55 protein-coding genes, 4 tRNA genes and 1 pseudogene (2 of these 60 cut by a window edge) are annotated in these 55,498 nt (G+C 69.1%); 29 read left to right on the top strand and 31 right to left on the bottom strand.

Annotated elements, in window-relative coordinates:
• The 4 genes from ABD989_RS04645 to ABD989_RS04630 form a co-directional block, all read right to left on the bottom strand.
• Positions 1-1,292: the start of an arabinosyltransferase domain-containing protein gene (locus ABD989_RS04645; protein ID WP_345312601.1), read on the bottom strand. Its footprint begins 2,083 nt before the window's first position; the window shows 1,292 of its 3,375 coding nt (coding positions 1-1,292); it begins with the start codon at positions 1,290-1,292; the stop codon falls past the left edge of the window.
• On the bottom strand, positions 1,289-4,633 hold the full coding sequence (locus tag ABD989_RS04640; RefSeq protein WP_345312600.1) for an arabinosyltransferase domain-containing protein: 3,345 nt from the start codon (positions 4,631-4,633) through the stop codon (positions 1,289-1,291). The genes ABD989_RS04645 and ABD989_RS04640 overlap by 4 nt, the downstream gene beginning before the upstream one ends.
• 55 nt (positions 4,634-4,688) lie before the next feature.
• Positions 4,689-8,042 (bottom strand): arabinosyltransferase domain-containing protein, encoded by a 3,354-nt coding sequence (locus ABD989_RS04635; protein ID WP_345312599.1) that lies wholly within the window; start codon positions 8,040-8,042, stop codon positions 4,689-4,691.
• A 75-nt stretch (positions 8,043-8,117) separates the two neighbouring features.
• Positions 8,118-8,534, bottom strand: coding sequence for a DUF7144 family membrane protein (locus ABD989_RS04630; RefSeq protein ID WP_345312598.1), 417 nt, complete (start codon positions 8,532-8,534; stop codon positions 8,118-8,120).
• 128 nt (positions 8,535-8,662) lie between these two features.
• On the opposite strand from ABD989_RS04630, the gene aroQ reads away from it, so the two are divergent.
• The 3 genes from aroQ to ABD989_RS04615 all read left to right on the top strand — a co-directional run bounded on the left by aroQ (position 8,663) and on the right by ABD989_RS04615 (position 11,689).
• The gene (gene aroQ, locus ABD989_RS04625) at positions 8,663-9,127 is read left to right on the top strand and encodes a type II 3-dehydroquinate dehydratase (protein ID WP_345312597.1); all 465 of its coding nucleotides are present in this window, start codon (positions 8,663-8,665) and stop codon (positions 9,125-9,127) included.
• A 252-nt stretch (positions 9,128-9,379) separates the two neighbouring features.
• The gene (locus ABD989_RS04620) at positions 9,380-10,879 is read left to right on the top strand and encodes a DEAD/DEAH box helicase (protein ID WP_345312596.1); all 1,500 of its coding nucleotides are present in this window, start codon (positions 9,380-9,382) and stop codon (positions 10,877-10,879) included.
• A gap of 159 nt (positions 10,880-11,038) precedes the next feature.
• Positions 11,039-11,689, top strand: a complete 651-nt coding sequence (locus tag ABD989_RS04615) for a GAP family protein (protein WP_246993395.1) — start codon at positions 11,039-11,041, stop codon at positions 11,687-11,689.
• 3 nt (positions 11,690-11,692) lie between these two features.
• On the opposite strand, the gene ABD989_RS04610 is transcribed toward ABD989_RS04615, so the two are convergent.
• The 4 genes from ABD989_RS04610 to dprE1 form a co-directional block, all read right to left on the bottom strand.
• Complete coding sequence (locus tag ABD989_RS04610) at positions 11,693-12,439, bottom strand: MBL fold metallo-hydrolase (protein ID WP_246993397.1); 747 nt, start codon at positions 12,437-12,439, stop codon at positions 11,693-11,695.
• A 14-nt stretch (positions 12,440-12,453) separates the two neighbouring features.
• On the bottom strand, positions 12,454-14,388 hold the full coding sequence (locus ABD989_RS04605) for an arabinofuranosyltransferase (protein ID WP_246993399.1): 1,935 nt from the start codon (positions 14,386-14,388) through the stop codon (positions 12,454-12,456).
• A 3-nt stretch (positions 14,389-14,391) separates the two neighbouring features.
• A complete protein-coding gene (gene dprE2 / locus ABD989_RS04600) occupies positions 14,392-15,153 on the bottom strand; it encodes a decaprenylphospho-beta-D-erythro-pentofuranosid-2-ulose 2-reductase (RefSeq protein ID WP_246993400.1) in 762 nt (253 codons plus the stop codon).
• 83 nt (positions 15,154-15,236) lie between these two features.
• Positions 15,237-16,655 (bottom strand): decaprenylphosphoryl-beta-D-ribose oxidase, encoded by a 1,419-nt coding sequence (dprE1, locus tag ABD989_RS04595; RefSeq protein ID WP_246993402.1) that lies wholly within the window; start codon positions 16,653-16,655, stop codon positions 15,237-15,239.
• A 154-nt stretch (positions 16,656-16,809) separates the two neighbouring features.
• Between dprE1 and ABD989_RS04590 the strand changes: the two genes are divergently transcribed.
• The gene (locus ABD989_RS04590) at positions 16,810-17,277 is read left to right on the top strand and encodes a universal stress protein (protein ID WP_246996883.1); all 468 of its coding nucleotides are present in this window, start codon (positions 16,810-16,812) and stop codon (positions 17,275-17,277) included.
• A 6-nt stretch (positions 17,278-17,283) separates the two neighbouring features.
• Here the strand turns inward: ABD989_RS04590 and ABD989_RS04585 are convergent, their stop codons facing one another.
• Positions 17,284-18,483, bottom strand: a complete 1,200-nt coding sequence (locus ABD989_RS04585) for a lipase family protein (protein ID WP_246993405.1) — start codon at positions 18,481-18,483, stop codon at positions 17,284-17,286.
• A 183-nt stretch (positions 18,484-18,666) separates the two neighbouring features.
• On the opposite strand from ABD989_RS04585, the gene ABD989_RS04580 reads away from it, so the two are divergent.
• On the top strand, positions 18,667-19,098 hold the full coding sequence (locus ABD989_RS04580; RefSeq protein ID WP_345312717.1) for a GtrA family protein: 432 nt from the start codon (positions 18,667-18,669) through the stop codon (positions 19,096-19,098).
• Positions 19,099-19,150: 52 nt separating this feature from the next.
• Here ABD989_RS04580 and ABD989_RS04575 read toward each other — a convergent pair whose 3' ends face one another.
• The 5 genes from ABD989_RS04575 to wzm are packed head-to-tail and all read right to left on the bottom strand — an operon-like array spanning position 19,151 to position 24,307.
• Complete coding sequence (locus ABD989_RS04575) at positions 19,151-20,029, bottom strand: TIGR03619 family F420-dependent LLM class oxidoreductase (protein ID WP_246993407.1); 879 nt, start codon at positions 20,027-20,029, stop codon at positions 19,151-19,153.
• A gap of 52 nt (positions 20,030-20,081) precedes the next feature.
• Complete coding sequence (locus tag ABD989_RS04570) at positions 20,082-21,677, bottom strand: serine/threonine-protein kinase (protein ID WP_345312595.1); 1,596 nt, start codon at positions 21,675-21,677, stop codon at positions 20,082-20,084.
• Between the two features lie 28 nt (positions 21,678-21,705).
• The gene (gene glfT1 / locus ABD989_RS04565) at positions 21,706-22,620 is read right to left on the bottom strand and encodes a galactofuranosyltransferase GlfT1 (protein WP_246993413.1); all 915 of its coding nucleotides are present in this window, start codon (positions 22,618-22,620) and stop codon (positions 21,706-21,708) included.
• The gene (gene wzt / locus ABD989_RS04560) at positions 22,617-23,432 is read right to left on the bottom strand and encodes a galactan export ABC transporter ATP-binding subunit Wzt/RfbE (protein WP_246993415.1); all 816 of its coding nucleotides are present in this window, start codon (positions 23,430-23,432) and stop codon (positions 22,617-22,619) included. Before wzt ends, glfT1 begins: the two co-directional genes overlap by 4 nt.
• An 8-nt stretch (positions 23,433-23,440) precedes the next feature.
• On the bottom strand, positions 23,441-24,307 hold the full coding sequence (gene wzm, locus ABD989_RS04555; RefSeq protein ID WP_345312594.1) for a galactan export ABC transporter permease subunit Wzm/RfbD: 867 nt from the start codon (positions 24,305-24,307) through the stop codon (positions 23,441-23,443).
• Positions 24,308-24,416: 109 nt separating this feature from the next.
• On the opposite strand from wzm, the gene ABD989_RS04550 reads away from it, so the two are divergent.
• Together ABD989_RS04550 and ABD989_RS04545 are read left to right on the top strand one after the other, a co-directional pair.
• The gene (locus ABD989_RS04550) at positions 24,417-25,610 is read left to right on the top strand and encodes an aminotransferase class V-fold PLP-dependent enzyme (protein ID WP_345312593.1); all 1,194 of its coding nucleotides are present in this window, start codon (positions 24,417-24,419) and stop codon (positions 25,608-25,610) included.
• Between the two features lie 114 nt (positions 25,611-25,724).
• Positions 25,725-26,237, top strand: a complete 513-nt coding sequence (locus ABD989_RS04545; RefSeq protein WP_345312592.1) for a MarR family winged helix-turn-helix transcriptional regulator — start codon at positions 25,725-25,727, stop codon at positions 26,235-26,237.
• Between the two features lie 9 nt (positions 26,238-26,246).
• On the opposite strand, the gene ABD989_RS04540 is transcribed toward ABD989_RS04545, so the two are convergent.
• Positions 26,247-27,215, bottom strand: a complete 969-nt coding sequence (locus ABD989_RS04540) for an NAD(P)H-quinone oxidoreductase (RefSeq protein WP_345312591.1) — start codon at positions 27,213-27,215, stop codon at positions 26,247-26,249.
• Between the two features lie 150 nt (positions 27,216-27,365).
• On the opposite strand from ABD989_RS04540, the gene ABD989_RS04535 reads away from it, so the two are divergent.
• Positions 27,366-27,450 (top strand) — tRNA-Ser (locus ABD989_RS04535).
• Between the two features lie 102 nt (positions 27,451-27,552).
• Here the strand turns inward: ABD989_RS04535 and ABD989_RS04530 are convergent.
• The 4 genes from ABD989_RS04530 to ABD989_RS04515 form a co-directional block, all read right to left on the bottom strand.
• Positions 27,553-28,209, bottom strand: a complete 657-nt coding sequence (locus ABD989_RS04530) for an ABC transporter ATP-binding protein (RefSeq protein ID WP_345312590.1) — start codon at positions 28,207-28,209, stop codon at positions 27,553-27,555.
• Positions 28,206-29,291, bottom strand: coding sequence for an ABC transporter permease (locus ABD989_RS04525; protein ID WP_345312716.1), 1,086 nt, complete (start codon positions 29,289-29,291; stop codon positions 28,206-28,208). Before ABD989_RS04525 ends, ABD989_RS04530 begins: the two co-directional genes overlap by 4 nt.
• A gap of 77 nt (positions 29,292-29,368) precedes the next feature.
• Complete coding sequence (locus ABD989_RS04520; RefSeq protein ID WP_246993424.1) at positions 29,369-29,944, bottom strand: TetR/AcrR family transcriptional regulator; 576 nt, start codon at positions 29,942-29,944, stop codon at positions 29,369-29,371.
• 77 nt (positions 29,945-30,021) lie between these two features.
• On the bottom strand, positions 30,022-30,255 hold the full coding sequence (locus tag ABD989_RS04515; RefSeq protein WP_246993426.1) for a VIT1/CCC1 transporter family protein: 234 nt from the start codon (positions 30,253-30,255) through the stop codon (positions 30,022-30,024).
• A 390-nt stretch (positions 30,256-30,645) separates the two neighbouring features.
• Here ABD989_RS04515 and ABD989_RS04510 point away from each other — a divergent pair.
• A pseudogene (locus ABD989_RS04510) lies at positions 30,646-30,822 on the top strand (Rho termination factor N-terminal domain-containing protein); the annotation flags it as partial.
• 122 nt (positions 30,823-30,944) lie between these two features.
• On the opposite strand, the gene ABD989_RS04505 reads toward ABD989_RS04510, so the two are convergent.
• On the bottom strand, positions 30,945-31,475 hold the full coding sequence (locus tag ABD989_RS04505; RefSeq protein WP_345312589.1) for a Dps family protein: 531 nt from the start codon (positions 31,473-31,475) through the stop codon (positions 30,945-30,947).
• Between the two features lie 198 nt (positions 31,476-31,673).
• Complete coding sequence (locus tag ABD989_RS04500) at positions 31,674-31,913, bottom strand: ANTAR domain-containing protein (RefSeq protein ID WP_425556478.1); 240 nt, start codon at positions 31,911-31,913, stop codon at positions 31,674-31,676.
• A 271-nt stretch (positions 31,914-32,184) separates the two neighbouring features.
• On the opposite strand from ABD989_RS04500, the gene ABD989_RS04495 reads away from it, so the two are divergent.
• Entirely contained in the window at positions 32,185-32,796 is a 612-nt protein-coding gene (locus ABD989_RS04495; protein ID WP_308221339.1) for a response regulator transcription factor, read from the top strand.
• 7 nt (positions 32,797-32,803) lie between these two features.
• On the opposite strand, the gene ABD989_RS04490 is transcribed toward ABD989_RS04495, so the two are convergent.
• Positions 32,804-33,721 carry a LysR family transcriptional regulator gene (locus ABD989_RS04490; protein ID WP_345312587.1) on the bottom strand — a complete coding sequence of 306 codons (918 nt, stop codon included), beginning with the start codon at positions 33,719-33,721 and terminating at the stop codon, positions 32,804-32,806.
• A gap of 93 nt (positions 33,722-33,814) precedes the next feature.
• On the opposite strand from ABD989_RS04490, the gene ABD989_RS04485 reads away from it, so the two are divergent.
• Genes ABD989_RS04485 through ABD989_RS04475 form a run of 3 tightly spaced genes read left to right on the top strand, consistent with a single transcriptional unit; the run spans position 33,815 to position 36,765 of the window.
• Complete coding sequence (locus ABD989_RS04485; protein ID WP_345312586.1) at positions 33,815-34,828, top strand: YeiH family protein; 1,014 nt, start codon at positions 33,815-33,817, stop codon at positions 34,826-34,828.
• A gap of 21 nt (positions 34,829-34,849) precedes the next feature.
• Positions 34,850-35,776: a D-isomer specific 2-hydroxyacid dehydrogenase family protein gene (locus tag ABD989_RS04480; protein ID WP_345312585.1), complete on the top strand. Its 927-nt coding sequence runs from the start codon at positions 34,850-34,852 to the stop codon at positions 35,774-35,776.
• Positions 35,777-35,823: 47 nt separating this feature from the next.
• A complete protein-coding gene (locus ABD989_RS04475) occupies positions 35,824-36,765 on the top strand; it encodes a DUF1214 domain-containing protein (protein WP_345312584.1) in 942 nt (313 codons plus the stop codon).
• A 19-nt stretch (positions 36,766-36,784) separates the two neighbouring features.
• On the opposite strand, the gene ABD989_RS04470 is transcribed toward ABD989_RS04475, so the two are convergent.
• From ABD989_RS04470 to ABD989_RS04460, 3 genes are all read right to left on the bottom strand, one after another.
• Positions 36,785-37,207, bottom strand: coding sequence for a DUF779 domain-containing protein (locus ABD989_RS04470; RefSeq protein ID WP_246993441.1), 423 nt, complete (start codon positions 37,205-37,207; stop codon positions 36,785-36,787).
• 132 nt (positions 37,208-37,339) lie between these two features.
• Positions 37,340-38,863, bottom strand: coding sequence for an acetaldehyde dehydrogenase ExaC (exaC, locus tag ABD989_RS04465; protein ID WP_345312583.1), 1,524 nt, complete (start codon positions 38,861-38,863; stop codon positions 37,340-37,342).
• 140 nt (positions 38,864-39,003) lie between these two features.
• Positions 39,004-40,299 carry a helix-turn-helix domain-containing protein gene (locus tag ABD989_RS04460; protein WP_345312582.1) on the bottom strand — a complete coding sequence of 432 codons (1,296 nt, stop codon included), beginning with the start codon at positions 40,297-40,299 and terminating at the stop codon, positions 39,004-39,006.
• A 214-nt stretch (positions 40,300-40,513) separates the two neighbouring features.
• Between ABD989_RS04460 and ABD989_RS04455 the strand changes: the two genes are divergently transcribed.
• From ABD989_RS04455 to ABD989_RS04430, 6 genes are all read left to right on the top strand, one after another.
• Entirely contained in the window at positions 40,514-41,239 is a 726-nt protein-coding gene (locus ABD989_RS04455) for a LysR family substrate-binding domain-containing protein (protein ID WP_345312715.1), read from the top strand.
• 130 nt (positions 41,240-41,369) lie between these two features.
• On the top strand, positions 41,370-41,597 hold the full coding sequence (locus ABD989_RS04450) for a hypothetical protein (protein ID WP_345312714.1): 228 nt from the start codon (positions 41,370-41,372) through the stop codon (positions 41,595-41,597).
• A 38-nt stretch (positions 41,598-41,635) separates the two neighbouring features.
• Positions 41,636-41,791 (top strand): hypothetical protein, encoded by a 156-nt coding sequence (locus tag ABD989_RS04445; protein ID WP_345312581.1) that lies wholly within the window; start codon positions 41,636-41,638, stop codon positions 41,789-41,791.
• 158 nt (positions 41,792-41,949) lie between these two features.
• Positions 41,950-43,113, top strand: coding sequence for an acyltransferase family protein (locus ABD989_RS04440; RefSeq protein ID WP_345312580.1), 1,164 nt, complete (start codon positions 41,950-41,952; stop codon positions 43,111-43,113).
• A gap of 132 nt (positions 43,114-43,245) precedes the next feature.
• Positions 43,246-43,623 (top strand): hypothetical protein, encoded by a 378-nt coding sequence (locus tag ABD989_RS04435; protein WP_345312579.1) that lies wholly within the window; start codon positions 43,246-43,248, stop codon positions 43,621-43,623.
• A 178-nt stretch (positions 43,624-43,801) separates the two neighbouring features.
• On the top strand, positions 43,802-45,022 hold the full coding sequence (locus ABD989_RS04430) for an AAA family ATPase (RefSeq protein WP_345312578.1): 1,221 nt from the start codon (positions 43,802-43,804) through the stop codon (positions 45,020-45,022).
• 23 nt (positions 45,023-45,045) lie between these two features.
• On the opposite strand, the gene ABD989_RS04425 is transcribed toward ABD989_RS04430, so the two are convergent.
• Entirely contained in the window at positions 45,046-45,486 is a 441-nt protein-coding gene (locus ABD989_RS04425) for an acyl-CoA thioesterase (protein WP_345312577.1), read from the bottom strand.
• Positions 45,487-45,581: 95 nt separating this feature from the next.
• Here ABD989_RS04425 and ABD989_RS04420 point away from each other — a divergent pair, with 95 nt between their 5' ends.
• Positions 45,582-46,571, top strand: a complete 990-nt coding sequence (locus tag ABD989_RS04420; RefSeq protein WP_345312576.1) for an alpha/beta hydrolase — start codon at positions 45,582-45,584, stop codon at positions 46,569-46,571.
• Here the strand turns inward: ABD989_RS04420 and hisC are convergent, their stop codons facing one another.
• Complete coding sequence (gene hisC / locus ABD989_RS04415) at positions 46,572-47,630, bottom strand: histidinol-phosphate transaminase (protein ID WP_345312575.1); 1,059 nt, start codon at positions 47,628-47,630, stop codon at positions 46,572-46,574.
• A 121-nt stretch (positions 47,631-47,751) separates the two neighbouring features.
• On the opposite strand from hisC, the gene ABD989_RS04410 reads away from it, so the two are divergent.
• From ABD989_RS04410 to ABD989_RS04395, 4 genes are all read left to right on the top strand, one after another.
• Positions 47,752-47,840: transfer RNA gene (locus ABD989_RS04410), tRNA-Ser, on the top strand.
• A 71-nt stretch (positions 47,841-47,911) separates the two neighbouring features.
• A tRNA-Arg gene (locus ABD989_RS04405) sits at positions 47,912-47,984 on the top strand.
• A gap of 152 nt (positions 47,985-48,136) precedes the next feature.
• Positions 48,137-48,847: a hypothetical protein gene (locus tag ABD989_RS04400; protein WP_345312574.1), complete on the top strand. Its 711-nt coding sequence runs from the start codon at positions 48,137-48,139 to the stop codon at positions 48,845-48,847.
• A gap of 16 nt (positions 48,848-48,863) precedes the next feature.
• On the top strand, positions 48,864-49,463 hold the full coding sequence (locus tag ABD989_RS04395; RefSeq protein WP_345312573.1) for a putative glycolipid-binding domain-containing protein: 600 nt from the start codon (positions 48,864-48,866) through the stop codon (positions 49,461-49,463).
• A 12-nt stretch (positions 49,464-49,475) separates the two neighbouring features.
• On the opposite strand, the gene ABD989_RS04390 is transcribed toward ABD989_RS04395, so the two are convergent.
• Positions 49,476-50,456 (bottom strand): prephenate dehydrogenase, encoded by a 981-nt coding sequence (locus tag ABD989_RS04390; protein WP_345312572.1) that lies wholly within the window; start codon positions 50,454-50,456, stop codon positions 49,476-49,478.
• Between the two features lie 51 nt (positions 50,457-50,507).
• Between ABD989_RS04390 and ABD989_RS04385 the strand changes: the two genes are divergently transcribed.
• The 4 genes from ABD989_RS04385 (at position 50,508) to ABD989_RS04370 (ending at position 51,991) form a co-directional block, all read left to right on the top strand.
• The gene (locus tag ABD989_RS04385; RefSeq protein WP_345312571.1) at positions 50,508-51,029 is read left to right on the top strand and encodes a tRNA adenosine deaminase-associated protein; all 522 of its coding nucleotides are present in this window, start codon (positions 50,508-50,510) and stop codon (positions 51,027-51,029) included.
• Between the two features lie 4 nt (positions 51,030-51,033).
• Positions 51,034-51,504 carry a nucleoside deaminase gene (locus tag ABD989_RS04380; RefSeq protein ID WP_345312570.1) on the top strand — a complete coding sequence of 157 codons (471 nt, stop codon included), beginning with the start codon at positions 51,034-51,036 and terminating at the stop codon, positions 51,502-51,504.
• Between the two features lie 60 nt (positions 51,505-51,564).
• Entirely contained in the window at positions 51,565-51,849 is a 285-nt protein-coding gene (locus ABD989_RS04375; RefSeq protein ID WP_246993482.1) for a hypothetical protein, read from the top strand.
• A gap of 51 nt (positions 51,850-51,900) precedes the next feature.
• Positions 51,901-51,991 (top strand) — tRNA-Ser (locus tag ABD989_RS04370).
• Between the two features lie 212 nt (positions 51,992-52,203).
• Here ABD989_RS04370 and ABD989_RS04365 read toward each other — a convergent pair.
• The 3 genes from ABD989_RS04365 to ABD989_RS04355 all read right to left on the bottom strand — a co-directional run bounded on the left by ABD989_RS04365 (position 52,204) and on the right by ABD989_RS04355 (position 54,316).
• Positions 52,204-52,434, bottom strand: coding sequence for a hypothetical protein (locus tag ABD989_RS04365; protein WP_246993484.1), 231 nt, complete (start codon positions 52,432-52,434; stop codon positions 52,204-52,206).
• Positions 52,435-52,437: 3 nt separating this feature from the next.
• Entirely contained in the window at positions 52,438-53,157 is a 720-nt protein-coding gene (locus ABD989_RS04360; protein WP_345312569.1) for a nucleotidyltransferase family protein, read from the bottom strand.
• Positions 53,158-53,242: 85 nt separating this feature from the next.
• Positions 53,243-54,316, bottom strand: a complete 1,074-nt coding sequence (locus tag ABD989_RS04355; RefSeq protein WP_345312568.1) for a D-alanine--D-alanine ligase family protein — start codon at positions 54,314-54,316, stop codon at positions 53,243-53,245.
• 38 nt (positions 54,317-54,354) lie between these two features.
• On the opposite strand from ABD989_RS04355, the gene ABD989_RS04350 reads away from it, so the two are divergent.
• On the top strand, positions 54,355-55,498 hold the 5' portion of the coding sequence (locus ABD989_RS04350; protein ID WP_345312567.1) for a UDP-N-acetylmuramoyl-tripeptide--D-alanyl-D-alanine ligase. The gene runs 173 nt beyond the window's last position; the window shows 1,144 of its 1,317 coding nt (coding positions 1-1,144); it begins with the start codon at positions 54,355-54,357; its stop codon lies off the right edge, out of view.

The following is a 55,498-nucleotide window of genomic DNA, read 5'->3' as shown; positions in this document are numbered from 1 at the left end:
ACGGCGAGGGTGAAGGCGCCGATGACCGCCGCCACCGCGTAGGGCAGCAGGCGGCGTGTGGCGATGGCGCGTTCGACGGCGCACCAGGTCAGCAGGGCGCCGATGGCTTCGAGCGGCTCGAAACGGATGCCGTTGTTGTACGGCAGCCAGATCGCGAGGAAGACCAGGGCGCTGGACCAGATGGCCGCCTGGTTGGTGCGCACCGCGCGACCGAGGCGGGGGATCACCTCGCGGCTGAGCAGCCACCAGCCGAGAAGACCGACGAGGAAGGCGGGCAGGCGCAGCCAGGGCGCGCTGACGCTGATCTGCGTCATCCACGACAGCACCTGGTACGGCCAGCCGAACGGGTCCTGGGGGACGCCGAAGTAGCGGAAATAGTTGTCGGCGTAGCCGGCTTCTTCGGTGATGCGGGCGACGGTGATGTTGTAGCCGTCGTCGGAGGTGTTGCCGCCGATCAGCCACCACAGGGCCAGCACCACGATGACCACGGCGTCGGGGCCGCGAATGGTGAACCAGCCGCGCGGCAGGAACCGCTTGTGGCCGCGACCGTCCCGGGAGTCGAGGACCCCGAGGGCCAGCAGCGCCAGCAGGGTCATCACGATGCCGACGATGATCGCGGCCAGCTTCAGCGGGGTGGGGGAGTTGACGTAGCGGGTGTCGATGTCGGCGTGCAGCGACAAGCCGTCGCGCGAGGCATCGGCGGGCAGATCGGAGAACACGCCCACGATCTGCGGACGCATGTCGGTGTCGTCGGTGCGGTAGCTGGTGCCGTCACCGTCCATGCCCGTGACCTGGGCCGTCACGCCGTCAGCGCTGCCGGTGAGCTCGAAGGCGCAGTTCGCGTTCGCCTGCGCGGCCTTGCGGTCGACGCTGAGCAGTAGGACGTCGCGCACCGTCATCACCAGGCGGTCCCGATCGGCCTTGATGAACAGGCCGCGGGCCGAGGCCTGCTTGCCCGCCGCGGGGATCGTGGACAGCAGCACGCCGCCGGCGGCGGGCAGGTCCTCGGCCAGCGAACACGGCACGGTGACGGACATGTCGGTGGGCACGAACGCGACCAGCGGCGCGGTCACATTGCTGATGGTGTCGGACTGCGGCCACTGCAGGGCGGAGGTCCGCTGCTGCACCGGCAGCAGCGGTGTGGCGATCGCCATGCACAGGCCGATGAGGCCCGCGATCGCCGCGACCAGTTTGGTGACGCGGTAGTCGTTGTTCTTCAGGAACGCCCACCGGTCGGTGGAGTCGGTGGAGTCGGGGGCCGTCGCGGTGTCGACGGGATGCTCAGCGGTCATTTCGTGGGCTCCAGGCGGATCGAGCCGGCGCGGGCCAGGCCGGACTGCGTCACCTGTTCCGTCGTGACGACGGCGGTGGCGGCGTCCGGGGCGAGCGGGGCGAGCTTCTCGAGCGTGCCCCAGTCCTGGTGCCAGTCATGGTTCAGATAGGTCGGCACCACCGTGGCCTTGGTGGTGGCCTCGGTGATCGCCAGCAGACCGCCGCCGCTCGTCGACATCCACGTCTTGGACTGCATGTTCATCGTCACGTAGTCGGGGAGGATGCGCCATTGCGGGACCTGCGCGACACCGTGTCGGAAGGTCAGCGGTTGCTGGCACGGGAAGAACGCGCCCACCGCGAAATCGATCAGGGTCGGGTCCTGCGAGCCGACCAGCTCCTGCAGGGTCACCAGCTTCGGCGCGCGCGGCGGCGTGATGCCGAGGAACTGCATGGGGCCGAGGTTGGTGTCGTCGAGCACCAGGCGCATCACGGTGGCGCCGGCGGGCGCCGAGGACATCGGGACGCGCAGGTTGCGCCACGGACGGTTGGCGATCTTGGGTCCCGGGTCGATCGGCAGCACGTTCGGGCCGATGCGCTCGAACTCGCCGTTCGCGCCCGGCTTGCCGAACTGGACCACCAGCGCCTGGCCGGGTATGTGCGCGCCGTTGGCGTCGATCGAGCCGACCGAGCCCGCGGTGGCGAAGACCAGCAGCGGCGAGGCGTCGCGGTCGGGCAGCTGGTACCAGTCGGTGCGCAGGTGTGCGTTGCCCTGGTAGCCGTAGCTGCCCAGCACCGGCGTGATGGCCGGGTTCAGGCCGAACGGCAGCGCGACCGTGGAACCGTTCACCGTGCGCGGACCGGTACCGCCGGTGGTGCCCGCGCCGAGCGTGCCGACGGTGGAGAACGGCTTGGACGTGGAGCCGGAGACGTGCATCTGGCCGGGGCGGGAGACGATCGGCTCGGGCGAGAGGTCGCCTGCCACGCCGTTCGGGGTGAACCCGACGCCCTCGGTGCCGGCCAGCGCGGCCGAGGCCGAGCGGCCGTTCGCCGGGGTCAGGAAGTTCGCGTTCGGATCGGGTTCGGCCAGCACCTGATCGGCCATGCCGCAGGAGTCGCCGCCGATGGAGGTGAGATTGTTGCTCAGACTCGTCATCGCGTCCCCGCGATTCACGACGGCCTTGCCGAACATCGCCAGCGTGATGAGCACGGTGAGGGCGGCGATCACGGTGATCGGCGACGAGGCGACGGCCATCCGTCGGACATCCGCGGAGCTGTCCGGCTGGCCAGCCGTGTGATGAGCCATGCCGCGGTTCTTCACGTAGTCCATGCGCAGCGTCTGCCACAGGGCGACGGCCACCGCGATCACCGCGAGGATCAGGATCAGCGACGACACCGGACGTCCGGCGATCGACGGTGCCTGGTCGAACCACGCGATGTCATAGCGCGCCACGTACGGCCACGCGTTGTAGCCGGCGGCGACGGCGGCGAGACCGAAGAGCAGCCCGGCGATGAAGACCGTGAGGTTGCGGCTCGACCGCGCCGCGGCCTGGGCCACCGCGAGGGTGCCGGTGGCGGCCAGCGCCGCCGCGAGACCCGCGAAGACACCGAACTGGATGGTCCACTTGACCGGAATGAAGAAGAACAGGATCAGAGTCACCGCGAAGGCGCCGACCAGGCGCCACGCCGGGCGCGGGCGCACACCGTCGATGGTCCCGCGGCGCAGCAGCAGTGCGGCGGTGACGATGGCCCCGGCGAAGAGCAGCAGCACCGGGATACGGCGGGCGATGGAGCCGTCGGGCGTGGTCACGGTGAGGAAGTAGTAGCGCAGGAACTCCTGGCTCCACGGAATGATCGGGCCCACCTGGTAGCGGGTCTTCATCGCCTCGATGACCGTCATCAGCGTCTGGTCGCGGAAGACCACCACCAGGACCACCGTGCCTGCCGCGGCGATCGGTGCCAGGAGCGAGAGCAGCGGGTCCTCGCGGCGTCGATCCACCAGGATGCGCAGCAGCGAACGGGCCGAGACCAGCAGGATCGCGACGGCGATCACGCCCTGCGGGGCGAGCGCGAGCGTGAACGCGGCGGCGAGCGCGGCCAGCGCGGCAGGCAGCAGCTGCTTGGTCGCGATCGCCTTCTCCGCGGCCCACCAGACCAGCAGGGTGCCGAGCACGATGATGCCCTCGGTGCGCAGACCGGCGCAGAACGGCAGCCAGAAGGCGACGAAGACCGAAGCGGCGGCCCAACCGGTCCAGCCGGTGGCCTTCACGGCGGTGCCGAGGCTGGGCAGGACCACGCGGCTGAGCAGGTACCAGGAGGCCAGGCCGCCCGCCAGGGCGGGCAGATGCATCCAGAGCAGCGACGGGGACACCTTGGCCCACTGCGCGAGGAAGCCGTAGTACCAGTCGAACGGGGCCTCGGCGATGCCGAAGTAGCGGTAGTAGTTGGAGAGATAACCGGCCGCGTCGGCGGTGCGGCCCATGTTCAGGATGTAGCCGTCGTCGGGGGCGCCCGCGCCGAGGAACAGCCAGATCAGCAGGACGGCGGTGACGACGAGGTCGGTGAGGCGGGGGCGCAGCGACCGGATCCACGCCGTTGCGCTGCGGCGGCGATTGGGCGGCGCGCGGTAGCCGCGCAGGCGGTCGAGGCAGTACAGCGCGAACAGCGCCATCAGGGTGGCCAGCACCGCGATGATCATCACGAGGGTCTTGAGGATCGAGGCCGACGACTCGTAGCGGTTGTCCACGGTGATCGTCGAACGCAGGCCCGCGGCGGCGAGGCTCTGCACCTGCTCGGTCGACAGATCGGTGAACAGGCCGTCGATCTGCGGGCGGGTGTCCGGCGGCAGCAGTTTGGCCGGGCCCAAGCCCACGAACTGGGCGCCGGTGCCCGCGGGCGAGGAGAAGATGCGCAGGTTCTTGCAGTCACCGGAGGCCAACTGCTCGAGTGTGGCCCCACCCGCGTTGTTGGCGCGGAACAGCACGGTGACGCGCTCGCCGTTGCTGTTGACGATCAGCGAGTTGTTGGTCTGCCGCTGTGCTCCCGGCGGCATGGTGGTCAGTACGGTGCCCGAGGTGCGGGCGGCCTCGGCCAATGGTGCACACGGGATCCGGATGTCCAGCGCCTGCGAGGTCTGGGCGATGAGCGGGGCGACGATCGACGGATCGTCGGCGTTCAGCTGCTGGCCCTGGGGCCAGGTGATGGTCGCCTGCGTCGTCGACACCGGGACGAAGGGCACGGCGACGGCGGCCAGCACGGCGATGACGCCGGAGATGGTGGCGAGTATCCGCGCCAACGGAGCCGACAGCGGGGCCGATCGCGGTGGGCGCTCGGTGTCTTCGATCTCAGTTGTCGGCTCAGGCACGACTTCTGAGGTTAGTCGAACAAGCTGAGCACGTCCCAAACGCGCACGGGCGTGGTCAGTATCGGATAGGTGCCGGACTCCACAGTCCGCTGCGGACCTCGGTGTCGTACTCGATCACGGCGGGGCGCGCCTCGTCGTACGCCGAGTAGCGCTCCAGGGCGCCCCAGTCCCGACCGATGTCGCCCTGCAGATAGGTCGCCACCGTCTCCGCGCGCTGGGAGACGTCCAGCCAGCCGAGCGGTCCGCCGCCCGGCGCGCTCTGCCAGGCTCCGACGGCCGCCGCCAGGTCGGCGCCCGGCTTGATCCGCCACATCGGCATCTCGGCGACGCCGGCGTGGAAGTTGAAGGGCCGCTGGCACGGCACCACCAGCCCGGACGTCCAGTCCGCATGGACCGGGTCGGTACTGCCGACGGTGTCCTGCAGCGTGGTCATCTCGGGCAGTCGCGGCGGGGTCACCACCAGGTAGTGGTCCGCGGCCAGATTGTGGTCGTCGGCGACGATGCGGATGGCCGTGAGGTTCGACGGCAGTCCGGCCGTATCGATGCGGACGTTCCGCCAGGACGGGTTTGGGCCCGGATCGATCATGGCGATGCCGCCGGTCGGCGACAGCGATCCGTCGGTGGTGGTGGGGCCGATCGGCTCGTCGGTGTACTCCAGGCGGAGTTCGCCCTGGTAGAAGTCGCCTGCGACGGAGAAGGTGATCAGCGGACGATCCCGGTAGTCGGCGGGCAGGCGGTACCAGCCGGACGTGAGGCCGGCCGGGGTCTGGACGTCGCCGGAGTAGCTGCCCAGGACGGCGGTGCGTTCGGGGTCCAGGCCGAAGGGCAGGGCGGCGAGGCTGCCGTTGAGGCCGGGCGTGCTGATCACGCCGCCGCCGGTGCCGCCGCTGTTGGCGATGAGCAGATCGGGGTCGGCGGCGGCCGCCCCCGCGAGCACGCCGAGGCTGCCCGACGAGGCCCGCGCGTTCACGTCGTTCGGAATGCCGTTGGCGGAGAATCCGGTGGTGGCGCTGCGATCGGAGCCCGCCGGTTGGCTGGTGGGTCCGGCGAGCGGATCGCGCAGGGTCGAGTCCACCGGGGTCAGTAGATAGTCGCTCGGGTTCGACTCGACCCACACCTTGTCGGCCATGCTGCACGGGCGGCCGGCCAGTGCTTCGAGGTTGCTGCGCGGCACCGAGTAGGAGCCGGACTGGTTGATGCCCGCGACGATGGCGGTGACCAGGGCGAAGACGACGAGGAGTCCCGCGGCGACGCCCATCGGCGCGCGACCCGGCCAGGCCACGCTGCGGCGCAGTCGCGGCCAACGCGCGTGCTCGGGGTCGTCGAGCACCGGATCGGCGCCGGTGAACGGCTCGCGGAAGTGGAACCAGAGTGCCACCGCGAGCAGGACCAGCGTCAGGTACAGCAGGACCTGGCCCACCATGGCGCCGCCGATGGTCACCTGCCAGACGCCCCACGGCATGCCCCACGCGGAGGAGTAGTAGTACGAGTTGGGGGCGGTCAGGGCCAGACCGGCGATGAAGACCACCAACGCCCCGAACAGGGTGCGGTTGCGGCGCGAATGGGTGGCCCCCGCGCTGGCCGCGACCGCGGCTAGCGCGGCGAGCGCCGCCGCCAGACCGGCGAAGACGCCGAAGTGGTGCGTCCACTTGGTGGGCGTGAACATGAGGAAGAGCAGGGACGCGAAGGTGATGCCGACGATGCGTTGCGCCGGGCCCGCGGCGGTGCCGGGGATGCGGCCCTTCCGGATCAGGACCGCGCCGGCCACCACCAGCGAGAGCACCATCGCCAGCACGGCGAATCGCCGCATGATGGAGCCGTCGGCGGAGAACGCGAACAGCGAGGAGTAGCGGTCGATCTCGTTGTACCAGTTCGCCGACGGTCCGACGGCGGTCTTCATGGTGGAGCTCTGCAGGAACGCTGCGAGCGTCAGATTGGTGAACACCACGAACAGGACGAAGGTGCCTGCGGCCAGGATCGGTGCGAGCAGGCTGAGGTAGGCCCATTTCGCGGCCCGGCCGGTCTGGGCGGTGACCTCGCGGGACCGCTTGACCAGGGCCAACAGCATGGGCCGCGCCCCAGCGACGAGGGCGGCGACGGCCAGCACGCCGGTGGGTCCGGCGGCGATGGAGAAGGCGGCGATCAGGCATGCGAGCGCCGCGGGCAGCAGGCGGCCGGTGGCGATGGAGCGTTCCACCGAACACCACGCGAGCAGGGCGCCCAGAGCGATGATCGGTTCCGGGCGCAGCCCGTTGTTGAACGGGAACCAGCAGGCCAGGAACACCGCGGCAGCGGTCCAGGCCGGTGCCGTGCTCGCCGTGCGCAGGTGGTTGCGGGCGCCGGCGGTGGCGCGACCCAGCCGCGGCAGGATCTCGTGACTGATGATCAGCCAGCTCGCGATGCCGCACGCCAGGGCGGGCAGCCGCATCCACGGGCTGGCCACGCTGATCTGGCTGAGCAGGCCGAACACCTGGTAGTACCACCCGAAGGGAGATTCGGGTGCGCCGAACCAGCGGAAGTAGTTGGCGGTGTAGTCGCTGTCCTGGGCCACCCGCGACATGGTCATCAGGTAGCCGTCGTCGGAGGTGTTGGGGCCGATGAAGTGCCAGACGAGCAGCAGCGCGATCACCACGCCGTCGCGCGCGTTCAGCCGCCACCACCGGGCGGGGAACACGCGGCCGTGGCCGCGGCCGTCGGTGGCGTCCAGCCGGGCCAGGGCCAGCAGTGAGATCAGCGTGGCGGCGACGCCGACGATGATGGCCAGCCACTTGAGCAGGGTGGGGCTGGTGCTGTAGCGGGAATCGATCACCACGTGGGCGGTCAGGCCGGGCAGCGCGTCGGCCGAGCCGGACAGCTGGGTGAACAGGCCGGTGACCTGCGGGCGCTGGTCGCCGAGGTCGTCGTCGCTGGTCGAGGCGGTGCGCGGCTGGCCGTCGTCGGTGCGGAGGCCGACGAAGGCCGCGGTCACCTCGGTGGCGTCGGCCGAGACCGTGATGGTCCGGCAGTCCCCGGAGAGCACCTGGTCCAGCGGGGCCGACAGCAACGGGATGTTGCGGTTGACCACCTCGACGAACCGGTCGGCGGCGAGGGCGTCGCTCGATCCCGTCACCCGCACGAAGAGGCCGCGTTCGGCGGCCTTGGGGGCGGACGGGGAGGTGGTGGACAGCAGGACCTGCTGGCCGCGCGGGAGTTCGGCCACCGCCGCGCACGGAATGGCGGCCTCCAGCGTGACCGGCGCGTACGAGATCAGCGGCGCCGAGACCGAGTTGACGGTGCCTTCCTGCGGCCAGCTGATCTCGGCGGTCGTCTGCTCGACGGGAAGCAGGGGAGCCAGGAGTGCCAGAAAGAACCCGAGGAGGCCCGTGATGATGGCGGTGACTTGGGCCCGCCGGACCGAGAACGATGGCACAGGGGCATCGTAGCGATGCCCCTGTGCCATCGGGTCAGTCGTGGTGCGCGACGGCGTGGTGCCGGGCGCGCGGGATCAGTTGTCGCCGCTCCAGTTGGCGACGGCCCAGATCACCAGGATGTCGATCGCGATGACCAGGATCGACCACCACGGGGTGTACGGCAGCCACAGGAAGTTCGCCACGATCGAGAGCGAGGCGATGATGATCGCGCAGACCCGGGCCCAGGTGGCGCCGAGGAACATGCCGACGGCGATGCAGACGCCGATCACGCCCAGGACGATGTGAATCCAGCCCCAGGTGGTCAGGTTGAAGGCATAGATGTAGTCGGAGGTCACCGCGACGAGGGTCTCGTCGTTGGCCACGGCGGCGATGCCCTGGAAGAAGGCCAGGACCGAGGCGACCAGCAGCAGTGCGGCGGCGGCCCAGGTGGTGCCGGCGGCCCACGGGTTGCCGGGTTCGCGATTGACGGTGGGGTTGTTGTTCGCAGTCATGACCTGTTCTTATCACGTCGCTCGGACTGAGATCGGGGAGGTCAGCAGATTTCCGCGCAGAAACCCGACGATGGCGCAGATCGTGCTGATCCGGTGATCGGACTGCGATCTCTCGTAGACTTCGCAGCATGTCCACCGATCGGCCCGCTGCCGCTGCTCCGCTGCCCATTCTGCTGCTCAACGGGCCGAATCTGAACATGCTCGGGACCCGCCAGCCGGAGGTCTACGGGAGCCACACCCTCGACGACGTGGTGTCGCTGGTGGAGCGGACCGCCGCCGAGGCCGGATTCGGCGTGCAGGCGCTGCAGACCAACCACGAGGGCGTGATGCTCGACGCGATCCACGCCGCGCGCGGCGCGATCAGCGGCATCGTCATCAACCCGGGCGCGTGGACGCACACCTCGGTGGCGCTGCACGACGCCCTGGTGATCCCGGACGTGCCGATCGTGGAGGTCCACATCTCCAACGTGCATGCGCGCGAGTCGTTCCGCAGGCACTCCTACGTGTCGCCGATCGCGGCGGGCGTGATCGCTGGTTTCGGTGTGCAGGGCTACGAATACGCCGTCCGTCGTCTGGTGACGCTCATCTCTTGATGCGGGTTCGGGGTCGTCGGACGCGTACGGTGGATTCATCGGTGCTTCGGCACCGCGCGTCGTAGAACGCTCCGGAGATCGCAGCCGATGTCAATCCTGCCGGCCGATCACTGACTTTCCTGCGGCGAACGGATACGCACACCTGCGTGTTCGCCACCTGACTTCCATGCTGTGGCTCGGCCGCGCCTAAAGTGCGTGCGGCCCGCTCATGTGCGCCGGGAAGTCCCTAAGCCACAAAGGGCTGACACCACCATGACCACCACTTTCGCCGATCTCGGCGTTCCCGCGCCGATCGTCGGAGCACTCGCCGCCGACGGCAAGACCGCGGCCTTCCCGATTCAGGAGCACACCCTCCCCGACAGCCTCGCCGGTCGGGACGTGCTCGGCCGCGGCAAGACGGGCTCGGGCAAGACCCTGGCCTTCTCGATTCCGCTGGTCGCCCGCCTGGCCCAGGCCGGCCGCAAGCGCACGCCGGGTCGTCCGACCGGGCTGATCCTGGCGCCCACCCGCGAGCTGGCCACCCAGATCGCGACCGCGCTGACCCCGATGGCCGAGGCGATGGGCCTCAAGGTCACCACCATCTTCGGCGGCGTCAAGCAGGCCGGTCAGGAACGCGCGATGCGCGGCGGCGTCGACATCGTCGTCGCCTGCCCCGGTCGCCTCGAGGACCTGATGGGCCAGCGCATCGTCTCGCTCGACGACGTGGCCGTGACCGTGCTCGACGAGGCCGACCACATGGCCGACCTCGGCTTCCTGCCCGGCGTGACCCGCATTCTGAACGCCACGCCCAAGGGCGGTCAGCGCATGCTGTTCTCCGCCACCCTGGACAACGGCGTCGACAAGCTGGTCAAGCGCTTCCTGAACCAGCCGGTCACGCACTCGCTCGAAGAGGCCACCAGCCCCGTCGAGAAGATGACGCACCACGTGTTCGAGGTGCGCTCGACCGGTGACAAGAACGACCTCGTCCAGGAGCTGGCCTCCGGCACCGGGCGACGGATCCTGTTCATGCGCACCAAGCACCAGGCCAAGAAGCTGGCCAAGAAGCTCACCGCCGCCGGTATCCCGTCGGTGGACCTGCACGGCAACCTGTCGCAGAACCAGCGCGACCGCAACTTGGCCTCGTTCGCGGCCGACGACGGCGCCCGCGTCCTCGTCGCCACCGACGTGGCCGCCCGCGGCGTGCACGTGGACGACGTCGAGCTGGTGGTCCACGTGGATCCGCCGGCCGAGCACAAGGCCTTCCTGCACCGCTCGGGCCGTACCGCCCGCGCCGGCAGCAACGGTGACGTGGTGACGGTGTGCCTGCCCGAGCAGCGCGCCGACCTGCGCAAGATGCTGCAGAAGGCGGCCATCAAGGTGACGCCGCAGCAGGTCACCGCCTCGTCGGCGGCCGTCGACGAGTTGGTCGGCGAGCGCGCCCCGTACCGGGAGCCCGCTCCGGCACCGGCTCCCCAGCAGCAGCAGCCGCGTCGCCGTTCCGGCGGTGGCGGCGGCGGCCAGGCCCGGTCGGGTCGCGGCGGTGGGCAGGGTCGTGGCTCCGGTCGCGGTGCAGGCGGCTCCGGCAATGCCGGCAGTACCGGCGGTGGTCGCGGTCGCGGCACCGGCGGTCGTCGTTCCGACAGCGCCGGCGACTCCGGCCAGCGCGTGTACACCTCGTCGTCGTCGCAGCAGCGCACCGAGGGCGCCGGCGCCCCGGCGCAGCGTCGTCGCCGCAGTGCGCGTCGCCCGGCGGGCGCACCCACCGCGCGCTGACCGCGGGTACACCGACAGCGCGGTAAAACAACGGCGTCCTGACGCCCACCGATGGCATATACGCATTCGGTCGCGTCAGGACGCCGTCGTTTTACCAAGCTGATAGTGTCTTCGATGGAATCGCGCCGTCGGCGCTGATCGAGCGAGAGGTGCCCCGCGATGAACCCGGTCATCGGCGAGATTCTGCCCATGGCGGTGGGCGTGGCGATCTCGCCGATGCCGATCATCGCCGTGATCCTCATGCTGCTCGGCGGCAGTGCGCGCACCAAGGGCCTCGGCTTCGCCGTGGGTTGGGTGGGCGGCCTCATCGGCGCGACCGCGGTCTTCATCGCCCTCGGCGACGCCGTGAAGCAGACCGACGAGCCCGGGGCCGCAGTCGGCTGGATCAAGATCGTGCTGGGCAGCGGGCTGCTGATCGCCGGCATCAACCAGTTCCGCGCGCAGAGCAGCGGCACCCCGAAGTGGCTGACTGCCATCGAGGGACTGACCTGGGCCAAGGCGACCGGGCTCGGCTTCCTGCTCGCTGCCGTGAACCCCAAGAACCTCATGCTCTGCGCCGCCGCGGGCGTCGCGATCGGCTCGGCCGATCTCGCGATGGGCCCGCTGATCGGCTCAGCTGCCGTCTTCGTGGTGCTGGCCTCCGCGAGTGTTCTACTTCCGGTGATCGCCTACCTTGTCGCCGCGGACGCGCTCCGTGGCCCGTTGAACGCGATCAAGGAGTGGCTGGACGCGAACAATCAGGCCGTGATGGCGGTGCTGTTCGTGGTGCTCGGTGTGGTGCTCGTCGGCAAGGGCCTCGGCGGCCTCTGACCCTCAGCCGCGGGCGAGCGCCTGGTCGACGGCGGTGCGCATGCGGCCCGCCCACTGCGGGCCGTGGCCGGGGAACAGCAGGCGCGCGTCGGTGGCGGCCAGGTTCTCCAGCGAGGCGGCGTTGCGCTCGGGGTCGTGGGTGAACACCGGGCCCAAGCACTGTGGCCCGGGCGGGGTGGTGGTCGGATGTGCGCTGATCAGGGCGTCGCCGGAGACCAGGGCTTCGCCGTCGGCCACCAGGAAGGCGCTGTGGCCGCGGGTGTGTCCGGGCGCCGCGATCGGGACCGGTGCGCCGGGGAGCCCGGCGAGGTCGGGAAAGGGGGTGGCGTCGGGCAGGCCGGTCTTGTCGAGGGCCCCCAGCGGAAGGATCCGGCTCAGCCAGCGCAACACGCGGGGCTGCCAGGCGATGGGTGCCAGGCTCGCCGCGTTCGCCTGTTCCAGATAGTCGCGCCGAGCGTGGGCCACCTCGTGGGGATCGGCGTAGACGTCGAAGGCGTATTTCTGCCGCAGCTTCACCAGGCCGCCGAGGTGGTCGACGTGCGCGTGGGTGAGGAGCGCGGCCCGGATCTCCTCGGGGGCGCTGCCGACCCGACGCAACGACTCGGTCACCGCGTCGGCGTGGCCGGGGTAACCGCCGTCGATCAGGGTCACACCGTCGTCGGCCTGCAGAATCACCCAGTTCACGGTGTCGGTGGCGACGAAATGGGTGCTGCCCGACGCCCCGGTCAGGCTGGTGATCTGCAGGTCCACTCCGCGCTCCCGAACTAGTTGCGGACCACCAGAACGAACGGGCCCACTTCGGTCACCGTATAGGCCGGATCGTCGAAGACGGCCGGATCGAAGGTCACCGTGTACCGCTTGATGTTCGGATCGTTCGGGTAGACGTCCTTGGCCAGACGCAAGGTGTAGCCGTCGGCGCTGTAGCGGAACACGAACGCGTCCGGGGTCCGCCACGGGCTGGCCTGCATCAGCGACGCCAACTCGGCCGGATCGGCGGCCTCCGCCCACTTCGCGATGGTCGCGGCGCGGGCGTCGAACTCGGCCAGCGGGTTCGCGTAGTGCGAGGTGAGGCCCTGGAATCCCCAGTACGGGTAGATCGACAGGAAGCTGAAATCGGCGGTGAGCACCACGTTCTCGGTGGCCGGGCGGCCGGTCTGCTCGCGGATCAGGCGGTGCAGCTGCGCGTAGTACGACTCCGAGCCGGCCGGCCGTTGATCGCCGCGCTGACCGTAGCCGTCGGTGTCGGTGTAGGCGATGGTGATCTCGCTGGACAGGGTCGCGGGCACCTGCTGGGCCACGCCGACCGCGCCCACGGCCGCCAGGACGCCGATCACGGTGCGGATGTCGCCGAAGCGTCCCACCGCGAGTCGGGAGAGTTCGACGACGCCGAACACGCCCGCGGCGGCGAGGATCGCGGCGCTCACCGCTTCCAGGCGGAACGACAGCAGGGTGCTGCCGATGGCGGTGCGCGCCAGCGACGCCAGGGTCAGGACCACGATGCCGACCAGCGCCACGGCGAACGCGAACGCGATGGTCCGACGACGCATGCGCAGCACCGCCCAGATCAGCCCGACCAGGGCCAGGAGCCCGAGCAGGGTCAGCTGGAACATGGGCAGCGGCAGAATCGCGCCATTCTCGGGCAGATAGTGCTCGGCGGCCCCGGACACCGTGACGTTGGAGCCGAACCGCTTGAGCAGGTACGGGGCCCAGAAGGTCAGAGCGACGGCGCAGGCCAGGACGCCCATCACCAGCAGGCGCACCACGACGCCGACCAACGGGCCGCGCCGCTCCGCGCTCAGGGCATCGTCGGGCACGGCGCTGTTGCGGGCCGCGACCCAGACCTGCACCAGGTAGACCAGGGCGATCAGGATCGCGCTGCCGGCGAAGAGCGCGGTGTACAGGGTGTAGACCGTCGCCGAGACCCCGAGGAACAGGCCCGCGGCGATCACGGCGAGCCAGCTGGTCTGCGCCAACGACGTCGGGCCGTCGGTGAGACGTCCGCGTCCGCGGAGCGCGGAGGCGATGACCACCAGCATGGGCACGCCGACCAGGATCAGCACCGCGGCATAGGGCTCGGGCGAGGCGAAGTACAGGGTCGCGGCGGTCACGGCCATGCCGACGGCGGTGCCCACGCCGACGCCGACCATGCGGTTCCACAGCGCCACGCCGAGCGCGGCGGCCGCGGCCATCGAGATGATGGCCCACGGCTTGTAAGCCTCCCAGCCGGGCAGACCGAGCAGGTCGGCGTATCGACCGCCGAACCAGAACCACGTCGCCGGGTAGTACGGCGGCAGGTCCACGTAGGTCATGTCGGCCAGGTGCGGGCTGCTGGTGAGACGGGTGAGGTACTCGGTGCGGAACTGCTGGTCAGCGGTCAGGCCGTGCAGGTACAGCTTGGTGGCACCCAGCGGCATGCCGAGGCTCACCGTCACGAGGCCGGCGGAGGCGACCGAGCCCAGCCACGACGTGCCGAGCCGCCACGACGGCCGGTAGCGTGCGGCCACCACGGCGACCACCGCGACCAGGACGAACAGCACCTGGCCCAGGGTGGTCAGCGCGCGGGTGACGTTGGAGGTGTTGTAGGCCGGCCACGCCGCCGCGTCGATGACGCGGAGTCCGACGAAGCCGACCACTCCGCCGAGGAGGAGCGCGCCGAGCAGTTCGAGTAGGTCGCGGCCTCGGCGCGGTGCGCTCGTCATCGCCTAGACGGGGAGCTTGCGGAAGATGGGCCGCGGGATGTGCCGCAGGACCATCATGATGAAACGGAACGGACCGGGCACCCAGATGACGTCCTTGCCCTTGTCCACGGCGGCGACGACGCGCTGCGCGACGTCTTCCTTGTTCACCGTGAGCGGCGCCTCGGCGACGTGCGCCGACAGGCGGGTGCGGACCTGGCCGGGGCGGACCACGAGCACGCGCACGCCGTCGGCGCGCACGGCCTCGCCGAGGCCCAGGTAGAAGCCGTCCAGGCCCGCCTTGGTGGAGCCGTAGACGAAGTTGGAGCGACGCACCCGCTCGCCGGCCACCGAGCTCATGGCGATGATCTGGCCGTGGCGCTGCGCCCGCATCTTCTCGCCGAGCAGCACGCCGACGGAGACGGCGGCGGTGTAGTTGATGTCGGCTTCGAGCACGGCGAGTTTCTGGTCCTGCCAGGCCTGCTCGTCGTCGCCCTGGATACCGAAGGCGACGATGGCCACGTCGATGTCGCCGCCGGCGAAGGCCGCGTCGATCACGCCGGGGTGCGAATCGGTGTCGAGGGCGTCGAAGTCGATCTGCTCGACGCTGGTCGCGCCGGCGGCCTTCATCTGCTCGACGGCGGTCGCGGCGGCCGGGTCGTTCGGCACGGTGGCCAGGACCACACGCATCGGGCCGCGGGAGAGGAACTCGGCGGTGATGGCGAGGCCGATCTCGGAACTGCCGCCGAGGACGAGGACGGACTGGGGAACGCCGACGGCGTTGAACATGGGGAGATCTCTTTCAGTTGAAGCCGGAGTGCGGGGTGATCCGCGCCCCGAGCTTGTCGAAGGGTCGAAGGGTCGGGCGTCGCTCAGATGAGCTCGAGTCGTCGACCCATGTCCGACATGAAGACCTTGTCCGGGTCCACGCGGCGACGCACCTCGAGCCACTCGTCGACGCGCGGGTACATGGTGTGGAAGCTCTCGGCGGTGGTGCGTGAATCCTTGGCCGTGTACAGGCGTCCGCCGATGGACATCACGCGCCGGTCGAGTTCGGAGACGAACTCGTGCAGGCCCTTCTTGATGGGGAAGTCCACGCAGATGTTCCAGCCCGGCATCGGGAAGCTCAGCGGCGCCTGATTGCCTTCGCCGAACAGCTTGAAGACGTTCAGGAAGCTGACGTGTCCGGAGCCCTGGATGTCGTAGATGATGCCCTTGAACTCTTCGACGGCCTCCGGCGGCACGATGAACTGGTACTGCAGAAAACCCTTGGAACCGTAGGCGCGATTCCAATTCCCGAACAGATCGAGCGGGTGGTAGAACTGCGTCAGATTCTGGATCTTGCCGGTGTAGTTCCCGCCCATGCGATAGTACGCCTCGCCGATCATGGAGAAGTTGAACTTGTTGGCCAGCCCGTTGGGGAACACGTCGGGGAAGTTCACCAGGGTCGGCGCGTCGAACTTGAGCGGATCCTTGGCGAGCTTGTCGGGCAGCTGATCGAGGGTGGCCAGCGAACCGCGCGAGAAGGTGCCCCGGCCCAGCTTCGGCGGCTTGCTGATCGCGTCGAACCAGCCCGAGCTGTAGGTGTAGTTCTCCTCGGAGCCGTCGGTGTGCAGCGCGATGGTCTCGTCGAGCGAGCGCGTCACGGCGCCGTCGGCGATGAAATAGGCGGTCTCGGTGCGCGTCATCTTGATCTTGGCGCGCAGGATGATGCCGGTCAGACCGATGCCGCCGACCGTCGCCCAGAAGATGGAGGCGTCCGGGTCGTCGGGGGTGCCCTCGGGGGTCAGCGTCAGGATGTCGCCGGAGGCCACGAGGAGGTGCATCTCCGCGACGTGGTTGCCGAAGCTGCCCGCGCTGTGGTGGTTCTTGCCGTGGATGTCGCAGGCGATGGCGCCGCCGACGGTCACCTGGCGAGTGCCCGGCAGGACCGGCACCCACAGGCCGTGCGGCAGGGCGACGCGCATCAGCGTGTCGAGGTCCACGCCGGCGTCGACGTCGACGATCGCGGTGTCGCTGTCGATCGAGTAGATCCGGGTCAGCGCCGTCATGTCGATCGTGAGGCCGCCGGCGTTCTGGGCGTTCTCACCGTACGAGCGGCCCATGCCGCGGGCGATGATGCCGCGCTTGAGGTACGACGGCTTGTCGGCCTGGCTGTCGGCGACCTGCGCGACGGCTTGGGCAATGACCTCCGGGTACGGGGTCGACAGCACGTGACCCTCGACGGGCATGGTGCGACCCCAGCCCATCAGCGTCCGGGTCTCGATCGGGAGTACATCTTGGTTCGTCATCGCCTAGGAGAGTACTCGTCGGAGTCTGTGGATTGCCTAGATGTGGTGCGTCAGACCCGATTAAAACGGACATTTCGGCTCCGTTTTCGGGGACTGCCGTCCGATACTCTCAAACCGGAGACATACGACGGCACGACGAAAAGAGACGGTGGCGATGATCGTGGTGGGCTACGCGCCGGGGGCTTTCGGTCGGGTCTGTCTGGAGCAGGGGATCGTCGAGGCCCGCCTGCGCGACACCGAACTGCTGGTGATCAGCGCGGTGTCGGAGGTGCGTGGACGACGGATCGCCGACGCCGACGAGATCGCCGACGTGGAGCAGCGGCTGAAGGCGTCCGGTCTGCGGTACCGGCTGCAGCAGCCGATCGGTGCGACACCGGCAGAGGAACTGCTGAACGCCATGGAGCGCCCGGACGCGGAGATGCTGGTCATCGGGATGCGTCGTCGGACACAGGTGGGCAAGCTGCTGCTGGGCAGCACGTCGCAATACCTGCTCGTCTCCTGCAACAAGCCGGTGCTCGTGGTGAAACCGTCCGCCGAGCATCGCCAGCCGACGACGGCGGCCGCCGACATCGACGACCGCGCCGAGACGCCGCAGCTCAGCGGCACCGAAGTGGAGCCCTGACCGCGGTCAGCGCATGATCCGCGCGAGGAACGGGGTGGAGTCGGGGATCGACGCCAGGACCGTGCCGGAGTGGTCCTCACCCGGGTAGAGGCGGAAATCGACCGGCTGGCCGGCCGCCAGCATCTGCGCGTACAGCGAGCCCGCGGACACGGCGGGGACGTCGGTGTCGAGCAGGCCCTGGCCGAGGAAGATCGGCCTGTCGTACCCGGAGTACGGGGTGCTCATGTATTCGACCAGCGCGCCCTGAATGCCGGGGATGCTCGCCAGCGGGCGGGTGAACCAGGTGTTGGCGCGTTCGCCGGTGAGGGCGTCGGCGAGCTCGGAGTAGCAGAGCTTCTCGGCCATCGAGACCACCGTGCGCCCGCGCGGCGTCAGGACCGACTCGACGCGCAGGTCGGGGCGGGCGTCGGTGAAGCCGGCCAGGATGTATGCGGCGTACACGTTCAGGCCCGCGGGGAGGGCGACGGGCGGAAACGCCGGCCCGGCCTGCCAGATGACGTGTTCGATGTTGGCCGGCGTGCCGGTGGCGACGACGCCGCGGTAGTCGAGTCCGCTGCCGCGCGAGTAGGCGGTGGCCCGGCGCGCGGCGTTCAGTGCCCCGCCCGCGCCCTGCGACTGCCCGACGATGGCCCACTTCTTCGAGAGCGGCAGGCCGGTCTGCTGGGTGGCCTTCACCGAGTCGACCACCGAATGGGCAGCCACCTCGCCGTTGAGATAGCTCATCAGCCCGGGTGTTCCGAGGCCCGCATAGTCGGTGGCGACGATGGCGTAGCCCTCGCGCAGCCAGTGGCTGAGGTAGGCGGCGTCGCGTTCGGAGCGGGGCAGGGCCGACGGCGTGCAGTCGTCGCCGAGGCCGGTGGTGCCGTGCGCCCAGGCGATCACCGGATAGCCACCCTTCGGGGCGGCCTTGCGCGGCAGGAAGATCGCGCCGGTGCTGGTGGCGGGCTTTCCGTGCACGTCGGTGGTGGCGTAGAGGATGCGGTAGGCCGAACCCGCGGCGGGCAGCGAGAGCGCCGGGTTCAGCGGGGTCTGCGCCAACAGCGTGCCCGGCGTGCCGATCGGCCCCGAGTAGTCGCGCGCGTCGAGCCCCGACCACGACGGCGCCGGGGTGGGGTCGGCATGCGCCGGAGCCGCCGTCACGGCGAGGGTGCTCGCGCAGGCGAATGCGAGGACTGTGGTGGCGACCCGACGCAGCAGAGGCTTCATGAGTTCCCAGATTAGGGGACGGTTCGGTGTTTCCCGGTGGTCTCGACGAGATACGACGCCGCCGCCCGGTCGGTCGGGATGCCGGTGTCGGGGCACTAGGCTGTCAGGGTGCCCGACATCGATCCCCGCCACGACCCGTCGCACCCGCTGCACCACGAGGACTTCGCGACGCGTCACGCGCCGATGCCGATGGAGCTGCCGCTCGACGACGAAGAGGCCTCGACCGACGTCGATCTGAAGACCCAGCTGATCCGGTTCGTAATGACCGGCGCCGGCTCGGCGGTGCTCGACTACGGCCTCACCATGCTGCTGCAGTACGCCGTCGGCGCGCCGTTCGCCGTCGCCAAGGCCGGCGGGTTCATCCTCGGCACCACGGTGGCCTACCTGATCAACCGGCGCTGGACCTTCCGCGCCGAGCCCAGCGCCGCGCGCTTCGTCGCGGTGCTGCTGCTGTACGCGACCACGTTCGCGGTCAACGTCGGGCTGTACGCCTGGCTGTCGACGGTGTGGCCGGAGACCTGGCTCTACTCCGCGGGCGCCTTCGTCGTCGCCCAGGGCGTGGCGACGGTGATCAACTTCGTGGTCCAGCGCGCGGTGATCTTCAAGATCAAGTAGTGCCGGTGAGCGAAGGCCGCCGGCGCGCGGCGACCTTCGCGGACGTGCCGGGTCAGCTGTCGATCTTGGCGATGATGTTCTCGCCGTACCAGTTCAGGTGGTCGATCTTCTTCTGCAGCGGCTCGGTGTCGTTGCCGATGATGTACGGCAGGCGGAAGCCGACGATCACGTCGGTGATGCCCTTGTCCTCGAGTCGCTTGATGCCGTCGATGGTGTAGGCGTCCATGGAGATCACGTGGATCTCGAAGGGGTCGTTCTCCTTGCCCTCGGCCTTCCGGATGGCGGCGATCTTGTCGAGCAGGGCGTCGAGCTCCTCGCCCGGGCCGCCGCCGTGCATCCAGCCGTCGCCGCGCACCACGGCACGACGCAGCGCGAGGTCGGCGTGGCCGCCGACCAGCAGCGGGATCGGCTCGGTGGGGGCCGGCGCCATCTTGATCTTCGGGATGTCGTAGAACTCGCCGTGGAACTCGAAGTACTCGCCGGAGGTGAGGCCGCGGATGATGTCCATGCACTCGTCCATGCGCTTGCCGCGGCGCGCGAAGTCGACGCCCATGATGTCGTAGTCCTCCGGCCACGGGCTGGTGCCGATGCCCAGACCCAGCCGATTGCCGGTGAGGTGCGCGATCGACGAGGCCTGCTTGGCCACCAGCGCCGGCGGACGGACCGGGAGCTTCAGCACGAACGGCAGGAACCGCAGGGTGCTGGTCACCGCACCGAGCGCCGCGATCTGAATGAAGGTCTCGACGAAATCCTTGCCGTCGAGGAACTCGCGGTTGCCGTCCGGGGTGTACGGGTAGGTGGCGTCGGACTCTTCCGGATACGCCAGCGAATCCGGGATCGTCATACCGGAGAAGCCGGCGGTCTCGGCGGCCTGCGCGAGCGGAGCGTAGTAGCTGGTGTCGGTCATCGCCTCAGCGAAGGTGAAACGCATGCCACTCAGACTAGAACACGTTCTAGCAATGGTGGGCCGGGTGTCCCCGGAATCAGCGACGGAGGCTGATGGTGCTGCAGCCGGGCGAGATGACGCGTCCGCTCAGCCGGGTCATGTTCGCGGTGATCGGTCCGTCCAGCTGCACGATCACCATGTCGTAGGTGCCGGGCTTGTCGATCCAGCGCACCGGCGTGAACATGACGTCCTCACCCACCCGAATGCCGGCCATCTCGAAGGAGCCGCGCTCGGTGTCTGGATTGGCGCGCGTCGGGCCGAACGCGAAGGTCGCATTGACCTGGTCGTCGATCAGACCGCTCTCGATGGTGAAGGTCACCGCGGTCTCGCCCTGACCGCACGTGTAGGTGCCCGTCCACTTGCCGAGAATCGTGGAGAGCGGAGCGCTGTCGGCCGACGTCGAGGTGGTCGTCGACCTCGTCGCGGAGGTGGTCGACGACGTGGTGGTGCTGCTGGTGGTGGTCGACGACCCGGCGAGCGGCACGGGATCGGATCCACCCGAGTCGCGGAGCACCAGGAAGGCGCCGAGTCCGGCTAGCAGCAGGAGCACGAGGACCGCGATCCCACCGCCGATCAGCATGCGATTTCGCGATCGGTTCCCGTCGGAGGAGCCGGCGGCCGACGGTGCGGGTGGCGACGGCGGACCGGGCGGGAACTGCGCGGCCGGCATCATCCGCGTCGACCTCGGCGGTTCCGGTGGCGGCGGGGACATCGAGGCCGGGGCCATCGGCGGAGGGGCCATCGGGGGAGGGGCCACCGGGGGTGCGGGCGGCTGCTGGCTGTACGACGGTGCCGCGGGGACGACAGTGGGCGCCCCGGCCAGGGCTTGCGCGAAGGCGGTGCTCGACGCGAAGCGGTCGCGCGGATCCTTGGCGGTGGCGCGGGCAATGGCCGCGTCGACATGCGGCGGCATCCCGGGGACCTGCGCCGACGGCACCGGCGGTGGTTCGTACAGGTGCGCGCGCAGCAACGTCGCCGGCGACCCTTCGCCGAACGGCGGGTGCCCGGTGATCAGGTGGTAGGCGGTGCAGGCGAGCGAGTACTGGTCGGAGCGATCGTCCACCCGCCCGTCGCCCAGGCTCTCCGGCGACAGGTAGCTCAAGGTGCCGACGGCCATGCCGGTGGCGGTCAGCCGAGTGCGTTCCGGCCCGGTGGCGACACCGAAGTCGGCGAGCTTGATGATCGGTGGCCCGCCCCCGGCCGACCGCTGGCCCACCAGGACGTTCGCGGGCTTCACATCGCGGTGCGCCAGGTGGCTGGTGCTCCACGCGTAGTCGAGGGCCGCGGCCACGCCGCGCACGATGTCGAGAACGGTCGGCATCGGCAGTCGTCCCTGCCGCGCCAGCAGCGTCGAGGCGTCCGGGCCGTCGACGTACTCCATGGTGAGCCAGAGTTGGCCGCCCACCTCGCCGCGGTCGTGCAGGCGGACGATGTTCGGATGGTCCAGCGCGGCCAGGACGTCGGCCTCGCGGGCGAAGCGCGCCCGGTACACCGCATCGCTGCTCAGCTCGGCGGCCACCAGTTTGAGGGCCTCCTGGCGGGGCAGCCGGGGATGCTGGACCAGGTACACCGAGCCCATGCCGCCGTCGCCGATCCGGGACAGCACGCGATAACCGGCGATCGTCTCGTTCATCGTTCCTCCGCAGGGTCGGGGCGGGTGCTCACCCTTGGCCTGGGCCGCCGAATCGTTCGTTGCGGCCCAGGCGCCGCAGTCGCAGCCATTCCCGGAAGCCGGCGACGTCGCGTTGCTGCACTAGGAAGTACCAGCCGAAACGGGCGTATTCCTGCGGCAGCAGCTTACGCATGCCCGGCTGGTTCATCAGGTAGCCGCGGTTGCGGTAGGTGAAGTAGCGCTTGGTCTCGTTGTCCGGGTACTGGGTGTGCATGCGTCCTCCGAGGATCGGCCGGAACTCGTCGCTCCCGTCGGGGTGCAGGTACGCGGTGGTCAGGCAGGTGCCGAACGGGATCCCCGAGCGGGCCAGACGTCGATGCATCTCCACCTCGTCGCCGCGGACGAACAAGCGCAGGTCAGGGACGCCGATGCGATCGAGGGTGGCGGCGGCGAACAGGGCGCCGTTCATCAGGGAGGCGATGTCGGGCAGGAGGTCGTCGGTCTGCGTCTCACCGTCGGCGAACAGTTCGCTGCGACGACGACGCCACACCAGGCCGCGGCGCAGCGGGAAGGCCAGGGCGTCGGGCTCGTCGATGTTCACCACCACCGGGGAGACCTGGCCGAGGCCGTGCCGATGCGCGCAGCTCAGCAGCGTCGACAGCACCTGCGGACCCTCCGGGCGGCCGTCGTCGTCGGCGCACCACACCCAGTCGGCGCCCAGCGCCAATGCGTGCAGCATGCCGAGCGCGAAGCCGCCGGCGCCGCCCAGATTGTGCTGGGACGGCAGATACGTCGTGGAGATCGACTGCGCGGCGACCAGTTCGGCCACCTCCGGTTCGGCGGCGTTGTCGACCACGATCAGGTGATCCAGCGGCCGATCCTGGGCGCACAGCACTTGAAGCGACTCGGCCAGCAGTTCCCGACGCCGATGCGTCACGACGACGCCGATGATGCGTTCACTCATGCGTCGGTCTCCGACGACTTGCCCAACTCGGTCAGCACCTTGCGGACCTGCGCGGCGGACTCGGGTCCCTGGTAGGCGCCCACCACCTCTTCGATGCCGCCGTCCATGCGGATCTGGCCGTGGTCGATCCACAGCGCGCGGTCGCACAGCTGCGCCAGGAACTCGTTGGAGTGGCTGGCGAAGACCAGGATGCCCGAGCGCTCCACCAGCGCCTGCAGGCGGACGCGGGCCTTCTTCATGAATTCGGCGTCGACGGCGCCGATGCCCTCGTCGAGGATCAGGATCTCGGGGTCGATGCTGGTCACCACGCCCAGGGCCAGGCGCACGCGCATACCGGTGGAGTAGGTGCGGAGCGGCATCTCCAGGTATTCGCCCAGTTCGGAGAACTCGGCGATCTCATCGGTCTTGGCCAGCATCTGCTTGCGGGACATGCCCAGGAACATGCCGCGGATGAGGATGTTCTCGTAGCCGGAGATCTCCGGGTCCATGCCCACGCCGAGGTCGAAGACCGGGGCCACCCGGCCCTTCACCTGGCAGCTGCCGCGCGTGGGCTCGTAGATGCCGCTGAGCAGGCGCAGCAGCGTCGACTTGCCTGCGCCGTTGTGGCCCACCAGGCCCACGCGGTCGCCGTGCTTGAGATGCAGATTGATGTCGCGCAACGCCTCGACCACCACGGTGCGCGAGTTGTTGGCGCCGATCACGCCGCCGGCCGCGCCGATGACGGCCTTCTTCAGCGAGCGGGTCTTGGCGTCGAAGATGGGGAAGTCGACGCAGGCGTCCCAGGTGTCGACCCGGATTTCCGAATTTGCCACGGGTACTCCTAAACCCAGTACGCCACGCGGGCGCGGTAGTTACGCATCACCACGAGTGCAGCGGCCAGGCCGACGGCGGTGCAGCCGATGACCACCCACCAGTGGTAGGCGGCGACGGATTCGCCCATCAGCGGGCCGCGGGCGATCTCCAGGTAGTGGTACATCGGATTGAGCTCCACCAGACGCATGCGCCCGGAAACCCGTTCGCCCTGATCGCCGGTGAAGGTGTTGGTGGACCAGATGATCGGCGTCAGGAAGAACACCAGGTTCACCGCGGTCTTCAGCAGCTCGCCGATGTCGCGGAAACGAGTGGAGAGGACGCCGAACACGATCGTCACCCACACGGCGTTGAGCACGAACAGGCCGATCGCCGGAATTACCAGCAGCGCAGTCCAGTTCAGCGGCTGCGGGAACAGGATCAGGATGACGACGTAGATGACGATGTTGTGGGCGAAGATGATCAGCTGTCGCCACACGATGCGGTACACGTGCACGCTGATCGGCGCGGGCAGCTGTTTGATCAGGCCCTCGTTGGTGGAGAACACCACCGAGCCGTCGAGGATCGAATTGGAGATGAAGTTCCAGAAGATGAAGCCGAGCGCGACGTACGGGAGGAACCAGTTGAGGTCCTGGCCGAACAGTTCGCCGTACAGCAGGCCCATCGCGAACGCGGTGACGCCGGTGGCGATGGTGATCCACAGCGGGCCGAGCACCGAGCGCTTGTAGCGCTGCTTGATGTCGGTCCAGCCCAGGTGCAGCCACAGTTCCGAGTCGCGGAAGCCGTCGACGAGGTCCTTGAGGCCCCGGCGGAAGGTCCGCGAGTCCGAGATGGGCGGGGCCGGGGGAATATCGTCGTCGAGGTTTGCCACTGACACAACGGTTGACGATACAGGCGATGAGCTGACGGTCCGCTTCGGCAAGGTGCGGGGCGCTGTGTGCGGACAACGTTCATTATCGTCGGGCGCACTGTCTATCGTGTGGTGCATGCCCTTCGACGTCGCCTCGGTGCGGGGACTGTTCCCCACTCTCGGAGACGGGTGGATCCATCTCGACGTTCAGGCCGGGCAGCAGGTTCCCGATGCGGTGGCCAGCGCGATGAGCACCGGGCTCCGAGCCCTCCCGGTGGATCCGCGCGGGGCGTATCCGCAGGCGCTCGCCGCCGCCGAGGTGGAGCAGAATGCGCGCCGCGCCCTCGCTGATCTGCTCGACGCCGATCCGGCCGCGGTGGTCCTCGGGCCGTCGCGCAGCGTCTTGGTGACGGCGTTGGCCGATGCCATGTCGGCGGCGGACTGGGACGGCGAAGTGATCTGCTCCCGGCTGGACGACGAGGAGAACATCGTCCCGTGGCTGCGGGGTGCGCGGGCACACGGCGCGAGCGTCCGCTGGGCCGAGCTCGACATCTCCGACGGAACTCTGCCGGAATGGCAGTACGCGGACCTCGTGAACGCGCGCACCAAAGTGATCGCGGTGACGTTGGCCTCATCGGTTACCGGCGCGATCGTCGACGTCGCCCAGATCGCGAACTACGCCCGCGACTCGGGGGCGCTCCTCGTGGTCGACGCCTCCTCAGCGGCGCCGTACGTCCGGATGTCGATGGCCGAACTCGGCGCCGACGTGGTGCTCCTGAGCCCGGCGCGCTGGGGCGGCCCGCGGATGGCGGCCATGGTCTTCGCCGACCCGGCACGCCTGGAGTCGTTGACCCGCGTGTCGATGGACCCACGAAGCACCGGGCCTCGCCGATTGGAAGCCGAACCCATGCCGGCCTCGCTGCTCACCGGTGTGGTGGCGTCGGTGGAACACCTGGCCGGACTCGACCCGTCGGCCGACGGTAAACGCCGTCGTCGTCTGACCACCTCGTTGGACAGCACCTACGACTACGTGCAGCGCCTCACGCACTACCTGGTGAACTCGCTGACGCAGCTCGGCCGCGTCCACGTCGTCGGCGCCGACACGCACCGCATTCCGGCGGTCAGCTTCGTGGTCGACGGCGTGTCGGCGGCGAAAGTCGCGCAACGACTGGCCGACAACGGCATCAGCGCGCTCTCGGATGTGCCGAGTCGGGCATTGACCAGGATCGGGGCTACCGACGTCGGCGGAGCGGTCACCGTGGGCCTGGGACCGTACGCACTGCCGTACGAGATCGATCAGCTCGCCCGGGTCCTTGGTTCGTTCGGGTGAATTTCGGTGAGAAACGATGTTTTCAGGCTCTACTAACTGTAGTTAATAATCCTTTTCGGTACTGTATGACCAGCGCGTTTTTGTTGCGTTGACGTTTTGCGGGGAGGGAATGACTTGGCCGAGCAGGGGAATGTCGGTGGTGTCACGGACCGGGGCGTCTTGTCGTCGGTGCAGCATCAGCAGTGGCGTGATTTCGCGGAGGCCGGGTGGGACCTTTACCACGAGGTTCGTCGGCGTACAGATGAGGCGTCGTTTCTGACGCATTCGGAGTGGCGCCTGCTCGACGCGCTGTCGAGGTCGCCGCGGCTGCGTATCTCCGATCTCGCGGAGCGCACGCATATCGGCATGAGCACCGTGTCTCGCCAGGTGAGCCGTCTGATCGGCGCCGGGTTCATCGAGGTCGCCGTAGGCGCTCGCGGGGACGCACGGCAGAAGTGGGTCTGCATCACTCCCGAGGGGCGGGCGGCGCAGCTGCCGATCGACGCTGCGCGCGACCGAGCCGCGCAGGCCCTGGTCTTCGACGTGCTGTCCCCGGCGGAGATGGAGGACCTCGTCGGCATGATGCGACGCGTGGGCGACCGCGTCGCCGCCGCCGACCGCATCGCCGCTGTCGACGCGGACGCCTGAACGGGGTGCTTACCCGCTGACCTCCAGCAGGATCTTGCCGATCGCCGAACCGTCGACCAGTCGGTCGAGCGCGGTTCCGGCTTCCGCCAGCGGGTAGACCGTGTCGATCACCGGGCGCACCGCACCGGCCGCGATCAGCGGCCAGGTCCCCTCCAGCGTGGCCGCGACCACTTCGGCTTTCGAGCCGGGGCCGGAGGCGGGTCGGGCGCGGAGGGTGGTGCCCATGATCGTCGCGCGCTTTGCCAGCACCTTGCCCAGATCGAGCTCGCCCTTGCGCCCGCCGAGCATGCCGATCACCACCAGGCGACCGTCCTTCGCGAGTACGTCGATGTTGCGCGGGAGGTACTGGGCGCCCACCACGTCGAGGATCACGTCGGCGCCGCCGTGCGGTTTGAGTGCGGCGACGAAGTCCTCGTAGCTGTAGTCGATGAGGATGTCCGCGCCGAGTTCGCCGCAGCGGGCCAGCTTCTCCGGGTTGCGCGCGGTGACCGCCACCGTGGCGCCGTAAGCCTTCGCGACCTGGATCGCGTGGGTGCCGATGCCGCTGGATCCGCCGTGAATGAGCAGCATCTCGCCCGGCTGCAGGTGCGCGGCGGTGAAGACGTTCGACATCACCGTGCAGGCCACCTCGGGCAGGGCCGCGGCATCGCGCACGCTCACCCCGTCGGGCACCGGCAGCAGTTGTGCCGCGGGCACCGCGACCTTCTCGGCGAAGCCACCGCCGGACAGCAGTGCGCACACCGGGTCGCCGATCGCCCACCCCGCCACGTCCGCGCCGAGGGCCGCGATGTGCCCGGAGACCTCCAGCCCGAGGATCTCCGACGTGCCGGGCGGTGGCGGATAGAAGCCGGACCGTTGCAGCACGTCGGCGCGATTCACGCCGGCGGCGACCACCGCGATCACCACCTCGTCCGCGGCCGGCGTCGGATCGGGAACCTGCGTCAACTGCAGCTGCTCGCTGCCGGTGATGGCGTACATGCCCTCGAGTCTTCCAGCGCTGGGCGGGGGCGTCGAGGGATAGCGGAAGTTCGGCCTCGTGCGCGGGATCGGAGCGGAGACCGGTTCGCCGAGGTCCCGGGGTCTGGGTTCGGGTCGGACCGCGACCTCGTACGATGGTCGAGGCACCAGGGAAGCGTGGCAGAGCGGCCGAATGCACTCGCCTTGAAAGCGAGCGTCTGTAAAAGGACCGGGGGTTCAAATCCCTCCGCTTCCGCAGCAGGTCAGGGGCGATTCTCGAGAAACCGCCCCTGACCTCATGTCAGTACCTGCGCGATCGGCAGGTACACCGCGGCAGCCGGTCGAAGCCCGGCGGCGATCAGCCTGCGACGAGGGGAACCACGCGGTCCGCGGCGGCGACCACCTCGGGGTCGTGTGTTGCGACGACGGTGACGCATCCGGACTCGGCGGTCACCCGGTTGATCAGCTCGACGATCTGCCCGGCCTGGCTGCGATCCACCGCGGCGGTCGGCTCGTCGACCAGCAGCAGCGAGGGGCGGTGGACCATCGCGCGGGCGATCGCCACCCGCTGTCGCTGCCCGCCGGACAGGTGCTCCGGTCGGGTCTTGAGGTGGGTCGACATGCCGACTTCCTCGAGCAGTTCTTCCGCGCGCGAGCGCACCTGCGAGGGGCGCTTACCGGAGATGACGCCCATCGCGACCACCTGGTCGAGCACGGTGAGCCCGGGGAACAGGTTTCCGGATTGGAAGACGTAACCGATGTGCGTGCGACGCAACCGGTCGCCTGCGCGGGTCGAGAGAGCGCTGACGTCGGTGTCGTCGAGCGTGACGGTCCCGGAGTCGGGGTGCCGCAGGATCCCGCAGACGCCCAGCAACGTCGACTTGCCCGAGCCCGACGGTCCCACGATCGCGGTGACCTGCCTGTCCGCGAAGGTCTCCGTGAAGCCGTCGAGGATCGGCAGCGGGTCGTCGCCGGAACGGTATTCGACGGTGACATCGCGAAGGTCGAGGCTCATCGGGAGGCTCCCAGCATGGTCAAGGGGTCGGCGGTGACGACCCAGCGGAGGGTGACGGCGGATCCGACCAGCGAGGCCGCGATCACCGCGAGTGTGGTGGTCGCCAGCGAGGCGAAGGGGAGGTCGAACGGCACGGCGTCGCCGAGGAGGAGGCCCAGTCCGTAGGCGACGGCCGATCCGATGATCGTCGACAGGCCGACCACCACGGTGGCCTGCGCGAGAGTGGCGCCGATGAGTGACCACCGGGACACGCCGAGCGCCCGCTGGAGGGCGTACACGCCCTGGCGCTGCAGGATCCAGACCGCGAAGAAGGCCGCGACGATCAGCGGCGCGATCACGTAGAGGAACGCCAGGATCGAGTTCATCGTGAGGCGCTCGCCCGAGTAGCCGGGGGCGGCCTCGAGCATCGTGGTCTCCGGCGAGACGGTGGTCGCGCCGACGGTCGCCGGGGGATTGCCGCCCAGGATCGCGATCGCTGCAGCGGTGCCGCGCTGGCGGTCGTTCAGGTCGGTGGTGCCGTACCGGACCGTGCGCCAGGTCTCCAGTGACGTGTACGCGGCGGGGACGTGGCCGTATGAGGTCGGTTCCACGGTGCCGACCACGCGCAGCACCACGTCGGTGTTGTCGACGGTGATCTCGTCACCGATCGTGATGCCCTCGTCGAGCAGTTTGGTGGAGACGACGATCTCGCCGGGTGCGGTGCCCAGACGTTCGCCGGCCTCGGCGGCCGGGGTCAGCGGACCCTCCGGGTTCACGCCGATCACTGCGAGGTCGGCCACCGAGCCCGAGTCGGTCTCGCCGTGGGCCATGGTGATGCCGAACGGCGTCGAGTCGACGTCGGGGAGGTCATGCCATGCCTGGACGTCCGTGGCGGAGATCGTGCTCCGGTTGAAGTCGTTGGCGCCGTCGGCGAACGCCACCGACTTCGCGTTCATGGCCCGCAATGCGGACACCGTGTCGTTGCCGAGGCCGATTGTGAATCCGGAGACCATACCGACGAGTGCCGCGACGAGCGCCACCACCAGTCCGATCATTGCGAAGCGGCCCCAGGCCGCTCGCAGTTCGCGCAATGCGATGAACACTGCCACTCCCATCTATTGAGACACCCTGTCGCGACCAGACGGTACAGCGTTGCGACAGGGTGTCTCAAAAGGGGAGGTCAGGGGTTGACGATGGCGGCCGCGGCGCCGCACATGAAGTCGATGACCTCATCGGCGGGTGCGTCGGGTCCCACCAGTGGCAACGAGGAATTCACCAGGGCGTCGATCGCCGTGATGATCAGGTCCGGCCGCGGCGCGTCGAGCTGTGCGACGGTGTCGTGCAGGACCGCGGAGATCTGCTCGTGCATCTCGACGATTCGACGTCGAGCCGACTCGGACAGACGAGCCCGCGAGAGCGAACTCTGCAACATGTGCTCGCCGCTGGCGGCGAGTGTCAGGTTGCTGCGAACGTAGGCGACGACGCCGGCGCGCGCGTCGGGAGCGTCGTCGACCGCGGCCGCCACGGCCGCCGCCCAATCGGTGAATCCCTGCGCCACGACCAGGTCGACGAGATCGTCCACCGACGAGACGTACCGGTAGATGCTGTTGCGCGCAATACCGGCCTCGGCGGCCACCGACGCGGCCGTCAGCTTGCGTTCGCCGCCGCTGAGGAGAATGCGCTTGGTCCCTTCCATTAGCGATGACAGGACTTCCTCGCGGTGTTCGGCGAGAGTGTCGGCGCTGATCTTGGGCACGTCTTCCTCGGGCTTTCCGTACGCTGGCGGCGGGGTGGGCCGCCGAGTGGTCGCGGCATGCATCCTACTGGCGGTCACTACATGAGCACGTCGCCGAGGGCGTAGGTCAGAGCCAGCATGCCGAGGCCGAGGCAGAGGCCGCGGAGGATGGCGAAGGCGACGCGGTAGTGACCGCGCGGGGAGAAGACGACGGCGGTCACGGTCAGCGACACCCCGGCGATGGTCAGCGTCAGCCAGGACCGGAAGTCGAATGGGGCCAGGATCTGCAGCAGGACCGGCAGGACGAACAGCCCTGGCCTGCACCGATCCAAGAACCACCCTCGAAAATCAGCTCAGGAGGTCCAACTCAGGTCGGAAGTCGAAACGGGGCCAGGATCGGCAGCAGGACCGGCAGGACGGCGCCGAGGAGGAAGGCCGCCGCGTCGGTCTGTCCGACGAAGCCGTCTCCGCGCGGGTGTACCAACGATTGAAGGCGGTGTTGATGTTTGTCCCGGCCCGACCCGCCAGGACTGCGACTCGGTCCTCGTTCTCGCCCAGAGGAGCGAATCCGGAGCACCAGAAGACGTCGCCGAGGCGATCCGGCCTGCACGGCGGCTCGATGCCTTCGACGCATATATGCCAGAGGCTGTGGTCTTGTTGGTGGCCACTTGCCCACCCACGAAGGATCAACAGTGCGCTCCACCACTACTCGAGACGTGACCCGCAGCGGTGGCCGTCGGCCCTCCGGGACCAGCCATGGCGGGGTCGACGCGGAGGCCAGCAAGAAACACCTGATGGAAGTCGCTCGCGATCTGGACATCCGCGGACGCTCCACGATGCGAAAAGCCGAGCTCGTCGATGCGATCGAGCGGGCCAACCGGAAGGCCTCGCGGAAGTAGGACCCGTCGCGTGCGCCCGGCAGCAGGTCGGCGGGGTAGCGGTGCGAGACGACGGTCGACCGGAATGAACCGGTCGGCCGTCGTCGTTTCGATGTCGGAAGGTGACTGCCCGCGGAGCGCGGTCAGCGGGCGGTGGCCGCGGCCCCGCTCTCGGTGCCCTGGGCGGCATGCGGCACCCTGCCGCTCGGATCTTCCAGGTGGGCCCGCATGAACCACTGGAACTTTTCCAGTTCGCCGGTCTGACCGATGAGGATGTCTTCGGATACCGGGTCGATCTTGCCCGCCTCTTCGATCGCGCTGCGGTGGGAGCCGATCACGCCCTCGTAGACCACGTCGAGCGCGGCGAGGTGAGCGTTCACCGTGTCACGGCCGAGACTGTAGTCGTCCCACGTGCGGTCTCGTTCGATCGCGGTGGGGGTGCCCGCGGGCGAGCCGCCGAGCGCGGCGATGCGCTCGGCGAGCACATCGGCGTAACCGCGCACCGTTTCCACCTGCGGATCGATCATCTGGTGGACACCGATGAAGGTGGGTCCCACCACGTTCCAGTGCACATGCTTGAGCGTCAGATGCAGGTCGTTCAGAGCGCTGAGCCGGTTCTGCAGGAGCTCCATCAAGCGGTTGGCGTTATGCTTTTCGATTCCTGATGTAGCCATGCCTGTTCTCCTTGCGTTGAGTGGCGAGTGGAGATCGCCGTGCGCGATCCCGCTCCATCGGTTACCCGGCGCGGTGACGATCAAACATGCTCGGCCGGCGCCCCGGCTATTGGAGCAGGTCGCCGAGCGCCATCGTGCGCGGCCTCGGATCTGCAGCAGCACCGCCGAGGCGTTCCCAGTCCGTTCCCTCCGGCGTCCTCAGCGGCGCTGTACGTCCTCGTGCGCGCCGTGCACGATCCGATCGAAACTCGAGCGCGCCTCCGACGGGAGATCGACGTCGGAGATGCGGGCCTCGATGGCTGCGGCCAGAGCATAGAGCTTCACGTTCGATTCCTGTGAGCGCCAGACGAGGAGGTCGAAGGCTTGCTGCGGGGTGAGTCGATAGGCGAACATCAAGGCGCCTTTGACTCGCTCGATCGTCGCCCGCCGGCGGGCCACCTCGCCGGCGGGCCACCTCGTCGGCGTCCATCGCGTCGGCGGGCTCGGCGGAGCTGCAGGTGCCGGGGGCAGCGGCCAAGCCGCTCGGTGGGTTGGCGACGTGTTCTCCGCGCAATCGCGACCTCCTGCTCCGGGTGAGCGACGGGACTGTCGCCGATGACATCGACCTTAAGTGCGTCGAGGGTTAGGAGGCTCACCCCTACGGGTGTATTCATGGGGGTTACGGTTGGATATGGGACCGATCCGGGTGGCACTCATCGATGACTACGACGTGGTGGTGCGCGGCCTGGAAACCATGCTACGGCGCTACACGGACCGGGTGAGCGTCCAGGCGCTGTCAACCTCGGGCGAGATTTTCGACGACGTCGACATCGCGCTGTACGACTCGTTCGCCAACCCGCCCGCCGATCACCAGATCATCGCTGACCTTGCCGCGAACGGGCACGTCGGGAAGGTGGTGGTCTATTCCTGGGATGCGTCGGAACCGATCGCCGGTGCCGCGCTGACCGCGGGCGCGGCGGGATTCATCTCCAAGCGACTGCCGGCTGCGAAACTCGTGGAGGCGCTGGAGAAGATCCACCTCGCCGAGGGCGCGCCGCAATCGTTCTCCGGCAGCAGCTCGACGGCGGCGCTGAACGTGGGCGACTGGCCGGGGCGCGAAGAAGGCCTCACACAACGGGAGGCCGAGGTGATCGCCCTGATCACGCAGGGTCTGAGCAACGCCGACATCGCGGCGCAGACCGGCCTGTCGATCAACTCGGTGAAGACCTACATACGGACCGGGTACCGTCGCATCGGCGTGACCACCCGGGCGCAAGCCGTCCTGTGGGGTGCACAGCATGGCTTCGTGCCCGACCGGCCACGCCGAGATCACCCCGCGTAGGGCATGATCAGCGACCGTGCTGGGCGATCCGCACGAGGTCGCCGGCCGGTCCGGCGAGTTGGGCGGGCGGCTGCCACACGGCGCGTAGGTCGCGCTCCACGCGGAGCCCGGGAACGTCGACGATCTGTACCGCGCCGGCGCGTACGGCGCCGTCGACGGCGAGAGTGCTGAGCACCGCGGGGCCGACGCCGCCGGCCACCGCGGTGGTGAGGGCGGCACTGCTGCCCAGTTCGAGGAGCGGTGCGGCGCGGGTGTGTCCTTCGAGCGCGGCGTCGAGCGTGTCGCGGGTGCCGGAGCCGGGTTCGCGGACCAGCAGCGGGGTCCCGGCCAGTTCGGACACCGAGAGGGGTTGGCGTCGTCGTGCCCACGGATGGTCCGGCGCGACGATCACCACCAGGCGGTCGCGGGCCACGACCGCGCTGTAGACGCCCTTGGGGAGGCTCGGGGTCTCGATGAAGCCCACATCGCAGCCACCGGCGCCGAGCAGTTCCAGTACCCCTGCGGAGTTCTGTACCTGCAGGTGCACCGTGGTCTCCGGGTGGTCGGCGCGGAACTCGCCGAGCCAGCGCGGCATCAGGTGTTCGGCCACGGACAGCGAGGCGGCGACGGTCAGCTCGGCGTTGCGGTCGTCGCGCAGGCCGTCGGCCACGTCGAGGAACTGTCGCGCCCCGGTCAGGGTTTCGCGAGCCCAATGCACCAGCACGGTGCCTTCGGCGGTCAGGCTGGAGCCGCTGGTGGTGCGCTCGAGGAGGACGACGTCGAGCTGTCGTTCCAAGCGGCCGATCGCGCGACTCGCATTGGGCTGCGCCATATGCAGATCGCGCGCAGCGGCGCTGAGGCTGCCGTGGTCGTCGACGCCGACGAGCAGCTCCAGCGCGGTGAGGTCGAGCGAACCGGGACGCACGATCGCGAGACTACTCGGCATGCCCATGCACCGATGGAGATAGATCAATTCGATATGTCCCCATGCTGACGCGGGGGCTTCTGCACGACGACGCCGCGGGCGAATCTGGTAACCATGACCCGCCAGCTCGAATCCGTGCAGCAAGCGCCGCCGTCGCCGCCCGCGACCGGACCGGTGCCCGGACTGCTCGTCTGCGCCCTCGCCACCGCTGTCGCGATGGGTGTGAACCGGTGGCTGCCGGTGGTCAGCCCCCTGCTGATCGCGATCGTGCTCGGCGCGATCCTCACCAACGTCGCCCCGCTCGGCCCGCGCTACGCCCCCGGCATGGCGATCGCGTCGCGGCCGCTGCTGCGCATCGGCATCGCGCTGCTCGGCCTCCAGTTGCTCTTCGGCGACATCCTCGGCCTCGGTGCCGGCGTGATCGCGGTGATCGTCTGCGTGGTGGTCTTCGGTATCGGCGGCATGCTGTGGGTGGGCGCCAAGCTGGGCCTGAGCCCCGCGCAACGACTGCTCATCGCGTGCGGCACCTCGATCTGCGGTGCGGCGGCGGTGGCCGCCGTCGACGGGGTGATCGACGCCGATGACGAGGACGGCGCCACCGCGATCGGCACCGTCGTGGTCTTCGGCACCATGCTCCTCGGCCTGCTTCCGCTGGCCGTGCACTTCCTGTCCCTCGGGCCGGAGATCGGCGGCATCTGGGTCGGCGCGTCCGTGCACGAGGTCGCCCAGGTGGTGGCGGCCGGCGGCATGATCGGCTCGGGCGCGCTGGCGGTCGCGGTGGTGGTCAAGCTCGGCCGCGTCCTCATGCTCGCCCCGGTGATGACCGTGATCAGCCTGCGTCAGCGGCGCCACGCCCCGGCAGGCAAGCGCCCGCCGCTGGTGCCGGTGTTCGTTCTCGGCTTCCTCGCCTGCGTCACCCTGCGCTCGGTGGGCGTGGTGCCCGACGGCGTGCTGCAGGTGGCCGGCTACGTCCAGGTGGCCCTGCTGAGCGCAGCGATGTTCGCCCTCGGCACCGGTGTCCGAATCAGCGCGCTGCGCGCCGTCGGACCCCGCCCGTTCGTGCTCGGCGCGATCGGCACCACCTGGGTCGTCGGCCTGGGTCTGGCCGGAGCGTTGCTGGTCGGCTGACTTCTCGCGTACACCTGAGCCATGAGCTCTGACGCCTCCGTCTCACTGCCCGTCGCGATCGAGCCCGACCAGGATCGGCATCTCGTCGCCGCGGTCGAAGCGGGCGGCGTCGTCGTCGTGCCGTTGCATGCGGCGCGTGCTCTCGTGTGGATCGGGTCGCCGGCCGACTTCCCGACGCTCGACGACACGATCGAGTGGGTGGCCCTCAAGACCGCCGGGATCGAAGGCTTCAAGGACGCGGGCGTGCTCGACGACCGGCGCCGCTGGACCAACGCCTCCGGTTTCTACGCCGCGGGCTGCGCCGAACACGCGCTCGCGCTGCTGCTCGCGGGTCTGCGGCAGATCGATACCAGTGTCCTGCTGGGCTGGAACGACGACGTGATCCCGCCCGCCGTGCGCACCCTGCGCGGCGCGACGGTGGCGATCATCGGCGCGGGCGGAATCGGCCGGGAACTAGCCCCACGACTGCGGGCCTGCGGTGCGACGGTGATCGCGGTGAACCGCTCCGGCCGTCCGGTCGACGGCGCCGACCGCACCGTCTCCGCCGAGCACACCGAGCAGGTCCTGGCCGAGACCGACCACGTGGTGCTGGCAGCGCCGTCGACCGCGGCTACCCGCCACCTCCTCAACGACCGCACGCTGGCCCTGCTGAAACCGCACAGCTGGGTGGTGAACGTGGCGCGCGGTCCGCTGATCGATCAAGACGCGCTCGGGCGGGCCCTGCGCGCGGGCACCATCGCCGGGGCGGCGCTCGACGTGACCGATCCGGAGCCGCCCGCCGCCGACGATCCGCTGTACGGCTATCCCAACCTGATCCTCACCCCGCACATCGCCAATCCGGCGCCGGGGCTGACCCGGGAGATGGCGCCGTGGCTCGCCGAGAACGTCCGACGATTCATCGCGGGTGCGGCGTTGCTGTCCGTCGTCGATCCGGCCGCCGACTACTGACGTCGAAGTCAGTAGTCGCGGGTTCGGCGTCGTGCCAAGATCTGACCATGAGCATTCGTGTGAACGTCGACAATTTCGTGCGCGCCGAGACCGGTCGCATGCTGGCCGATTTGCAGCGCAAGTCGGGAGGTGTGAACCGGTTCAACCATGAACGCGAGCCCGCCGACATCGCACACCAGCTGGTGATCCGCCTCAACCGCGACACGCTGTACAGCTTCGCCGCCGTCGACCTCAGCGAAGGCGCGACGCTGACCCTTCCCGAGCACGGCGAGCGGTACCTGTCGGCGATGGTGGTCAACGAGGACCACTTCATCAACGAGATCTTCCACGACGCCGGGACCTACGAGCTGACCCAGGAGCGGTTCGACACCCGGTACGTGGCGCTGGCGGTGCGCATCCTGGTGGACCCGGCCGATCCGGCCGACCTCGCCGCGGTGGCGGCGTTGCAGGATCAGCTCGCGGTGACGGCGGGGTCGTCGGTCCCGTTCGAACTGCCCGACTACGACACGCAGACCCTCGACGAGACCCGTCGCTCGCTGCTGGATCTGGCCCGCAACATGACCAATTTCGACGGGGCGTTCGGCACCCGCGACCAGGTGGATCCGATCCGCCACCTCATCGGCACCGCCGCCGGCTGGGGCGGTCTGCCGGTGAGCGAGGCCGTCTACGTCGGCGTCGATCCCCGCCTGCCGCACGGCAAGTACGAGCTGACCGTCGGCGCCGACGTCCCGGTCGACGGCTTCTGGTCGATCTCGGTCTACAACTCCGAGGGCTTCTTCGAGCCGAACGAGCGCGGCGCGTACACGGTCAACAACATCACCGGCGTCCGCAACGACGACGGCAGCGTCACCGTCCGGTTCGGCGACTACCCGGCCGACGTGCCCAACGCCATCCCGGTGACCGAGGGCTGGAACTACCTGATCCGGCTGTACCGCCCTCGGCCGGAGGTCACCGACGGGACCTGGACCTTCCCCCTGCTCGGGGAGTAGAACACGGGGCGCTAGCGGATCACACCGCCAGGTCGGCGCCGGTACGCGGCGGATCGGCGGCGAGCGCCGTGTTCTCGTCGTCGGAGAACGCCCGCGACCGAGACAGGAACCGGACCCCCTCGGGCGCTTCCAGCGAGAAGCCGGCGCCGCGGCCGGGCACCACGTCGAGGATCAGCTGGGTGTGCTTCCACAGCTCGAACTGGTCGCCGTTGATCCACACGCGCACCGTCGGCAGCGGATCGGGCAGGTCCAGTTCGCCGACGAGCACGTCGCGCTGGCCGATGCGGTATTCGCCCACCGGGTAACACATCGGGGCAGAACCGTCGCAACAGCCGCCCGACTGATGCATCATCAGCCCGCCGTGCAACTCGGTGAGCTTGGTCAACAGCTCCGTGGCCGCTTCGGTGGCCACCACCCGGTCGGGTGCAGAGTTCTCGCTCATCGTCGATCTCCCTCTCGCTTCACTCATTCGATTCGCTCGCAAAAATGGATAACGCGCCCCGGAGGTAACCACCTCCGGGGCGCGTTGCTGGGGACTGCACCGCGGGGCGCAGAGGGGGGTGAAGCGGAAGGCTTAGAAGAAGCCCTTCGGCTGACCCGAGTAGCCGACCAGGAGGGCCTTGGTCTGCTGGTAGTGCGAGAGCATCATCAGGTGGTTCTCGCGGCCGATACCGGACTGCTTGTAGCCACCGAAGGCCGCGTGCGCCGGGTAGTCGTGGTAGGTGTTGGTCCACACACGACCGGCCTGGATGTCGCGGCCGGCGCGGTAGGCGACGGTACCGTTACGGCTCCACACGCCGGCGCCGAGGCCGTACAGGGTGTCGTTGGCGATCCGGATGCCGTCCTCGTAGTCGCGGAAGCTGGTCACCGCGAGCACCGGACCGAAGATCTCCTCCTGGAAGATCCGCATGTCGTTGTTGCCGCGGAAGACGGTCGGCTTGATGTAGTAGCCGCCCGACAGGTCGCCGCCGAGATCTGCGGCCTCGCCGCCGATGAGCACCTCGGCGCCCTCGTCGCGACCGATGGTCAGGTACGACTGGATCTTTTCGTACTGATCGTTCGACGCCTGGGCACCCATCATGGTCTCGGTGTCGAGGGGGTTGCCCATCTTGATCTTGGAGACGCGGTCGACAGCCTTCTCCAGGAACGCGTCGTAGATGCCTTCCTGAATCAGGGCGCGACTCGGGCAGGTGCAGACCTCGCCCTGGTTGAGGGCGAACATCGCGAAGCCTTCGAGGGCGCGCTCGAGGAAGCCGTCCTCGGCGCTCATCACGTCGTCGAAGAACATGTTCGGGCTCTTGCCGCCCAACTCCAGGGTCACCGGGATCAGGTTCTCGGAGGCGTACTGCGAGATCAGGCGACCGGTGGTGGTCTCACCGGTGAAGGCGATCTTGCGGATCCGGTTGCTGGAGGCCAGCGGCTTGCCGGCCTCGACACCGAAGCCGTTGACCACGTTGATCACGCCGGCCGGGAGGACGTCGGTGAGCAGGCTCATCAGGTAAAGGATCGACGCCGGGGTCTGCTCGGCCGGCTTGAGGACCACGCAGTTGCCCGCGGCCAGCGCCGGGGCCAGCTTCCAGACGGCCATCAGGATCGGGAAGTTCCAGGGGATGATCTGGCCGACGACGCCCAGCGGCTCCTGGAAGTGGTACGCGACGGTGTCGTTGTCGATCTCGGAGATGCCGCCTTCCTGCGCGCGGATCACGCCGGCGAAGTAGCGGAAGTGGTCGATGGCCAGCGGGATGTCGGCGGCCAGGGTCTCGCGGACCGCCTTGCCGTTCTCCCAGCTCTCAGCCACCGCGATGGCCTCCAGGTTCGCCTCCATGGTGTCGGCGATCTTGTTCAGGACCTGGGCGCGGGCGGCGACGGTGGTCTTGCCCCAGGCGGGAGCGGCGGCGTGCGCGGCGTCCAGAGCCAGGTCGATGTCCTCAGCGGTGGAGCGGGCCACCTCGCAGAAGACCTTGCCGTCGATGGGCGACGGGTTCTCAAAATACTGGCCCTTGACTGGCGGGACCCACGCTCCGCCGATGAAATTGTCGTAGCGGGACTGGTAGCTCATCAGCGAGCCGTCGGTACCGGGCTTGGCGAAAACAGTCATCGCGAACTCCTTTGTGCGTGGGGTGGCTTGGCGATCAAGTCACCTGCGGTTGGTGATCTGGAACACACAGTAGATGCTACGTGGTTGCAGTCACGTTGCAACCGTGGTGACTAGGCTCCCACCTGCAACGACGCTCCGGGTCAGCCGAGTCCCAGACGACGATCCAATAGTCGCAAACGGCCGGTCGCCACGGCCCGTTCGGCACCGCCCGCCGGGAGGGCCTGCGCCAGGGCTCGCCAGGCCTCGGTGTCGTCGCGGCCGTGCGGCGACGACGTCCACGCCGTCAGCACCGCCGGATCGCCGGTGGCCACCACGCGCGAGCGGAGGTCTTCGCGCAGGTCTTCGAAGAGTTCGACGACGCCGGGCGCCGTCGACTCGGCCAGCAGCCCGCCGCGGCCGAGGGCGGTGATCGCCTCGGCGAGTGCACCGCGGGCGAGAAGTTCGCGGACGGTGCCGTAGTCGGACTGCAGGTCGACGGTGAGCCGGTAGGGACGGGCGGCGATCAGGTCGCCGAGGTCGCGCCGCAGGCGGGAGATCTCCGCGCGCACGGTCACCGCGCCGAGGTCGTCGTCGGATAGCAGCATGGCCAGTTGCTCGGTGCCCAGGCCTTCCGGATGGGTGCTGAGCAGCAGCAGGATCTCCGCGTGTCGCGGCGAGAGGGGCGCAGTGAGCCCGGTCGCCGGGGTCCAGCTGGGGGCGGTGAGCACGGTGAGTCGGTTGCCGGCCGTCTCGGGGACGACGGTGGTCGTGGACGGGCGCACGGCTGCTCGGGCCAGGTCGACGGCACCGTTCGGCAGGGTGGGCCGTCCGGCGAACCGCAGCTCGCGTTCCACGGCGGCCACCACCGACCGCACCGCCGCGAGTGCGAACGGAGCGGCGGCCGCGGAGCCGCCGGTCACGTCAATCACGCCGAGGAGTTCGCCGGTCAGCGGGTCGTGCACGGGGGCGGCGGCGCAGTTCCAGTCCTGCACCGAGCTGGCGAAGTGTTCCGGGCCGAGGATCTGCACGCCGCGGCCCAACGACAGGGCCAGGCCGGGGGCGTTGGTGCCGACCGTGTCCTCGCTCCACAGCGAGCCTTCGACGAAGTTGATGGCGGCGGCGCGATCGCGTGCGGTGCTGTCGCCCTCGATCCAGAGCAGCCGTCCCTCGCGGTCGGCGAGGGCCACCACCACGCCGGAGTCGGCGATGTCGTCGAGCATCAGGGACTGCACCAGTTCGCGGATCGCGGTGAGGCGATGCGCCTTGCGGTACTCCTCGAAGTCGGTGGGGGTGAGTATGGAGGCGGTCGGCTCGGCATCGACGGGGTCGATGCCGCGTTGCACGGAGCGAAGCCACGAGTCGGCCACCATGGTGCGAACGGCTTCGGCCGGCGGCTGGCCGGAGGTGAGGAGCTGTTCGTAAGCACGGCGGATGTGCGACATCGCGGCTTCTGCCATGGCGCCTCCGGTTGCGGCCCGCAGCGACCTGCGCGGGCGATTCGGTTCAACTCGACCTTGAGCTATACCTTCGATTCTGCATTCAGAGTGTGACCTCGGCAATAATCGTGGTGCGACCTGGCCGAATCGGGCCGGGCGGAGCAGGCGGGACGGTAGGCCGGTGACGGCAGAAGAGAGCGCGCAGGTCTTCCGGCTCGCGTATGTGCCCGGCGTGATGCCGGCCAAGTGGGTGCGGGTGTTCGAGGAACGTCGACCCGGCGTCGCCGTCGAGCTGGTGGACTGCCCGGCGGCCGACGTGGCCCGGCGGTTGCGCGCAGGTCTGGTCGACGCGGCATTGGCCCGCCCCGACGTCGGCGATGTGGACGGACTGTCGGTGATCCGGTTGTACGACGAGGTGCCCGTCGCAGTGGTGCCCAAGGATCACGTGTTCACCGCGGTCGACGAGGTGGCGGCCGCGGATCTGGCGGGCGAGCAGTACCTGCTGCCCGACGACGACGTCCTCGGCTGGACCGGCAACCCCGGCACCGTGATCGAACACCGCCCGGAGACCACCGCGGCCGCCGTGGAGTTGGTGGCCGCCGGGCTGGGCGTGCTGGTGGTGCCCATGTCGCTGGCGCGGCTTCACCATCGGCGTGACCTGACCTACCGCCCACTCGCCGACGGCCCGGCGGCCTCCGTCGGACTGCTGTGGGTCGCCGCAGCGGGCGACGCACCGACCCCGGAACTGGTGGAGGAGTTCATCGGCGTCGTCCGCGGTCGTCGGCCCGGTTCGTCGCGCGGTCAGAGCGAACCCGCGCCCAAGCGCTCGGCCAAGGAGAAGGCCGCGGCCCGGCGTGCGTCGTTGGAGGCCTCCGGCAAAGTGCCCCCGCGCCCGGCGAAGGGCGGCAAGTCGTCCGGCCGCTCGCAGCCCTCGAAAGGTCGACGCCGCACCGGCCGCTGACGCACTTCGCTGGTTGAGCGCTTCTTCGCGGGTTGAGCTTGTCGAAACTCCCGCGACCCGACCCATGTTTAGCCCTACCCCGGGACGGGTACTCCGGAGACTCACATAGGTGAGGAACCGGAAGGTGGCGATGACCATGCGGCGGCGCAGTAGCGGAATCATCGGCGTGCTCGTTCTGATTTGGCTCGTGATCGGTGTGGTCGCGGCCGTACAGCGCGACTACTTCAAGGAGTCGGACGCGACCTGCGCGACTGCGGGAACGATCGCGCTGACGATCGTCTCCGGACCACTGAACTATGCAGGCGTCAACCCGAAGGTCGACGACTGCAACGTCCAGATTCCGCAACCGAGCGAATGACCCCAATCGGCCGTGGGCCGCAGTGAAAGGAAAGCGAAATGATCCTTCTCGGAGTGATACTTCTGATCCTGGGCTGGCTCTTCTCGCTCGCGATCTTGACCTACATCGGCGTCGCGCTCGTCGTCATCGGAGCGGTGCTGTGGATCGCGGGCGCGATCGGTCGGCCGGTCGGCGGTCGAAAAGTCTGGTATTGACGCACCGACCGCAGGCCAGGTGAGGCGTCCACCGAGTCGCCGTCATCCACGGGCGTCGTGCCGCCCTTCGCGATTGGCAAAGGGCGGCACTGTCGTCGGTAATGGCCGGCACCGGCCTTGGATGTGTAGCCCCGGCATGACTGCGTCATGATGGGGCAGTGAAGTCCTCGCGCTCGGCACCGTTGACCGGGATCCGTGCGTTGGCGGCCCTGGCGGTCTGTCTGACCCACGCCGCGTTCTGGACCGGGCGCTACACCGACGACCTCGAGGGCCGCTTCTTCGCACGGTTCGAGATCGGGGTCGCGATCTTCTTCGTGCTGTCGGGCTTCCTGCTGTTCCGGCCGTGGGTGCGGGGGCTTCGACGAGCTCAGCCGACGGGACCTACGCAGTCAGCGGGACGGGCTCGGGTATCGGGCGACGCGGTGCTGCCGTCGACGAGTCGATACGCCTGGCACCGCTTCCGTCGAGTGGTGCCCGCGTACTGGATCACCGTGATCGCGGTGTACCTGATCTTCCTTGTGCGCGAAGACCCCGGCCAAACGGGGCATGGTTGGGGGAGCTTTCTCCGCAACATGACCTTCACGCAGGTCTACGGCTTCGGGCACCTGCGGACCGGGCTGAGCCAGATGTGGAGCATGGCCGCCGAGATGGCCTTCTACGTGGTGCTGCCGCTGGTGGCCTGGCCGATCGCCGTGCTGGTCTGCAAGCGTCGTTGGCGCCCGGACCTGCTTCTCGTGAGCCTCGGCGTGCTCGCCCTGATCTCGCCGGTGTGGACCATCGCGGTGCACGGCATGCCCGACGCCGATCCGACCGCGCGGCTGTGGCCGCCCGCCTTCGCGAGCTGGTTCGTCGGCGGAATGGCCCTGGCGGTGTTGGTGGAGCTGGTGCGCCGGTGGGACTGGCGGGTGTCGGTGCCGATCGCTGTTGGGGCCTTCCTTGTCTCGGCGGGCGCGTTCGCCGGCGGGCCGACCATCATCCCCGACGAGGCCGGACAGACCATCGTCAAACACTTCCTCTATCTCGTGGTCGCCTTGGGGCTGATCGGACCGCTGGCCGTCGGGCTCGGGTCCGACGACGCCCCCGACCCCTGGCGACGACTGCTCGGGTCGCGTCCGGTGGTGTGGTTCGGCGAGATCTCCTACGAGTTCTTCCTGGTCCACGTGATCGTGCTGGAGTTCGTGATGGGCTGGCTCGACTATCCGATCTTCACCGGCTCCACCGCACTGGCGTTCCTGACCACGGTGGCGGTCGCGACGCCGATCGCGTGGTTGCTGCACCTGCTGGTGGCCACCCCCGACGCCCGCGCCCGGGCCCGCTTGTGAGATCGGCGCACGAATCCCGAGGCCGTGCATTAGACGGAACTCATGTCTCTATCCTTTGGAAGGCTTTTGAGTGCGTCTTCGTTCGTATCACGAGTCGGCGGGCGGACGGAGACGACTAGGGTTGGTGGCCCCGTGAGCAGAGAGGTCAGCATGCATAGACCAGTGACTGTCGACGAGGTCAACGAGGCGATCGCAGGGCTCCTTCGCGGTGGCCCTGTGCCTCCGGGGCGCGCGCCGCAGCCGGTTCTGCCGACACCGAGCGAGGTGCTGGCACGACTGAGGCCGGAGGAGGACTTGGCGGCTTCGCGAGGACGTTCCGCAGACTTCGCGGAGGCGCGCGTCCGGCTCGCTAGTGGCGAGGCGACCGTGGGCGAGGACGGTTTGAAGTGGCTCGTCCTTGATCTGTCCGAGCTTCGTGAGGCTTTTACCGACGAGCGCGTCGCAGGCATTGCGGCGGCGTACGAGCGTGGCTGGAGCCAGGGCTGGGCGGACTTCGCCGAGGGCTGCTAGTCGTTGTTCTGTCGAACTGGGGTCCGCAGTGCGCGGGACCCCAGAACCGAGTGTTGCGTGCACGGCTCCCGCCTAAAGCTTGGAAATCCGATCGCAGTGGGCCAACCAGTCGGCTTCAGGGCCGTCAGCCGAAACTCGCGCATCGGTGCCGCGTCGGATGCGTCGGTAGGATGACTCCATGAACTCTGCAAGCGTGCCCGTGACCATGGCCGATCTGCGGCGATGGGCGCAAGAAGCGCGGTTGCCGGGGGATCCGCCGCCGCTGTCCGACGACGCCGCCCTCCTGATCGCCTCGGGGCACCTCTCGCCCGGTGGGCGCGCCCTGGTGGTGCGTCGGATGTCGATGGGCCTCCCGCTGCCGCGGCTGACCGGGTCGTACGGCGAACTGCGACGACTGCAGCACGCGATCCTGCACCTCGAACAGCAGCTCGCCACCGGGATGATCCCGAACGTGGTGGCGACCGTCCTGCGCACTCGGCTTTCCGGCATGACTCGTCGGCGCGAGGACGCGCGCCGCGTGGTGGTCGGCGGCAAGGGCGTCTTCGCCACCAGCACCCGAGCCATTCGTCGTGAACGGCGCGAGAACCTCTACCTGGAGATCGACGAGCGCGAAAAGCTCTTCACCGGTGTGCTCTACACCCCGGTCGCCAACCTGCCGGTCGGCGGCGGCGTGCGCCGGGCCGGGAGCGCCGCCGTGGATCGGATCGCCGGTTTCGTCGGCTCCCTCGCCGGTCGCAACGCCGCGCAGAACGTGGAGGAGTGGATCAACGAAGCCCTCGGCAGCGACGGGAAGCCGGCGCCGTCCGGCCGTGGCGGTGCCGACTTCAGCGATGGCTACGAAGCCTTGCAGTTCGTCGCCGGCCACTTCTACGACCGCATTCAACACAGTCCGGCATGGCGGTCGGACTTCTTCGAACTCCAGCGCTCGGCCGTGAACCTGCACGCCGAACTGGCCGAGATCGCCGCCGACGTCGTCACGCTGCGCACCCTGCGCGTCGATCTGGATCAGGCGCGGGCCAGCGGCGGCTACGACCAGGGTTTCGTCGAGCACCTGGATCAGCGCGAGGCCGCGCTGCGCCCGGTGTGGACCGAATTGCTCTCCCGCGTGCAGGCGCTCGTCGAGATCGCGCAGACCGTGGAATCGGCCTCCGCGGAACTGCGGATCCTCGACGAGTACGACCGGACGTCGACCCTCGACGCCCGCATCGATCATCTCGTCGCGCGCTCCGGCGACCGCGAACTCTCGGCCGACAACACCCGTCGCCTCTCCGAGCAGGTGCGCGCCGGCGAGGAACAGCTGCGCATCTACCGGGACGTGCTGCAGGGCAACATCGCCCGCATCGCGCCGCACCAGGCGCCGATGGAACTGCCCGAACGCTACGAACCCGGCCCGTCGTAGCCGCGGTCGGCCCCCCGGGGCGTTCAGGCTTCGGGGCGACCCCAGCTCTTGAGGTAGCCCTTCTCCACGTCGGTGAGCCGCCGCAAGGTGTGCGCCTCGATGTCGACCACCGCCATCTGCGTGCTGGCCACGCAGGCCGGACGCGAGTCGAGCGCGGCTTCGGCGCCGCGGATCTCGTAACCGATGGTGAAGTCGACGGACCGATGTCCCTTGATCCACATGCCGATCGACAGCGGGCTGTCGTGATGCCGGAGCTGCGCCTGATAGCGGATCTCCACGTGCACGATCATCGCGCTCTTGATCAGCGGCGCGTACTCCTCACCGGCGCTCAGCAGCCACTGGATGCGTGCTTCCTCCATCAGCGTCACCATGCGGGCGTGATTGATGTGGCCGAAGGCATCGGCGTCCGACCAGCGCACGGGGATGTGGGCGACGAAGGCGAACTGCGAGGCGGTGTCGGTCATGGGCGCAGTTTATGCCCCGTCGGATCGACGATTCTCAGGGAGAGATAAGTCTCGGTTTACCCCGCCGATACTTGCGGACGGTATCTTTGGCGACCATGCGCAAGCCGTCTCGTAGATTCGCCCTGACCGCCTTCACCACGGCTGCCCTGCTGGCCCCGATGATCGCGGTCGCGCCGGCCAAGGCGGCACCGAGCGGGGCGCACGTGGTGGAGAAGAAGCAGCGCGGCATGCACCGCACCGATCTCGAAATCAAGAGCGAAGCCATGAACGGCACCGTGCCGGTCACCGTGCTGTCGCCGGGCGGCGCGGCCCCCCGCGGCACCCTCTACATGCTCGACGGCGCCGACGCCGGTGAGAAGGTCAGCGACTGGATCACCAAGGGCGGGGCGGGCGAGTTCTTCGCCGGCCGCAACGTGAACGTCGTGCTCCCGGCCGGTGGCGCGGGCTCCTTCTATACCAACTGGATTCGCAAGGACGGCGAGCTCGGGAAGCCGCAGTGGGAGACCTTCCTGACCGAAGAACTGCCCAAGGTGATCGCCGCGCAGTTCGGCTCCAACGGCCGCAACGCGGTCATGGGCCTGTCGATGGGCGGTCAGTCCGCGTTCGCGCTGGCTTCCCGGCACCCCGAGCTGTACCGCGGCGTCGCCTCGCTGAGCGGTTGCCCGCCGGTGTCCGAGCCGGCCAACGAGGCGTACGTGCGGACCACCGTCGCCAAGGGCGGCGGCAACGCCGACAACATGTGGGGCCGCACCGGCAGCAAGCAGTGGAAGGCGCACGACCCGTCGCTGCGACTGGAAGCCCTCCGCGGCAAGGCCCTGTTCCTCAGCGCTGGTTCCGGCGCCGTCGGACCGCTGGATCTCACCGCGAAGCGGGACCCGAAGGAGGGGCCGGCCGACGCGCAGATCGCCGCCGGTTCGGCGCTCGAGGTGGGCGCCTACCGCTGCTCGCTGCAGTTCGCCGCCAAGCTGTCGTCCGAGGGCATCAACTTCACGCCCGGCTTCCGCCTGATCGGCACCCACAGCTGGGATTACTGGAAGCGCGACCTGCCCAACGCCTGGGCGACGCTGGGTCCGGCCATCTCCTGATCAGGACTTCCAGGACCGCGCGAACGACAGGAAGACGTCGTTCTCCGCGGGCACCGTGATGGTGACCCGGACGCCTTCGCCGGCGAACGGGCGCACCACCAGGCCGGCCTCGATGGCCGCGGTCGCGAACGCCGCGGCGTCGTCGCCCAACGCCAGCCAGACGAAATTGGCCTGAGAATCGCTCACCGGGTACCCGAGTGCGCGCAGTTCGTCGCTCACGCGATCGCGTTCGACGGTCACCGCGTCGGTGCGGGCCAGCAACTGGTCTTGGGCGCCGAGCGCGGCGATCGCGGCCGCCTGCGCGAGGCTGTTGACCGAGAACGGCACGTGCACCTTGCTGAGGGCGGCCACCACTGCGGGGTCGGCGACGGCATAACCGACGCGTAGTCCGGCCAAGCCGTACGCCTTCGAGAAGGTGCGCAGCACCACCAGATTGGGGAACTCGCGGCGCAGGGCCAGAGCGTCGACGGCGTGCGCCGCATCGGGGCGCACGTACTCGATGTAGGCCTCGTCGAGGGCGACGATGAGATCGCTCGGTACACGCTCCAGGAAGGTCCGCAGCGCTTCCGCCGACACGATGGTGCCCGTCGGGTTGTTCGGGTTGCACACGAAGATCAGGCGGGTGCGATCGGTGATCGCCGTGGCCATCGCCTCGAGGTCGTAGACGGCGTCGCCGGTCAACGGGACCTGCACCGGCGTCGCGCCGGCCACCCGGGTGGCCAACGGATAGGTCTCGAAGCTGCGCCAGCCGAACAGCACCTCGTCGCCCGGCCCGCTGGTGATGGTGATCAGGTTCTGGCAGAGCGTCACCGAGCCGTCGCCGGTCTGGATCTCGGCCGTCGTGACCCCCAACTTCACCGCCAGTGCCTCGGTGAGCGCCACCGCACCGTTGTCCGGGTAGCGGTTGATCCCGGTGGCCGCGGCGGTGATGGCCTCCACCACGGCGGGCAGGGGTGGCTCGGTCACCTCGTTACTCGCGAGCTTCAGAGCTCCGGGGAAGGTCTTGCCCGGCACGTAGGCGGGCAGCGAGTCGAGATCGGGGCGGATGCGCAGCGTCACAAGTATTGAATGTAGGCCGTGGAACCGCGCCGATTCACGTCGGGTCCAGGCGATTTGCCTCTGCGTCGGGGCCGTGTGTAGTGTCTTGCAAGGCGAGCGAGTCCGGAAGGGCTTGAGACCAGGAGACGTGCCAGAGCGGCCGAATGGGACTCACTGCTAATGAGTTGTCTCTTGAAAAAGGGACCGGAGGTTCAAATCCTCTCGTCTCCGCTGACCGGGCTAGCCCGGACAACCGAATAGCGTTAGAACTGGTTTACCTAGTACACTCGTTCTGCGTATACGCGCCCGTAGCTCAACGGATAGAGCATCTGACTACGGATCAGAAGGTTTGGGGTTCGAATCCCTACGGGCGCACTGAGAAAGGCCCCTCACCAGCACAAAGGTGAGGGGCCTTCTTCATGTCCGCCGTTCGGCCCACCGTTTACCCGCCCGAAATGAATCGCGTCGCGGCGAGATCTCGCGGTGGGTGCGCGTTCGACTTTCCCTCGACCGGCACAATGGGAGCCATGACCCGGCCATCCCGTGCTCCGCGGACCGCGCCGCCGTATCGGCAGCCGGTCGCGAGGGGGCAGAGCTACCCGCCGCTCGGCTTCACCGCCGACGGCGCGCCGCAATACCAGTACCAGCCGCCCACCCCGGCCGCGGCGCCGCCCGTCACCCCGCCGCCGGTGGAGCCGCCGACTCCGATGGCGAGCCCGCCGAAGCCGCCGCAGGACCCGAAGAAGCGCATGCTCGGCGGGCTCGCCGCGGTGCTGGTCTTCGTCCTGGCCGTGGCCGCCGCGCTCACGTTCTTCTCCCGCGACGACGACAACCAGTTCGCGGAGCGTTCGGCGCCGCCGGCGACCCAGCCGCTCGACGACCCCTACCTCGACGACCTCGAAGATCCCGGGCCCTCCGCCGACCCGAACGCGCCGAGCGCGCCGCGGCGGACCACACCCGGCGCGCCCGGAGCGACGGCGCCGACCGTGTACGAGGTGACCACGGAGTCGCCCACCGCGGTGGTGTTCCTCAGCCGCGGACGGGTGACGGTGGGCGACGCGCCCGGCGGGCCGTGGGTCCAGTCCACAGTCACCTACGGCGGTCAGGCGCGCATCACGCTGCTCGTCCCGGAGGGCGAAGCGGCGTCGTGCCGGATCACGATCGACGGCGAGGAAGTGGCGACCCAGCAGATCGAGGCGTCGACGAGCGTTCGCCTGCTCACGTGTGAGAGCGGATAGGGGTTACCGTAGAGCCGTGTCTCCTCGTGAATCGTCGAACGACGTCAAGGCCATGCACACGTGGCGCGCGGTGTACGCGGACAGCCTGGAGCAGGTCCGCATGAACATCAGCGGCCGACGTATCCGCGCCTACGGGCGGATCATCAGCGCGGCGACCGACGACCACGAGGCGTTCTCGGTGTCGTACGAGCTCGTCACCAACGACAACGGCAGTACGCGCCGGCTCTCGGTCCGCATGCTCAAGGCGAGCGGGGAGAGCGCGCTCGACATCAGCCGTGACATGGACGGCCGCTGGATGGTGCAGACCCCGGACAGCATCGTGCGCAGCGACTTCGCTGGCGCCGACACCGTCGACCTGTGGCACTCGCCGTTCCTCAAGTCCGCGGTGATCCGTCGCCACGGCCTGCTCGGCGGTCAGGCCGCGATCGACGTTCCGGTGGTGGAGCTGAGCCTGCCGGAGTTCAGCGTCGACCTCATCGAGAAGTCGTACACCTTCGATCAGGTCGGATCCGCCGAGGGTGCGGTCACCATGAGCTCGGCGCGCGGATCGTGGGACATGGCGGTCGACGAGTTCGGCCTGATCACCAGCTTCTCCGGGATCGCCGACCGACTCTGACCCGGACGGGATTCAGTTCCCGTCGACGGGCAGCCAGATGCGGCCCAGGTGGGCTTGGCGTCGCAGTTCGGCGGCCCAGCCGTCCGCGCCGATCGTCACCTCGGTGATCGGCACCTGCGCTGCGGCGACCTCCTCGTAACGACGACGGGCCCGATGGCCGTCGGCCACCAGCACCTCCACGCTGCCGTGGTCGCGCAGCTGATCGCGCGCGGCGACGAGGCGGTCGATGGTCTCGTTGAGCGTGTTCAACAGGGCCATCGCGTTGCCCTCGAGCATGGCGCGCTGCAGTTCCGGCGCGGTCCCGGCCACCCGGGTGCCGTCGCGGAAGCTGCCCGCGGCCAAGCGCAACGCCAGACCGCTCTCCCCGGCGCCCACCGCGGCGGTGACGGCCGCGGTGAGGTGCGGGTTGTGCGAGATCGCAGCCACGGCGCGGTCGTGCGCGTCGTCGGCGGCGGGCACCACCACGGCGCCCGCCCGGTGCGCCAGCTCCGCCACGGCCCGCCAGTCCGTCGGATCGACGTCGTCGGGCGTGGACACCATCCACATCGCGCCGACGAACAGATCCGAATGGGTGGCCGCCCACCCCGAATGCGCGGTGCCCGCCATCGGATGGCCGCCGACGTACCGGGCGCCCGGATGGCCGGCGGCCACCACGGCCGCCACCTCGGTCTTCACGCTGACGACATCGGTCAACAGGCACGACGGCGCGTGCTCGGCGACGGCGGCGACCATGGCCGCCAACGCGGGCACCGGGGTGGCCAGCACGACGATCGCGTCCTCGTCGGCGGCGCGCGCCAGCACGGCGGACAGGTCTCCGGTGGCGTCGTATCCGGCGGCGGTCGCCTCGGTCACCGTCGTCGTCGATCGGTTGTATCCGTAGGCGCGATGGCCGTCGTCGGCGAGTCGGCGGAGCAGGGAACCGCCGATCAGTCCGAGACCGAGAATGCAGACCGGGCGCGCAGTGGAAGAAGACACCTGATCAGCGTGGCACATGCGGACCGAACGGACTTGGGAGAGTGTGCAAAAGCGGCTACCGTGGCCAGCATGGCTGCCGCTGGAACGAACGCTTCCGATCCCGATATCGAGGGCTATGCGGTGGCGGTGGTCCGCGAGGACGCCGGCTGGAAGGTCACCCCGCTGAACTCCAGCGCGCTGGACAGCCTCGAGGACGCCGAACTCCAGCTGCGCGAATTGCGCGCTGCCGGAGCGGTTTTCGGGCTCTTGAACGTCGACGACGAGTTCTTCGTGGTGGTACGCCCCGCGCCCAACGGCGCCGGCCTGCTGCTCTCGGACGCGACCGCGGCCCTCGATTACGACGTCGCCGAGGACGTGCTGGATCGGCTGCACGTGGATGTGCCCGACCTGGACCCCGACGAGGTGGACGACGTGGATCCGTGGGAGGAGGGCGACCTCGCGGTGCTCGCCGACCTCGGGCTGCCCGACGGTGTCATGAGCATCATCGTCGGCGACAACGACCTGTACGCCGACGAACAGCTCGGCATGATCGCCGCGCGCCTGGGCTTCGGCGACGAACTGGCGCAGGTGCTCGACACGCTCGGGATCTGACCCGGTGGTGCCGGAGACCGCGCTGACGCAGATCCGGGCGGCGCTGTCGGCCGCCGCGGACACGCCCGCCGAGGACGTCCCGATCGGTGCCGTGGTGTTCGGCCCGGACGGCCGCGAACTGGCCCGGGCCACCAATCGACGCGAGGTCGACGGCGACCCCACCGCGCACGCCGAGATCCTCGCGCTGCGCGCCGCGGCGAAGCTCCACGGCGACGGCTGGAGGCTGGAGGGCTGCACGCTCGCAGTGACGGTGGAACCGTGCGCCATGTGCGCCGGTGCCATCGGACTGGCCCGCATCTCCTCGGTGGTCTTCGGCGCGTGGGAACCCAAGACGGGCGCGGTGGGCTCCCTGTGGGATCTGCTGCGTGATCAGCGGCTGCTGCACCGCCCGCAGGTGCGCGGCGGTGTGCTCGCCGACGAGTGCGGCGATCTGGTCAGGGATTTCTTCGCGGCTCGGCGGGGAACGTCGGACTGACGATAAGATCGCCGGCAAGCAGCGCGGTTCGCGCGTGAGTCGCCGACGAAGGGAAGCCCCATGTCCGATCCGATGGACAAGATCAACGAGATCATCGACACCGCCCGCGAGAAGGTCACCGGGCTGGCCGATTCCGAGCAGGTGCATTCGGTGATCGAGACCGCCAAGACCAAGCTGAACGAGTTGGCGTCGAACGAGCAGGTGCAGGGCGCGGTCAACACTGCCCAGGACAAGCTCAGCGAACTGCTCGCCAACGAGCAGGTGCAGGGCGCCATCAACACCGCCACCGAGAAGGCCACCGAGCTGAAGGACCGCCTCACCGGCGGAGATTCGGCTCAAAAGTAGTCCTGACCAGGCGATTTCGCCTCACCGTGGTGCTCGGGTAAAGTCTTCCGCGGTGGCGTGTCCGAGCGGCCGAAGGTGCAGCACTCGAAATGCTGTGTACGGTGACCCCGTACCGTGGGTTCAAATCCCACCGCCACCGCCAAGGCCCCCATCTGCAGCGCAGATGGGGGCCTTCCCCATTCCCGGGGTTGGACCGTGCTTACCATTCGGCGGCACTCTGCCGTCTGGTGCAGTCACCTGGTAACTGCACCAGACGGCAGCGCTGTCTGCGGGGTCGATCGAGGTGAACAGGTCCGCCCCGGGAGACCCGGTGCAGACCTTGATTCGAAGGAAGCGTCGCTCGCTGGTTCGGAATTACGCGCAGGGTGCAGCGGCGCCGGAAATGTCCTCGCCCGTGAAGTACCGAGCGTGAGTGCGCTGCAGGCTCTCGATGGAACGGCTGGTCAGGGCTGCGATCTCGACGTCAGAATCTTGGCGCTCGCCTTCCAGCATCAGGCGGTAGTCCATGGCCTCGCGCGACGTGGCGAAGCTACGGATCGCACGCTGGCGAGTGCGTCTGTTGAACTGGATCACATACGACGGCACGCTTCACTCCTCTGCATTTGTCGCTGGGGGTTGGATCTCCAGCTTACACTGGAAATCTTCCATCCGGTTGGCCAGCTCAGCGATCTTCGTAGCAACTCGGTCGGTGTGGAGCTCCATCGCACGATCGACGCCGTCGCCGATGTCGAGGAGTTCCTGTAGGGCGTTCTCCAGCGCCGCCAACGATGCCGACTCGGCGTGGAGGTACTCGACGATCTCTTGAACGGATGGGTCTTCGTGATCCTCGCCATACCGGATCTGGCGGCCCACAGTGTCGGCGAGCTGTTCGTAGGCGTTTGCCCAAGCGCTCTGCCCCCGGGTGCGGATCTGAACTTCGACCCTGCCCGCGGGGAGGCGTAGCCAGACATGAACGGCGCGATATCCGCTGTGGGGCGACTCGCGAAGGTCCTTGACCTTCCCTGCGGCTCCGGCAAAGTGGTGCACGATTTCGTGAGCGAAGGCGGTCTGCTGCCTGAGCGAGAAGTCGCCGTCGACGCGTACGCCCGCAAGGTCCTGAACTTGGTTCAAGGTCATCCAGTCCTCGCGGACGAGCTTCTGCTTCAGTGTGTCAAAGGTTTTCGCTCGGGCTGCGATATCGAAGTCGTCGGTGGCCAGGGATTCCCACGGATGGGTGAAAGTGCTTGCGGCAATATCGGCGCACAGGTCGGAATGCCACTCCATGACATCGCTGTACGACGGGCCGTCTTGCAGGCGGTCGCGACTCATCCAGGAGTGCTTTGCCTAGCTTGGCGAGTTTCTTACCCGACCACGGTGCCTTCTCGAACGGGTCCATCGCGCACTCGTTGTTGGGTCAGTGTTCGGTGGAGAACCGGGCGCGACGGCGGTGCAGTGAGCGGGCGGACTCGACGAGCCGGTCGATCAGGTCGGGGTAGGCGACGCCGGTGGCCTCCCACATCTTCGGGAACATCGACGCCGGGGTGAAGCCGGGGATCGTGTTCACCTCGTTCAGCAGCCAGCCGCGGCCGGGCTCCTCATAGAAGAAGTCGACGCGGGCCATGCCGGTGCAGCGCAGGGCGGTGAACGCGCGGGCCGCCAGCTCGCGGACCTCGGCGGCCGCCTCGTCGGACACCGCGGCCGGAATCACCAGTTCGGCGCTGCCGGTGACGTACTTGTCCTCGTAGTCGTAGAAGTCGCTGCCCGGCACGATCTCGCCGGGCACCGTGGTCTCCGGAAGTCCGTTGCCCACCACGCCGACCTCGATCTCGCGGCCAGTCACCGACTCTTCGATCACCACGACGTCGTCGTAGCGCAGCGCCTCGGTGATGGCGGCGTCGAGCTCGGCGGCCGACGCGGCGCGCGAGACGCCCACCGAGGAGCCCATGTTGGCGGGCTTCACGAACAGCGGCAGCCCGAGCTCGTCGATGGCGCGCGCGGCGATCGCGGCGGGGTCGTCGACCTCGTTGCGGAGCGTGATCCAGCGGCACTGCGGGATGTCGGCGCGGGCGGCGACCTCCTTGGCCATGCCCTTGTCCATGCACAGCGCCGACGACAGCACGCCGCAGCCCACGTACGGGACCTTGAACAGCTCGAGCATGCCCTGGATGGTGCCGTCCTCGCCGTGCGGGCCGTGCAGCAGCGGCAGCACCACGGTCTCCTGCTCGCCGGGGCCGGTCAGGACCGCGACCGGGTCGACGAGGGGGCCGTCGATCGGGAGACTGTTGCCGAGGTCGTCGCCGGCCTCGAGGGCGGCCGCAGCGAAGTCGTTGCGATGCCAGCTGCCGTTCTTGGCGATGCCGACGGGCACCAGCGTGTACTTGCTGCGATCGGCTGCGGCCAGGACGTGGGCCGCGGTGACCCGCGAGACGTCGTGCTCGGCGGAGACTCCGCCGTAGAGGACCACCAGCCGCAAAAGGGGAGTAGGCATGGGTGCCAGGATACGTGGCGACGAGTAGCGTTTCCGACGTGCACCTTCTCGCCAGTCAGATCGCCGCCGCCACCGGCGGAACCCTCCACGGACCGGACGTTCGCGTCGATTCGGCCAGCATCGATTCCCGCGCCGCAGGTCCCGGACAGCTATTCGTGCCGATCGTCGCAGCCCGCGACGGGCACGACTTCATCGCCGCCGCCGTGGCCGCGGGAGCCACCGCGTACCTGACCGATCGCGCCCCGGACCCGGGCCTCGCGGCGACCGCCGTGCAGGTGGCCGACACCGCGGTGGCGCTCGCCGACCTGGGGCGCGAAGCGCGGCGCCAGGTGCCGGACCGTGTCGTCGGTGTCACCGGCTCGGTCGGCAAGACCTCCACCAAGGACCTGCTCGCCGGTGTCCTGGAGACCACCTATGCGACCGCCGCCAGCGAGAAGTCGTTCAACAACGAACTCGGACTGCCGCTGACGCTGCTGGGTGCCCCCGACGACACCGAGGCCGTGGTCCTGGAGATGGGTGCCCGCGGGGTGGGCCACATCCAGCTGCTCTGCGAGATCGCTTCGCCGACCGTCGGCGTGCTGACCCGCGTGGAGGCGGTGCACCTGGAGATGTTCGGCTCACTCGCCGACGTCGCTCAGGCCAAGGGCGAACTGGTGGAGTCGCTCCCGTCCGACGGCCTGGCCGTGCTCAACGCCGACCACGAGGTGGTCGCCGCCATGGATGCCCGCACGCAGGCGCGGGTACTGACCTACGGCCTCGCGGCCGGCGCCGACGTGCGCGCGGAGAACGTGGTGCTCGACGACCAGCTGCGGGCCGCTTTCGATCTGCGGACCCCGTGGGGCTCGGCCCGCGTCGCGCTGGGCGCCCGCGGCGAGCACCAGGTGCCGAACGCGCTGGCCGCGGCCGCGGCGGGCGGCGGCATGGGGGTGTCGGTGGAGGCGATCGCCGCCGGGCTCAGCGCGGCGCGGCTGTCCGGACTGCGGATGGAGCTGACCACCACGTCGGCCGGCGTGATCGTGATCAACGATGCGTACAACGCCAACCCCACGTCGATGACCGCCGCCCTGTCGTCGTTGGCGCTGCTCGATGCCCGGCGCCGGTTCGCGGTGCTGGGCACCATGGCCGAACTGGGCGCCGACGGCCCGGCCGCGCACCGGGAGATCGCCGAGCAGGCCCAGGCCC

Source organism: Gordonia alkaliphila (assembly GCF_039542465.1).
GTDB lineage: Bacteria > Actinomycetota > Actinomycetes > Mycobacteriales > Mycobacteriaceae > Gordonia > Gordonia alkaliphila.
The sequence above is the reverse complement of the archived record's forward strand: the minus strand, read 5'-3'. Positions and strand labels throughout refer to the sequence as shown.

Excerpts from the sequence above, each read along its gene's own strand:
- ABD989_RS04630 (WP_345312598.1), bottom strand. The coding sequence starts at position 8,534 with ATGACTGCGAACAACAACCCCACCGTCAATCGCGAACCCGGCAACCCG.
- aroQ (WP_345312597.1), top strand. The coding sequence starts at position 8,663 with ATGTCCACCGATCGGCCCGCTGCCGCTGCTCCGCTGCCCATTCTGCTG.
- ABD989_RS04620 (WP_345312596.1), top strand. The coding sequence starts at position 9,380 with ATGACCACCACTTTCGCCGATCTCGGCGTTCCCGCGCCGATCGTCGGA.
- ABD989_RS04615 (WP_246993395.1), top strand. The coding sequence starts at position 11,039 with ATGAACCCGGTCATCGGCGAGATTCTGCCCATGGCGGTGGGCGTGGCG.
- ABD989_RS04605 (WP_246993399.1), bottom strand. The coding sequence starts at position 14,388 with ATGACGAGCGCACCGCGCCGAGGCCGCGACCTACTCGAACTGCTCGGC.
- dprE2 (WP_246993400.1), bottom strand. The coding sequence starts at position 15,153 with ATGTTCAACGCCGTCGGCGTTCCCCAGTCCGTCCTCGTCCTCGGCGGC.
- dprE1 (WP_246993402.1), bottom strand. The coding sequence starts at position 16,655 with ATGACGAACCAAGATGTACTCCCGATCGAGACCCGGACGCTGATGGGC.
- ABD989_RS04590 (WP_246996883.1), top strand. The coding sequence starts at position 16,810 with ATGATCGTGGTGGGCTACGCGCCGGGGGCTTTCGGTCGGGTCTGTCTG.
- ABD989_RS04585 (WP_246993405.1), bottom strand. The coding sequence starts at position 18,483 with ATGAAGCCTCTGCTGCGTCGGGTCGCCACCACAGTCCTCGCATTCGCC.
- ABD989_RS04580 (WP_345312717.1), top strand. The coding sequence starts at position 18,667 with ATGCCGATGGAGCTGCCGCTCGACGACGAAGAGGCCTCGACCGACGTC.
- ABD989_RS04575 (WP_246993407.1), bottom strand. The coding sequence starts at position 20,029 with ATGCGTTTCACCTTCGCTGAGGCGATGACCGACACCAGCTACTACGCT.
- ABD989_RS04570 (WP_345312595.1), bottom strand. The coding sequence starts at position 21,677 with ATGAACGAGACGATCGCCGGTTATCGCGTGCTGTCCCGGATCGGCGAC.
- glfT1 (WP_246993413.1), bottom strand. The coding sequence starts at position 22,620 with ATGAGTGAACGCATCATCGGCGTCGTCGTGACGCATCGGCGTCGGGAA.
- ABD989_RS04550 (WP_345312593.1), top strand. The coding sequence starts at position 24,417 with ATGCCCTTCGACGTCGCCTCGGTGCGGGGACTGTTCCCCACTCTCGGA.
- ABD989_RS04540 (WP_345312591.1), bottom strand. The coding sequence starts at position 27,215 with ATGTACGCCATCACCGGCAGCGAGCAGCTGCAGTTGACGCAGGTTCCC.
- ABD989_RS04530 (WP_345312590.1), bottom strand. The coding sequence starts at position 28,209 with ATGAGCCTCGACCTTCGCGATGTCACCGTCGAATACCGTTCCGGCGAC.
- ABD989_RS04505 (WP_345312589.1), bottom strand. The coding sequence starts at position 31,475 with ATGGCTACATCAGGAATCGAAAAGCATAACGCCAACCGCTTGATGGAG.
- ABD989_RS04490 (WP_345312587.1), bottom strand. The coding sequence starts at position 33,721 with ATGCCGAGTAGTCTCGCGATCGTGCGTCCCGGTTCGCTCGACCTCACC.
- ABD989_RS04485 (WP_345312586.1), top strand. The coding sequence starts at position 33,815 with ATGACCCGCCAGCTCGAATCCGTGCAGCAAGCGCCGCCGTCGCCGCCC.
- ABD989_RS04480 (WP_345312585.1), top strand. The coding sequence starts at position 34,850 with ATGAGCTCTGACGCCTCCGTCTCACTGCCCGTCGCGATCGAGCCCGAC.
- ABD989_RS04475 (WP_345312584.1), top strand. The coding sequence starts at position 35,824 with ATGAGCATTCGTGTGAACGTCGACAATTTCGTGCGCGCCGAGACCGGT.
- ABD989_RS04470 (WP_246993441.1), bottom strand. The coding sequence starts at position 37,207 with ATGAGCGAGAACTCTGCACCCGACCGGGTGGTGGCCACCGAAGCGGCC.
- exaC (WP_345312583.1), bottom strand. The coding sequence starts at position 38,863 with ATGACTGTTTTCGCCAAGCCCGGTACCGACGGCTCGCTGATGAGCTAC.
- ABD989_RS04460 (WP_345312582.1), bottom strand. The coding sequence starts at position 40,299 with ATGGCAGAAGCCGCGATGTCGCACATCCGCCGTGCTTACGAACAGCTC.
- ABD989_RS04455 (WP_345312715.1), top strand. The coding sequence starts at position 40,514 with ATGCCGGCCAAGTGGGTGCGGGTGTTCGAGGAACGTCGACCCGGCGTC.
- ABD989_RS04450 (WP_345312714.1), top strand. The coding sequence starts at position 41,370 with ATGACCATGCGGCGGCGCAGTAGCGGAATCATCGGCGTGCTCGTTCTG.
- ABD989_RS04445 (WP_345312581.1), top strand. The coding sequence starts at position 41,636 with ATGATCCTTCTCGGAGTGATACTTCTGATCCTGGGCTGGCTCTTCTCG.
- ABD989_RS04430 (WP_345312578.1), top strand. The coding sequence starts at position 43,802 with ATGAACTCTGCAAGCGTGCCCGTGACCATGGCCGATCTGCGGCGATGG.
- ABD989_RS04425 (WP_345312577.1), bottom strand. The coding sequence starts at position 45,486 with ATGACCGACACCGCCTCGCAGTTCGCCTTCGTCGCCCACATCCCCGTG.
- ABD989_RS04420 (WP_345312576.1), top strand. The coding sequence starts at position 45,582 with ATGCGCAAGCCGTCTCGTAGATTCGCCCTGACCGCCTTCACCACGGCT.
- ABD989_RS04400 (WP_345312574.1), top strand. The coding sequence starts at position 48,137 with ATGACCCGGCCATCCCGTGCTCCGCGGACCGCGCCGCCGTATCGGCAG.
- ABD989_RS04390 (WP_345312572.1), bottom strand. The coding sequence starts at position 50,456 with ATGTGCCACGCTGATCAGGTGTCTTCTTCCACTGCGCGCCCGGTCTGC.
- ABD989_RS04385 (WP_345312571.1), top strand. The coding sequence starts at position 50,508 with ATGGCTGCCGCTGGAACGAACGCTTCCGATCCCGATATCGAGGGCTAT.
- ABD989_RS04375 (WP_246993482.1), top strand. The coding sequence starts at position 51,565 with ATGTCCGATCCGATGGACAAGATCAACGAGATCATCGACACCGCCCGC.
- ABD989_RS04360 (WP_345312569.1), bottom strand. The coding sequence starts at position 53,157 with ATGAGTCGCGACCGCCTGCAAGACGGCCCGTCGTACAGCGATGTCATG.
- ABD989_RS04355 (WP_345312568.1), bottom strand. The coding sequence starts at position 54,316 with ATGCCTACTCCCCTTTTGCGGCTGGTGGTCCTCTACGGCGGAGTCTCC.